We start from the raw sequence: 53,018 nt of genomic DNA on the forward strand, positions 1-53,018 counted from the left end.
ACGTGTGACTGCTTCCTTGCCCTTGGCTGTGACTGCCTGTTTCTTACGATCTTTCTCCGAACGACCAATCGGTGCCTCAATCATACCGCGGTCATTTGGCAGATTGCCGTGGACAATGGCAATATATTTGCGGAGGGATTTCTTGGCTTTCAATTCCTCAGCCAACCTGGTGTGGGCCTCGTCATTCTTTGCAATCATGAGAAGACCAGATGTGTCCTTGTCAATCCGATGGACAATTCCTGGACGAAGCACACCGTTGATACCTGACAAATCCTTGACATGATACAAAAGCGCATTGACCAGTGTACCAGATGTGTGGCCCGCAGATGGGTGAACAACCATCCCTTGAGGTTTATTGACCACAGCCACATCCGCATCCTGATAGACAATTTCTAAAGGAATGTCTTCTGCTACATAGTCAATTTCTTCGACCTCTGGCACCTGATAGGTTAGGATGTCACCAGCTTGCACACTATATTTTGCTTTTTTGGCTTGGCCATTGACCAACACCTGACCAGACTTAATCTGTTCATTGGCAACTGAACGGGACAAATCCGTCAAATCTGCCAAAGCCTTGTCCAAACGGACACCGCCTGTCTCAACTCTTACTTCCATTACTTTCTTCTTTCAAAATACAAATAAACAGGAGCCCAACTCCCACCGACAGACACATATCAGCCACATTAAAGACCGGGAAATTGATAAAATCCAGCTGGAACATATCCACCACGTAGCCCAGACGGACACGGTCGATAAAATTTCCCAAAGCCCCCGCCATCATCAAGGACAAACTGAACAAGGTCAAGAGATTTCCCTTGATATTTTTGACATAATACCAGACCAAGCCAATCATGACAACTACTGTAACAATGGTGAAAAACCACTGCTGTCCCTGCAAAATAGACCAAGCCGCACCATAATTTCTCAGATAGGACAAACTCATAAAACCTGGCAAAAATTCCCGACTGGCGTGCAATTCAATATTGGCTACGGTCCAAGCCTTGACCAACTGGTCCACACCGATAAAAGCCACTGCCAAAAGTGGCAATCCAAACTTACGCATTTTCTTCCTTCTTCTTATCAAAATAAGCCTGCATGGTATCGACAAAATCAAGCGCACAATGGCTCAGTTCATCGCCAGCCCGCTTGACATAGACCATGCGGTTATCCACCTTCCCCTTAAAGGGAATGACCGTAATCCCATTGACCGACTCGTCATCCAAAAATCCTGAACCCGTCGCATAGGCGTCCGTCCGCTCTAGAATCCCATTCAAGGTAGCGCGATCCGTCACATCAAAAACAACCGACGAATCCGACGTGTCAATCAAATTCTCAGAATAATAAAGATAAGCCTCTTTTTCTTGGGTAAATCGGACCGTTGGCAAACCAACCAAATCCTCAGCCTCAATCTCTGCCTTTGCAGTCAAAGGATGACCCTCCCGCAGGTAGATATGGGTCTGAAACTCCGCCAACTCAATCGCCTGCAAATGCAATTTGTCCAGCTTTTGCATAATCCCCTTGGTATTGCGATCGTTGAGATAAATAATTCCCAGCTCACTATAACCCTGCGCCACCTCATCCAAAATTTGTACCGTAGTTGACTCAAAAATCCGGAAATGTGGATATTGAGGATGCTGCCGAGAAAAATCCGTAATCAAGGGAGGCAAGAAATCATAGTGCTGACTGCTGATAGAAAAAGTTTTTTCACCTTCTTCTGATTGCAAATAAAGATGCTCAAATTGATCAAAGCCCTTGACTAAACTCTGAGCCTTCTCATAAAATTCCATTCCTTTTTGGGTCAAAAAAGTCCCAGAACTGGTCCGACTGAAAATCTGAAAACCTAGCTCTTTTTCTAAATCTTTGATGGAAATGGATAGGCTAGGCTGAGATACGTACATTTTCTCCGCTGCCTCACGAAAAGTCCCGCTGTTGGCAATCGCCACAACATAGCGAAGCTGTTGAATATTCATCGATCCATCCTTTCTTCATTCCATTTTTCCTATCTTTCTATTATACCACATAATAAAACCACCAGCAAAATTACTGGCGGTAAGTGACTATAACTTTTTAATCATGATAAGACAGGGATTCCATTCGTCCCACAAGTTTGGAAAAACTTCCAACTTAGCAAAGCCACAAGAGTGATAAAAGCCAATCGTCTGATCATATTCTTTATAATGCCCTTGGTCAACCGTTTTGACTTGTAGATAGGCATAAGATTTTCTCGCCTCTCCTTCTAATGCTTGCATCAACGCTAATCCCAGTCCTTTTCGATGATGAGATTTTTTAACACCCATACAGTGAACTTCCCCACAATCGTCAGAGGTGCTCGTTAAGGTTACGAATCCTACTGGCTCATCTTCGTCAAATGCGGCCCACAATGGCAGCAAACTCCCATCCTGAATATATTCTTTAGTACTTTCAGGTAAGCCAAACCACTCAGGTAAATCTGCTAATACCGTTTTAATAATCTCAGCTTTTTCAACTGAATCCCTTATTGCTACAATCTTCATTATTTTCTCCTTTCGGAGGTTAATTTGCCCTAACCTCCTTACTCTTGATTCCTTGTTTTCTGAAACATCTTACTATTCCTTTCATTTGAATCGCCTCCCTTCATTCTATTGTATGGTTATACTACCATATATTGCTCTTGTCAGTCAACCTAGATTAACATGTTCATTTTCAACTGATAACTTTTTATATAGCTACCAATGCCTGACCATTTCACACCAAGCCCTTGGCAAATGAAAAATGGGTATCAAAACAAAAAAACAGGCCTTCCTAAATCTCGGAAAGCCTTTGTTAAGCCATTTTCAGACTTATTTCGCGATTGGGTAAACAGATACTTGTTTCTTATCGCGACCTTTACGTTCGAAGCGTACAACGCCTTCTACTTTAGCGTAAAGAGTGTCATCTCCACCACGACCTACGTTAGCTCCTGGGTAGATTTTAGTACCACGTTGGCGGTAAAGGATTGAACCACCTGATACAGTTTGGCCGTCAGCAGCTTTCGCACCAAGGCGTTTCGCTTGTGAGTCACGACCGTTTGACGTTGAACCTCCACCTTTTTTGTGGGCCATAAATTGCAAGTTAGCAAGATTCAAGTTTAACATATGTTATTCCTCCGAATTTCTGTAATGATTGCTTCAAGCTACGCCTTAAGCGTTGATAGCGTTGATAACAACTTTTGTGTAAGGTTGACGGTGACCTTGTTTGCGGTGGCTACCTTTTTTAGGTTTGTACTTGAAGGTAACAACTTTTTTCTGTTTACCTTGCTTTTCAACAGTACCAACAACAGTAGCGCCTGCTACAAGTGGAGTACCCACAACAGTTTTCTCACCACCAACAAGAACTACTTCTTCGAAAGTAACTTCTTGACCTGCTTCAACGTTCAATTTTTCAACGTAGATAGCTTGACCGACTTCAACTTTAACTTGTTTGCCGCCAGTTTTAATGATTGCATATGTGCTCATTATGCACCTCCTATGATTTTTGGGCCTTGCCCGAATTTAATGTGAAGACTCGCCTAGTACCGTGGGACGAACCACTTAAACGGTAGTCGTGCGGTTGCACAGGGTGTGCATAGTCAACACTCCTATTATAACAAAAACACCTGCAAATGCAAGTGTTTTGTATCATTTTTTTACATTTCAAAAACTTCGCTCTCCTGCTTGTTTGGCAAGAAAAGTGAAAGAACGATTCCGACAAGAGCAGGCAATAACCATGCTAATGATTGTCCGGCCAATGGCAGAGCTGAAATGATTGTTGAAATAGCTGTCCAACCAAATTGACCAGCCAAAACTTCTACCAATGACAAAGCTGTCACTAGTCCCACAGTTAATTGCATACCGTAAGTAGAAAGCGGTACAAATTTGTTAACAATGGTAATCAAGACAATACAGATAGTGATTGGATAGAGAACCAAAAGAACTGGAACTGAGAAGGTGATGATATTGTTCAAACCGAGGTTGGCAATCCCAAAACCAATCAAAGTAAAGATAGTCGCATATACTTTGTAGCTAAAACGTGGGAAACGCTCAGCGAAAAATTCACCTGAAGAAACAATCAAGCCAGCCGTTGTCGTAAAGCAAGTAACGATAACCATAGCTGCCAAGAAAATTTGTGCACTTGGACCAAAAATTGCCTGTGTAGCTTGCGAAAGAATATATACACCCTTATTGGTATCGGACGCCAAAACATCAGCAGGTACTGGGAAATGATTTCCAAGGAAGGCCAAACCGACATATAGAGCCGAGAAAGCTAGGGCCACAACAAGACCAACTGACCAGATGGTTGAGATATATTCCTTTTTGCTTGAGAAACCAAGTTGTTTTAAGGTATTCACCGCTACAACACTAAAGGCAATAGAAGCAAGTGCGTCGAGTGTATTGTATCCCTCGATAAATCCTGTACCAAATGCCTGTCCTGCTGAGTAAGCTTCCGAAGCTGGTAACGGACTTGTTGATCCGTACTTAACAATACCAAGCACAACCAAAATCACAATCAAAATCGCAAAAACAGGGGTTAAAATACGTCCGATACTATTTAAGATTTGAGATGGATTGAGGGCAATCAGATAAGCTGCCACAAAGTAAAGAGCTGTAAAGCCAAACAACCAAATTCCAAGGTTTGCTTCGCCCAATAATGGCGCAATACCAATTTCGAAGGACGTTGTAGCCGTACGCGGAATGGCAAAGAAAGGACCAATCGCCAAATACAAGGCAACAAGATAGATTGTTGCAAAGGCTGGAGAAATCTTACGAGAAATCTCATGTACATAACCTTTTGGGTTTAAGGTGCCGACGATCAAGGCAACGACAGCAATACCGACACCCGATACAACAAATCCTAAAATAGCTGGCCAGAAATTCTCACCAGATAAGACACCAAGTGCAGGTGGGAAAATCAAGTTTCCTGCACCAAAAAACATACCAAACAGGAGTAATCCTGTTAGCGCTCCTTTTTTCATAAAAACTCCTTCTTATCTTTTTCGAAAGTCCATTATACCACAAAAATTCGATTTTTTTCCGAACGTTAGGTTATTAAGGTAACGACACCTAAGTCAAATAATTAAAAAACGCATCAAATCAAGTTAAAATTAACCTTCATTTGATGCGCGAATGAATTTCTTTCTAAAGCTGTCTATTCTTTCCCAACCGTGTCAGACATTAAACTTCATCAACAGTTTACAGTAAATCTTCGATTAAATTGTCAATCTCATCTTTTGCTTCCACTTTTGGTGTAATTTCAGTTACAATAATCCCTGCAACAGCTCGTTCCACCAATCCTTCTACATCCATGCGAGCTTCGTACTGCTCGACATGTTTGATTTTCGGATTGGTTTTTGGACGGTCAGGGGCAAAGATGGTACAGCAATCCTCAAATGGCTGGATGGAAATATCAAAGGTATCAATTTCTTGAGCAATATCAATGATTTCCAACTTGTCCATGGTCACAACTGGACGGATAACAGGTGTATTGGTCACTGCATTGATGGCCTGCATAGACTCCAAGGTCTGACTTGCCACTTGTCCTAGACTTTCACCATTGATAATAACCATGGCACCACGTTCTTCACGAACTCGGTCTGTAATCCGCATCATGAAACGACGGGTCAAGGTCATCAAATAAGCTTCAGGTGCTTTTTCCTTAATTTCTTCCTGAATTTCTGTAAATGGCACTTCGATAAAGGTGATATTGCCACCAAAGGCTGTCAATTTACGGGTCAAATCATGGGCTTTTTTAAGAGCACCTGGGCTAGTATAAGGAGGACTTGCAAAGTGGAGAGCTTCGATTTCTACCCCACGTTTCAGTGCTAAATAGCCCGCAACTGGCGAATCAATACCACCTGATAGCATCAGCGTACCCTTGCCAGATGTACCAACAGGAAGACCGCCTGCCCCCTTGATTTCTTCATGGGAAATATAAGCAGCGTCAGGACGAATTTCCACTCGCAGCGTAATATCTGGTGACTTCATCTGTACCTGTACATTTGGAATTGCTGTGAAGACAGCATCACCCAAAACTTGATTGAGGTCGCGGCTATCCAATTCAAAACTATGGTCGCTACGACGTGCTGCAATCTTGAAGGTCATTCCTTCCTTGTAAATGGACTGCATAATCTCCACAACCGCCTCTTTCAAGGCTGGAACAGACTTTTCAATCTTATAAGATGGTGCGAAATTTTGGATCCCAAAAATCTTCTTCAAAGAAGCTGAAACTTCCTGATAATCTGCCCCGTTCAAATAGACATGACCACGGTCACGGTCAAAATAAACCGTCACTTCTGGGTAAATAGAAAGGACATGCTTGATATTATTGCGGAGTTTGTTGACAAACCGCATCTTATTTTTTCCTTTAGTTGACAATTCGCCATAGCGAATCATAATTTCTGAATAGTTCATGCTACCTTACTTTCTGTGTATTGTGATAAATTTGCTTGAAAATGGTGAGAAATTGCTCGATTTGCCCCATGTCGTTATCATCGTCTAAACTAATACGGACAGCCGTTTGAGCCAACTTCTGCGGAACACCCATGGCAATCAGGGTTCCAGCCGGTTTTCCAGCCTTAGACGAACAGGCCGAAGTTGTCGAAATGTAAATCTGATGCTCTTCAAAAGCATGGACAATCACTTCGCCACGGATATTTTTAATGCCGAATGTCACGATACTAGGCACAAAGTCATCCTGTCCAGAAAAGACTGTCACATCATTGTATTTACCCAATTCATCCACCAGAATCTGCTTCATAGCCGCCAGCCTCTTCTGGCTATCTACAGCCTTGTCCAAAGTCAAGCGGAGCGCCTTAGCAGTTGCTGCGATACCAGCCACATTTTCCGTTGTTGACCTCTTGTCACTCTCTTGACCACCACCTGTCAAAAGCGGAGAAATTTTCTTACCAGATTTGACATAGATAAAGCCGACTCCACGAATTGAATGGAATTTATGACCAGAGAAGGTCGCAAAATCAACGCGTTCCGTCAAAAATCGTTCTGTCGGGATTTTAGTGATAGCCTGAACAGCATCCACGTGGAAGGAAATAGTCGGTTTGTCCACCAGCAAGTCTGAAATTTCCGCAATCGGCTGGATAGAGCCAATTTCATTGTTGACGGCCATGACGGATACCAAAATCGTATCGGGACGTAACAAGCTCTCCAATGCCGAAACATCCACAAACCCTTGGGCATTGACCGGCGCAAAATCCACCTCAAAACCTTGCGTTTTGAGCCAAAGTGCTGACTCTTTAACCGCTGGATGCTCAATAGCTGAGACGATAATGTGCTTGCCCAGATGTGCCTTTTCAAAGGCCACTCCCTTGATGACCCAGTTGTCCCCCTCTGTACCACCAGAGGTAAAGAAGATTTCCTTGCTATCCTTGCCTAGCAGGTCCGCAATTTGCTTACGGGAGGCCTCTAAGATACGGGTTGCCTGACTGCCCAAATTATGCAGACTAGACGGATTGCCCCAAATTTTTGTCGCTACTTCTGTATAGGTCTTGAGCGCCTCGGGATAGACCTGAGTCGTCGCTGCGTTATCAAAATAAATCATGATGCCATTCCTTTGTTTGCAATAGTCCTATTTTATCACTTTTTACCAGCTTTCGCCAACCACCACTACGAAAAGACAGCCCACGGACTGTCTTGCATACCTATAAAATTTCTTTCAACCGTTCGATGTCAGCCTGGCTAGTTGACCAGCTAGTTGCAAAGCGTATGATACTGTGACTATCGTCATATTTTTCCCAGAAACTGTAAGCAATGCCTGATTCAGACAATTTCGGCAACTCTTCATTTTTGACGATGACAAACTGCTGATTGGTCGGCGATTTGAGGTGGAATTGAAATCCTTTTTCTTCCAAAATCTCTATAAGCTGCTCTGCCATTGCGATAGCATGACGCCCCAATTCAAGATACAAGTCATCAGTGAACAGTCGATCAAACTGGACACCAATCAATCGTCCCTTAGCTAACAAGGCACCGTGATGTTTGACAATAGATACAAAATTCTTTGGCTGATTATTCTTTGTAAATACAAGAGCTTCTCCCAACAAGGCACCAAGTTTTGTCCCGCCAATGTAGAAAACATCTGTCAGCTCTGCTATGGTCTGCAAATCAAGATCCGTATCGCGTGCAGCAAGCCCATAACCCAAGCGAGCACCGTCTAAAAAGAGAGGAATATTGTGCTGTTGGCAAACTTTGGACAAGTCTTCTAGCTCTGTTTTGCTATAAAGTGTACCATATTCAGTCGGGTGGGAAATATAAACCATTCCTGGATGAACCATATGAGCATGATTAGTATCAGCATAGAAATCTTTGATGAAGTTATCAACCCCACTTGCCGTTATTTTCCCTTCATGATGTGGCAGTGTCAACACCTTGTGTCCAGAAAATTCAATAGCACCTGCCTCATGTGTAGAAATATGGCCTGTATTTGCGGCAATCACACCCTCATAAGAAGCCAGCATGGAATTGATGGCAATCTGATTGGTCTGAGTACCTCCAGCCAGAAAAGTGATTTGAGCTTGAGGACAAGCGATCGCCTTTCGAATTTTCTCAATAGCTGACTGGGTATATTTATCCGTTCCATAGCCAGATAAACCTTCTTGGTTGCTAGCAACCAAGGCTTCAAGCAGAACTGGGTGGGCACCTTTGTTGTAGTCATTTTCAAAATGTAGCATGGTTGGCCTCCAAAATCAAAAGAATATAGAAAAAGCCTGCACACCAGGCTTCTTCTACTATTTAGTCCACCCTGAGGGAACAGGATGGAAAATCATGTAGTGATATGATACCAAAATATGTAAATTTAAGCAATTCTTTTACTACATTTTCGACCTATTCATACTCGTTCTTTCAAACTTTTGGGGCGAATTTGGGGCGGGTTACTTGTTATTTCATTAGCAAAATAAACCCTTTACTCCTGACTCATATTCTGTCATTTTGGCCATTTTGAGCAAATAGAAATCGAATCTCACAACCATTATTGCCAAAATGGCGATTTTGGCAAACAAAAAAGCCCCCAGCAATCGCTGAGGGCTAAAATTATAATCGTACTGCGCCAAGGCTAGTGATATCGTCATCGGTAAACACGCCTAATTCATAGTAACATCGTATCATGATACCCTGGGCTCGTCTAGATGGTCCGTTAGTATCTGCAGCATTAAAATACGCATTGGCAAAATTATATGTGCTCGAATCATTGACGGGGTTCGACACCTTGGCACCACCCCAAAATCGGGCTATCCCATTTAGAGATGCCACGGTTGTCAACGTGTTGCTTCCCATCGCAAAACGCATAAGTGTGGTAATAACACGGTATTCGGACGCTCTCTCTTGCGTTAACGGTTGAGTCTCAGCGTAGATATACGCTCGTTGGTCAACATTACCCAGCGTCAAACTAGAACCATTATCAAACCGAAATTGCCACGGGTTGACCGACTTGTCCAAAAACCAACCTGTCGGACCAAATCGATCTGCGTTAGCTTCAGATGCTACCTTACTACGCAACTCTTTAACATCACGACCGATTGCTTGAGCAAATTGAGTAAGATTATCCATATGACACTCCTAAGCTTTAGCAGCAGTGTAGACGGCAACCAAATCCAACCCGGCAATTGCATCCACCTTCTGACCAAGCTCGGCAATTTTCTGAACAACAGCCTGCTCAGCCTCACCATTCATAGCAGAAATTGCTTCTGCAATCTCTTTTAAAGTGTCCAACTGCTCAGGCACGCCATCGCCTAAAATATCTGCTTTTAAAGCCGTCTTAGCCTGCTCAATAGCTTGTGTCAAGGCCTCGTTTGATACCTTGCTACCTAAAGCTTGCTTCAATTCTTTAACATCTGCACCCACTGCTTGGGCAAATAATGTTAATTTATTTGTACTCATTTCTTACCTCATATCTTTCCTAAATTATAAAACATCAACAAATCAGGGATATCCTGTTCCTGCTCTACATACTCTTTGACAATTTTTCTAAGGCCATAGAGCTCAATAGCCTCGCCTGACACAAACTCACCCAAATTCTCATTGACCGTCAAGGTAACCGAATCCGTTGACGGGAATACATAGCCAGCGTGTTCCACTTCAACGGTATAATTACCAATAGGCAGAGCTTTTTCCAGACGGAAACTGACAACACTATCCACCACTTCCGCCTCAAACTCAATCATGCCTTTGCTTGAGTGGATTAGTTGAATTTTGACTGGACCGTTTAATTCTCGGCGATCTTCCGTCTTTAATTTTAACTTAAAGACAGATGATGTATCGCCTTGTTTGATAACAGAGCCGTTCAGCCACGTTAGTTTAGTCTTATCAGACATATTACCTCCTTATAATCTGCTCGTATATTTGAGCGCAATCCAACCCGCACCACTCTTGAGTTTGCCCCATTCATAGCCGTCAGCCCATGTGGTTTCTGTGATCGTATAAACGCCTTTTTTGATAAAGCCTTTTTTGCCAGCTTTTACACTAGGAGACTTACGGATGTTCAAATCAGTAACCGAAACTTTCACACGGAATGACCCAGATTGTTTTTGTGTTATTGCAGCTTTTGTGGCTGCTACACCTTTTGAAACTTCCTGAGCCATTTTGATTAGCTTATTCATATCAATACCACCAGGACATTCTGTTGCAGACACTTGTTTGTGTGGAACGATATGTTTCGCATCGATTGGAATATTATATCGCTTACAAATATCTGCAATCAGTTTTGCTGATGATTTATAAGTAGCCTCTGAAATCTTCCAGTCTGGACCCCATGTGGAATTCACATGCTCAATTCCAATCGAACGGCGGTTCATTGTTGAATCTCCTGAGTGGAAAGCTGAATACTGTTCACCGACACATCCCCAAATCTCATTGTCTGCAATTTCGTAATGAGCACTAGTCCAGTTGCCTGACGATTCGTACCATGTCTGCATAGCCACGTTTTTATTGGTAGTTGCGTTATGATGAATGACGATACGGTCAATAGTCATTCGACCATAACCGGTAACACCTTTTGATAGGTTAGAATACATCACATTTGGATTGAAGTGTGTTGTAAGCGATGAATATGTTTCTCTGTTATGGTTAATGGCTCCTGTTTTATTATCATACGGCAACCTAAACCAACCAGTCACACCAGCATAACTACGTTTGTTTTTTCGGACATAGCCACCGCCACCAATCTCTAACTGGTCATTGATGCCGTTGCGGTTATTGTCTGAGTAACCATCAATATTTTGCTCTAGCGTTGTCATACCTTTAGTATCCGCAGACACGACCACCCCGATATGACCATAATCTACACCATCACTTGCCACTGAGGACATGACGAAAAAATCACCAGCCTTTGGGATTAAATTGACATCGTTAGGATTATTGTAGATAACTTCTAGTCCTTGCGATTTAGCCTTTTTAAGGCAGTCAATGGCATTGGTGTAAGCTAGGTTTTTGTTGCTAAAATGCTGCACGATATGATCAATAAAAGCAACACATTGCATAATGTTACGTTGCAACTCTCCGTAGTTTAATTTCTTAAACAACTTGTATATTACAACTCTTCAAATTTCTTTGAAGTTCAGACTATATCTTCAATAGATTCTTATGTTATCGTTATGTTCTTTGTTGTATTTCTTGATAGCTTCAATTCTAGCTTCGTAAGCTTCTTTAGCTGTTGCGAAAGTTCCCAAGTATACTCGATGACTTCTGTCAATGTTGAAAGTTGCCTGAAATTTATCGCCTTTTAAATAGACTCCATGATAACCACTTTTCCCAACTTTGACATTTCGGTTTCGGCAATTCTCTTGTCTGGTCACCCAGCGACAATTCCCAGGTTCGTAATTTCTGTTGTTATCAATTCTATCCAATTGATATTCGTCACTCGGTGCCTCTCCTACATCATTGTAGAAAGCCATAAAATCGTTTTTCCATTCTTCGCACACTATGATTCCACGGCCACCGTATCTATCATAATGTTGATAGGTTTTTTGGTAGCACCTTTTTTTAATACCTTTCCAAGTATTATATACCTTTGTTCCATGCATGCCGTGTTTTTTATCAAACATATTGTTATCCTCCGTAATATCGTATAACAATATTATACCATACGGGGGACTCTGTGTAAATCTATTGTTCCGTGCTGTCTTACGATTGTAAGCACTTAGTCGTTGAAGCTTCTTCCTCTTTTACCAAGGAAGCTCGCCTGCTGATTGCCCAATCTTTATGATTTTCACTTTGCTCATCTCATTACTGAATAAGGTAGTACATAAAGCTCTAAGGGGGTTCCAGCAATTCTCGGAATTAGGAGGCCAATTTTCAACCACCATAAGGGTTAGTCGGCACCGTTACCTTTTGATTGAGCTTACTTTTAGCATAAGCTACAACTTCTTGTGCTGTTGTCATCATCTTCCTCCTCCAAAAACGGATAAATCACAAAGGCAATAGGCGCTAAAATAACTAGCGCCACTACTACCAATATTGCCTTGACTACTTTCATTTTCTATCATCCTTCGGCTCGTAGTAGTGCAGAGCCTGCTCGCTATCAGCAATCCCGTTTGTCGTTGGGTCATTGATGACACCGACCACAGTCAAAATGGACATGATTGTGCCAAAAGTGGTCTCCCAATCTTTTGGAACCCAGCTAAAACCTAATTGCTGTGCCAATAGTACAATCAATGGCACCAAGGTCCACCAAAATGTCGCGTTTCGTAATCGAACGCCCCAATTTATTTTATGCATATCAATTCTCCTTCAGGATAATGCGTTTTAGTTCCCGCACATCGTCACCCAGGCTTTTGACTTGCTCCGCAAGGACCAAGATAGCTTTGTTCTGCTCGTCATGATTATCGAGTCGGCGATTAGCACTCTCTTTAAATTCCTTGAGATTTTCGATGTCCTTTTCCAGGATTGTGATGCGGTTTTCCTGCTTTGTGATTTTGGCCGAAAAATTGGTCCACAATCCGACGACTGTGGACACAAATCCGACCAAGGCATATACATGCTCTGGTTTAATGTTCATTCACTATTCTCCTTTCGGAATATAGTTCGCCACACTCTCATCTGCAAGTTCAGGGTGTCCCATCAATTCCAACTGCGCCTTCACTTTCTTTTTAAAGATGCGCGGGACATCCTTAAATGCGAAATCAAAGTGCTCATCTACAATATTCATTGCCATTAACATTACCATCATTTTATTACTCCGTTTCTGTATCTGTGTTATCGGTAGAATTGTCGCTACCGTCGACTGTATCAAGGTTTTCAATACTTTCATCTTCTGGGACCTCGCCTTCTTCAAAGCTAGCATAGAACTCTGTCAGCATTTCCATGACAGAGCCATTGAGAATCGTAAACTTGTCTTCAACTGCCTTGAAGCGGTCATTACGCTCTTCTTCAGTGGCTTCCATGCGTTCCGTCAACTCGGTCTGTGCTTTCTGCATGTCGGCAAATTTTGTTTCAGCCTCTTGCATGAATTTCTTAGCTGATTTGACCACAGCTTCCATCTCTTCAATCTTCTGCACCGATTCAGCCATGGCACGGTCAGCGTACTCAGATTTAAAGTGAGCCTCACGAGCCAATTCGACCAATTCGGTCTCAGTCTTGTCCATGTGATTACCGACTACTTTTTCGGTATAGGTTGCGTAGCTTCCTGTTGTAGATGCTATAGCAATTTCTGTGTGTGTGATTTCTCCGTCAGATAAAAACGGATACTTCCCTACCACTTTCCAGGCTCTCATTCAGATACCTCCTCTGGTTTAGTAGCCTCGTCCAGTTGCTTGGTTAATTCAGCAACCTGCGCCTGCAGACTAGCGATGGTCTGCTGGCTTTCTTCCAATTGTGCTTCCACCGTTGCTTTATCCAAGGACAATTGAGCAATCTGTATGGCTAGTTTTGATTTGATATTTTCGTGCATATTTTCCTCCTAGACTTGTAATTTGTTGTAAAAATCAGTTTTGTTAATATAACTGTCCATCAGGCCTGATATAGCATTCCGTAAGTTTGGCAATTTCCAATCCCAGTTATTCGCCCTCAAATGGTTTAAGCAGTGTGCAATAGCTTTGATCGCATTAATGTACAGATTCATGTCAATGGTTTGGTTTCCCGTTTTAACTGTCTTAAACACATATCCCCTGCTTTCGTCAAAAGCATCTTTAAGGTATATTGTGTCTCCATAAAGCTCAACTTGGTCGAGTGTAGCATTGTGGTTATACCCAATTGTACTCCGAAAAATTCGGATGCCCGAGAAGCGACCAGAAGATTCTGAGTTAATACCATCGCCAGACGAAGTCACGCCTAGCCCTGCATACACACCGCCAGCATTTGCGTCAGCGGAAGATGCCACATCGTTAAAGTGCAAAAACGCTGTGTGTGTTCCACGTCTGCGTACTAATGCATTATTGGCAGAATTAAAATTAATTGTAGCATTTGTGTTAAATGAGATGTTAGCGTTATTCAGGTCCATCTGCATCGCATCATTCGTCGCGGACAGAATCCCTCCTGATATTTTACTGGCCGACAAGGTCACAGCCTGCACCTGCGTGATAAATGCATTCTTAGCAAACAGCTGTTCCAGATATGCCTCATTTGCGGTCAAGCCGGTAAAAAATGCTTGGTCAAATACAAGCTTACTACCATCGATACTACTCGCTTTAATCCGTGCAGCATCCAGCGTGCCAGTAGTAATCTTGCCAGCATCTAAGCTACCGATTTTTGCGGATGATATGACACCATCCTGTATATAAGTCGTACCAGTAATCTGCACCAACTTACCATCAATCTTGACAGACCCATCTTTGTTTAGGTTAAGTTGGTTGAGGACGGTTCCAGAGTTAGTCAGGTTTTGTACAGCCCATGAACCTACAAGTGTGCTGACTTGCGTTTTGAGTCCGTTAGCACCAGATACTTCCTGGACCAATCCTGCTGCAGTCTGCGTAACCTTGCTGACATTGTCTAAGATACTTCCCGCTGTGCCGACAGCACCGATAGTACGAGTGTGACTGTCGACTGTGTCTGTGACGTTATGTAAGGCTGTGACAGTGGCAAGCTCACTATAAGCTGGCTCCCAACGACTGAGCGGGATGTTGCCTTTAACTAAGGTTGCAAAACTAGCATTTGACTGCGTGGTATCAGACCAGCCACCATTTCGGTCTTTTACATCGCTACCAAAACGGTAAATTCGAAGTTTTGCAGGACGATTATTAAAATTTTGCAATTGATCAGTTGTCATCTGACTTTTCTTTTTGACAGTAAAAGTGGCTACCCAACTGTCAATGTTGGGGTCATACATAAGTCTCGTAGCACTTTCCTGCAATGCCGTTGTCCCGTATGGTGACGTTAATTGTAAAGCACCACCATTATAATAGACCATCGGCACATAGTTACCTGAAGCTCCATTTCCACGCCACCAATGGATGACAAAAGTGTAAGTTTTGTCTTCTTCCAGCGGTTCAACCAATTCATATTCCTTGGCAAGATACCCCGTGCTGGACCACGAACGATTTCCGTCTAAAATGAGATTACCTGACATCTCTGTCGGAATCAGCGCTTTAGTCTCACTTATAGTCCGACTAAAACTATCTGCCGTCTCTTGCACAAGATTTTGCACAGTCGTAGATAGCGCATACGGCTGCAAAGCACTATTTGTGATATACCCGCGGCCCGTGATATTATTATCCACCTGCGCCTTTGTCTGGTAACCTTTGCTAGTGATTGCTGACTCGACCTGTGTACTGGTCAAGCGCTGTTCAATCTGCCCTGCTTGTGTTCGTATAGTCGTCTCTGCCGTAGCCAAGCGCTGGTTGGTCGCATCAAAATCTGTCTTAGATACTTTAGTCGCGACTGCGTCACTAGTAATCTTAAGCTCTGATTTTGTCTGATTGACAGCCGTGGCTAGCGCATCTGTGACCGTTTTATCTGCTTTTAGTTCAATAGCTGATTGATTTTGCGTAATTGCGGTGCTATTGCTTTCAACCGTCTTTTTGACAGCATCAAAATCAATTTGAGATACTTTACTACTTACTTGATTGGCAACGTCATCAACTCGGACATCAACTGACTGGATTCGCTCTGTCAAAGCTGTATCTTGCGCTTGGACTAATCGATTCGCTTCTGCCACTGCTTCCGCTTTGAGTTGACTGCTACGCTGTATTGCACTAGCAGCATCCGCCTTAGCTTGGTCGGCAAGTAATTCGACAGACTGCGTTTTGGCCAATATTTCCGCAACCTGCCTATCGTGTTCCTCGGATTGGGCTTGCATGGATTGGGTGACTTGGGTGATTTCTTCTGCAATCCTATCTCTTAAAGCTTCACTGTCATAAGTCCGGAGGATTTCTTCCCAGACTTCTCCAGTCCACCGAAGCATGATTTTGTGGCCCTCATGCTCTGGATCTGGCTTAAACCAAATATCATTGATTAAGACCTTGCCTGGATACTGGACAGTAGGGTCTTCAGCGCCGTACCAGTTATTATTAAAACCATCTGCACTCGGCAGATGGTTTGGAAGATTCTGGACAAAAGTTGAAAATTCATTGGTAATAAACTGCTCCACAGCCTTGTCAGCAATGGTCTGAGCTTTGGCTTCGTTACTTTCGCCAATCCGGTCACCCAACTTAATGTCGCTAGATTGATTATTCAGTCGGTTAAAAGTAATTTCAAAAACTCGAGTGTCATAGTCCAGTTTTTTATCATGCCGAACCACTCGGATGGTATCCCCAATCTTGACCCCCTTCAAATAGACACTTGATGTCTTCAAGGTCAACTGCGGACGTGCAGCATCAATCAAGGCCTTGTAAGTCCGTTCAATCAAGACTTCTGGATTCTCTTCTTCCGAAAAGTCCACAAAGCCGATTTTAGGACGCATAGAGCCGTCAGCGTTCTTGATACCATATTGTCGTGTCATTAAGGGCAATTCTAGGTATTTCTGCCCTTTAGGCTTATCAACTGGTTTGCCTTGTGTCCTTGACCAAACCACATCTTCAAACGTAATTTTCCGACCATATCCGGCGCCAGTTTCCTCACCTTTGCCACGACCGATAAGGGCAGTAAAGATGTTAGTGCGTTCCACTTCTTGCAATATTTGCAAGGCATTGTGACCATAGACCACACGCTTACCAACCGCTTCACCGATTCTTTGCTTAAAGTCAATGTAACGGGCACCGATACGATTGCCGTTCATCTCGACAAAGAATTGCATCTCCAAGTCCCAAACTTCACAGACCTTTTTCAAGGCATCGAAAATCGATGTGTAATAAAAATTGGTACTGTGTGGAGTGGTTTCTCCAACAAAACGAGCCTGCCAGTTGGTACCAGCAAGCAAGTCTGTAATCACATCACGGGCAAAGGCATTCTGAGGTCGTTTGTCATAAACTGGTGACTTACGAAGCTCCTCAATCCCCGACTGAACACCAATTAAGGTTGTCAATTCGTCCGAAGATTTTTGGGCAACGTAGAAATAATGAAAAGTATGAGCATCTTCCATGGTCTGAATAGCCATGTATTCGACCTGCTCCAGCTCATCCGCATTCAATCCTTTGAGCTCGACCGTCAAACGGTCAGACACGTAGCGTTCAGTGGTCAATGCGTATTTCTGCAGGGCAGTCTTGACAGCTGACTTTCTGACAATCTTTATCAGCTTTTCATCTTTATCAAATAAATAAATCACGCTCTCTCATCCCTCCAAACTACATTTTTTACTGTGGCATTCTTTGCCGTGATAGTATCTCCATTCTTGACCGTGAATTGTTCCAGCGGACTGAACCGCTCCAGCTCACTGAGGATGTTTCTTCCGTTGTAGGTGGCAGTTACTTCTTCATCTCCAAATGTGACCACAATGTCTTTTCCTGCGGCATAAGAGCCAGAGAATGATAAAATCTTTATGCCGTTGATAATCTGTACCTGGTTAACCGTCCCAGTCGGTGTGACCGTGATAGATTCAGGCAAGACTTCAATGGCATCAGATAAAGAAATAAGCCCAGTGGAATTCTGGGCATTTTTCTTTTTGTAGCCGTCCGGAACTATCAGAGTGAACTTGCTGACGATAGAAAGAGAAGTTTCCTCAATGTCATCCGCCCCGCTGAAATAGCCATAGTAGGTGTAAGTCGGCTCGTCCTTGAACGTAATTTCCAGATAACCACTGCTTGCGAGTGTCCGCAAAATCTTGTTGAGTTTTGCAAACTTATCCCGCATATCCGCACTTGTTCCAGCTTCCAGCTGGTACTTGATTTCAAGTACACGCTCATCATCAGACACATCTTCCACCCATACGCCACGGCGGCCAGGGACAGAGGCTGTCTTAACCGATTGGCCAAGCAACCCCCTACCTGTTACCGTCAAATGGCGGTAGCCCTCAACCAGTTGATTGAGGGGTACACCGTTGATGGACATGTTATCAATAGGTTCAAACACATCAACCTTTTGATTTGTTGTTACATCTCTAAATTGATACATTTCACTCCTCCTAATAATCTGATAACACTAATTCTAAGCGCTGAGCTTCTGTAATATCATCCGTAAAGGTACGGTAATTATGACCGCCAATGTTCAGGTTGATATGAGCTGGCTCTTTCTGTTTAAGCGTCATTTCATATTCCATCGCTCCACTAAATGCAACCGATGGATGCAAACTGTCGGAAATGGCAGAAATACCCGAACGAACATCCGCAAAATTCGGCAGTATTGACGTATTCTGGCTTAGAGTGTCCGAAATCCTGTCAGCAATCCCAATAACAGTATTTTTAACTGGTTTGAAGCCATCAAGCAAACCGCTATTTAGACCTTTCATGATAGCATTACCGGCAGGAATTAAGAGCTTACGGTCATAAGAAATTGGACCTTTGTTTCTACGAATCCAATCCGCAATTCCACCAATAAAGCTTTTAACTCCTTCATACGCAGATTTCAGACCTCTTAAAAATCCATCAATAATGGCACGACCGGCTGCAAAGAGGTCAATGTTTTTCAAACCGTCAAAAATGCCTCTCACTCTGCTTACTAAATCGGATACACTACGTTTTAAATCTTCCCATGCACGTTTTGCCCCAGAAACAAGATTGTCGATTGTATTTTGAACACTTGCTTTGAGATTGTTCCATGCATTGATAGCCGTTGACTTAATATTTTCCACTGTCCGTGAAATAAAGGTCTTAAAATCCTCCCAAGCGCGTTTCGCGCCCGCAATGAGATTGTCAATTGTTCTTTGGACACTTGCTTTCAGTTCTTCCCACTTCTGAACAGCAGTCGTTTTGATATTCTCCCAAGTTTCTGACAAGAATTTCTTGGTGTTTTCGAAACTTGTTTTCACAAAATCGACAATCTCCTTGATAACCGTATCAAAGATTTGCTTGATACCATCCCAAATTAATTGGAAAGCATCCTTGATAGACTGCCAAATCAAATCAATATCTGCCTTGGCTTGTTCAAAATTACCAGTAATCAGGTCTAGGATAATCAGCAAGGCACCCATGAAGATGGATTTAATGAATTCCCAGACACCTTGGAACATCATCTTGATACCTTCCCATAAAGGTTCAATAAAGCCTTTGATGCTATTCCAAACAGTTTCCCAGATGCTCTTGACAGCATCAAGACCCGCTTGGAATACCGCTTGTACAAACACAAACGCATCACGTACCGCAACCAATATTTCAAACCACAGATTGGTAAGGAAACTCTTTATAGTTCCCCAAACAGTTTCCCAAATACCTTTTATGTATTCCATACCGATTGAGATAGCCTGTGACACTCCATCAATAGCAGTCTGGAGAATGGACTGAATAGCCTCCCAAATGGTAGAGAAAATTCCCTTGAAGGATTCCCAAGCTCCTTGCCAGTCACCATTGATTAAGGCTGTTGCTGTGTCGATAATACCCTTGATGACATCGAATGCCGTCTGGATGATGGTTTTGATAATTTCCCAAACAGCTGATATAACTGGAGACAAAGTATTCCACACCGCGGTCGCAACAGCAACGATTTTCTCCCAAAGAGCAGACATATAGGGCTCAATCGCCTGCCAAATACTCTTCACCGTTTCAACAACAGTAGAAACCACCGAAGAAATAATAGACCAAGCAGTTGACGCGATGGATGAAATTCGATTCCACAAGGCTGCGAAGAAATCTTGTAACGATTCCCACACACCCTTGATAGATTCTACAATCGGCGCCGTCTCTGTTACAAGCCAATTCCAAACCTCTGCTGCTTTCGTCTTAATGAATTCCCAAGCACTGGCAAAGGCTGATTTTATCGCCTCCCATGCAGAAATACAGATATTCCGGAACCCTTCGCTCTTGGTCCACAAGGTGGCAATTACAGCGATTAAACCGACCACAAGACCGATTACCCAACCGATAGGATTTGAAAGAAACGCCGTACTCAAAACTCCCCATGCGGCCGAAAGACCACCAGTGACAGTTCCTGTTGACGTTAGGGCAGTTCCCAAACTTCCAAGAAAGCCTGTCGCGCCACTGATCCAGCCACCAATCTTACTGAAGATGTCCAAACCGCCAAGCGCAGTCGCAGCAACCTTGGAATCAGCCGCCATGAAGGTCAAAGCTGAGCTTGCTGCTTGAGAGCCTTGGCTCATTCCAAACAAGGCTTTCCCGACATTAAAGACGTCCGTTCCAATAGCCATACCCTTTTTAGCTGTTAAAACCGCCCCGGAGAATAATTTCATTCCTCCAGTAACTGTACTAATAGCAGGGCCAGCTAGCTTAAAACCAGCGAAAGCACCAGCTATCGCTTTAATTTGTTCAGGCGACAGTTTAGAAATAGCGTTGGTTACCTCAGTAATTTTGTCTGTCACAACCTTAAAAGCATTCCCTATAGTCTGCCCCAAATTGGACACGTCACCGCCTGAAAATGCATTGATAACATTAGAAATAGCCTCTTTTATGGCATTAAGCGCATCTTTTGCACTACTCAGCGCCCCAGAACTAGTAAAACCCGAAAAAAAGCGCTTGGTAGATTCGTAACCTTTTTGAAGACTATTAGAGATTTTTGAGATTACGCCATCGATATCAATCCCGTTTAAGAATTTTCCAAGCCCATTTGCAACCTTAGAAAAATCAACCTTATCTAGTTCAGCACCAACAGCAGATATAGCTTTTATTCCAAATTTATTTAGATGGTCAAAAGCAGGCATCAATTTATTGGATAACCCTTCCTTTGTCCCATCAATCGCTTGGTCAACCGTTTTAAACTCTGTAGCCATCTTTTGAAACGAGCTATTTGCGTCTCCGGCTACAGCAATCATTGTGTTAAAGAAATCTTCCGTGGAGACTTTTCCGTCTTGAACAGCCGTCACCAATTCAGAAGTCGTCATCCCCATTGCCCTAGCAACAGCAGAAATACCAGCGGGTGTTTGCTCTAGCATGAGCTTGAAATCAGCCCAAGCAACCGTCGGCTTAGCCGCCATCTGCACTGCTTGTTGAGACAAGGTTTTCATGGCTTGCGCAGGATTCTCTGCTGCACCTGCCAATCCGCCAAACGCCATCACAAGTTTCCCTGTGTCTTTAATTCCGACCGCAGCTAATTGGGCATAGGTAGAGGCCATATCAGACGCAGAATAAATAGTCTTGGTCGCATAGTCCTGCATAGAGGCCTTTGCGGCATCAATTTCTTTTCGACCAAAACCCAGCTCTGACAAGTTCCCATCGAACGTTTTCCAAGCTTTGGTAGAGCTCATCAACTCGCCACCCATAGAGGAGAGTCCCGCGTTAACAAGACCGGTCATCTTAGAAACCGCAGAGCTGACCAGATTAGCCCCCAACATGCTCTTAAACATGGAGGTTGCTTTATTGCTTGTTGAGTTAAAAAAGTTAGACGCTTTGTCTAGACCGGTGATTGCCTTATTGGCTTTATTTAATGTTGAGGTAAATGATTTATCAACGGCTGATAATACCGCTTCAACTGAGTATGATTCGGCCATTTAACCCTCCTTTCTAAACGTTGGCTTTTTTCAGCAAGCTATACAATTTGTCATCCTGTATCACATCCAAATCCATCTTGCCAGTAATCTTCTCGATAGCCTTTTCATGATCAAAGAAATCTTCAAATTTCTTAAAGACATAGACTTCATTCTTGCCCCTTTTCTTAGTCGCCTTAACTTGGCGATTGAGCCAAGCTTGTTGATGAAGATTATGCATGGTGTCGATACTTTGTAGAGCCTTTCCTGTCATAAGCAGGTCATACTCATACAAAGTCATTCGCCCGATAGCGTCCATATCTGTAATACCAAGAAAGCGAACGCAGTTGATGACAATTTGCTCAAAGGTTTCAGCCGAGCTTAACGGCTTTAGGCTTCGACCTTCTCCATTTCGCGCTTGAGATTGCCGATAAAGAGCTTTGACGCATTGGACTGTTCCAATTCTGTCTCAACTTCCAAGAATACCGCCTCGATATCCTCAACCTCATCCAAATAGTCACAAATCGCATCAAAACTTGGACGGGATTTCTCTGTAATCGTACCAACATGGAGATATTCAACCAGTGTCGTAATCTTACGAGCCAACAAGAGTGGCGCCGTTGTTTCAAGACCCATTCCGAATTCACCACGATCATCTTTCATGACATGGCGCTTGTCCATTTCCGTTACAAACTTCACGCCAAACTTAACTTGATACGTTTTTCCTTTGATTTCCAATTGCATGTGTTTTTCTCCTTGCTAAAAAATAAAGCGCCCAATAACGGGCGCAACCTTATGAACTAGATTTTACAGTCGTATCCTCAAAGACGTACTGCACCACTTGAGCCTGTTCTTCGGTCAAAGTGGCATTACCTGAGGCACCAACACCATTGATACCAAATTCCATTTCAAGCTCAACCAAATCTTCCGCATTCTTGGTCTTGTTGAATGAGGTAATATAGCCTTGATAATAAGTTGCTGGATATTTTTCAGCAACCTTAGCAGCACCTTTTTCGATTTCCCAAATTTCCACCAAATCACCATTGTTCATGGCTTGTTCCAGCTCTGCGACCAAAGGGTCGTTTTCGGCCATGATAGAGGTAGCGGACAATGTAACTTCGATTCCACCAATTGTCTGCAAGACCCCGTCTTTAGTTTGTGACGTATTTGTGTCACGGCTCTTTTCTGAGCTATGCTCTGTTTGGAAAGCCAGCTTAGCAGCCGCCTTATTCGCCTGCTCTTTCAAAACACGAAAAAGCAAAATCGAATCAATACCTTTTTTTGCTGTTAGCATAATTACTCCTATCTCAAATTAAAAACAAGGGTCAACCTCGCCCGTTTGAGCGGGTCAACCGTAGTAGTATCGTCCATCATCTCGATAGACGATCGTGCAATGTGTAAGGACCAACGATATCCGTCTGTTACCTCAACGCCTAGCGCTTCATGATAGATAGCCCCAGCTATATCAGAGACCTGCTTGCGCTTCTTCTGCAAGCCCCAGACGCTAACAAGTAAGGTCACAGACCCCTTGATGTCTGTCTTATTTGGCACATGGTCCGTAGTCGTTGATTCTAACTCAACAAATGGATAAGGCACCCTGTCCATCGGCTTATAGTCATAGACCGAAAAACCGAGATTCCTAATCCGTTTGTACATTTCATCGAAAATTGATTGGTCTCTTGTTTTAATCATTTAACCAACCTTTCTAGATCTTTGACAAAGTCTTTCTTTACTTCGTCAAAAGCTGGACCAACAAATGGTTGAGCGCTCATATATCGCGTACCTTTTTCTAGGTAGGCGGCATAATGAGTGGTCGGACCAGCTTTCGCAGTCAGTTTATTTGCAGAAATGGACAACTGCACCGAGCGTCTCGTAGCACCAGTCGGTTTAACAAATTTCTTTCCCTCCCAGTGCCCACGAAATACAGCTTTTCTAACAATCGTTCGTTGTAATTTTGCGCCATTTTTTTGGACAATGTCCTTTACTGCATCCATTTTTTGAATCGATTTCAGCTTCTGCCCTAGTTTATCCAGCCCAACAAACTTCATCGTCGCTTTAACCAATGCTGTTATCTCCTTCTAGATACAACACACGACCATCCTGTTTGTCAGCGATGACCTTGTAATATTGATTATTGTAGGTACAATATGCAAAGTCAATCTGCCTCGTTCTCTGCAAGTAGCAGACTTTTCTGTCCTTTTGATAATCACCAAAAACCTGTATAGACTTCTCAATGCCTAAATCGATAATCAAGCAAGGTAAAGTAATCACTTCGCCTGGCTTCGTCACATGCTCACCAAGGTCAGGATCATAGAACTCACTACTCCCTTTCTCGAAGAGGATTCTGTCTGCGTATCTCATAGCATTTTAAACCCCGCTTGATATTGATCTGAAAAATGACGTTTGATAACCTTGTCATACTCCAGAAAATCATCTATGGCAAAATCAACAGCCAATCCCTCGACCTTTTGACTCTTCATTCCTTCCGAACCTAGCTTATTGAACCGCTTCACCATCACTTCAACGATGATGAATTCCAGAGAACTAGGCACAAATGCTTGATTGGTATAAGCCATGAAATGAGCTTCCGTCAGCTCCCGAATCACTTCCAAAAGATCATCTTGCAAGTTATCAGAAATCCCCAACAGAGCCTTTACTTGCTCAATAATCTGCATAAGCTTACCCTTTCAATACTTTGATGATATCTTCTTTTTTCAAGTCATCAGAAAATTCCAGGCCTTTCTGTCTTCCCAGCTCGATAAGTTCGCTTTTCTTCATTTTCGAAAAATCTAGCTCACTCGCCTGGTTATTATCTTCGTAATGACGACGTAACAACATCCCCATCACGCACCTCCGAACTTAACAACTTTGTTGTCGTTAAACAAGTAAGTACCGTAATATTCATCACCAGTGATAACAGTCGTCTTCTTGACGATATCACGGTCAGATTCGATTTCGATATCACGTTTCAAGTTGAGAACGAAAGCGCCATAACGTTGGTCATGTTCGTTTTCTGTATCTTCTGGCGAAATTTTGATAAGGTAGCCTTTGCCTTGGGCAACTTTCTTGGTGCGCACGATTTGGACGCCTGAAACCTCCCCAAAAGTACCGGAAATAATTGCGTTTGCCCCAATCTCAGAACCAGCGAGCCAGTTCTTCCCTGCATCTTTCCGCAAAGTGATTGCATCTTTCGGATTTACAAGAGCTACATAACGCGCCTCGCCTTCGTCTTCAAAGACAGCGAGCGCTTCGTCGATATTGTCTACCGAAACTGGGGCACCAGCAATGTACTGTGTCGCTGTCGCTGCTACTGCTACAAAGTCATTGTCAATCTTATTTGCAATCGCAAGAGCAATTTGATGCCCTGCCTCTCCAATTGGGTCACCAAGACCAACCAAAACAGCCTTATCTGTAATTTCAACCCCTTTTCCGGCCTGTTTGATAGTCATTTTAGTTGTCTTGCTACCCAATTTATCAAGCGGGATAGGCTCGCCCTCTGTGATTTCGACAGCGTCGCCAATGTAAGTCCATTGAGGTACATCGATTGTATCACCAGGTTGTCCTACGAGTTCACGCTCGATGTAGGCAAGTGGTGCGAATTTGATAAGTTTTGGCAATTTGGCAGATACGATATCTTTCAAAACTTGAGGGTTTACCATATCTACAACTTTTGTTTGTGTCATGTTTTATTATCCTTTCACTAATTGTCTATAGAGTTCTGGGTCACTCTGAAGCAGTTCATTGCGGCTCTTGTAACCCATGCGATCAAACTGCTCTTTTGTAATACCTGCCGAAGTTGTTTGCTCAACTTTCTTAGGCGTCTTACCTTTAAGCATTTCGCTGACTTTCTTGTCAGCGAGGTCATTCACTAAAGTAGAGAAGCTATCTACGGCCTCTTGAGTGGCTTCTGCGGTGTCTTTAACGACAAAGCCTAGGATTTTATCATCAGCGACCAAACCATTCTCAGAAAGCATTTTAGACGCTTCTTTCTCGAGACCGCTGCGGTTGATTTTAGCTTCAAGTTCAGCAATGTAGTCAGCCTGTTTCTTAGCTTCATACTCTGCCTTCTGTTCAGCGTTCATCTTACGCAACTTCTCAGCTTCGTCCATCTTGGCTTGGTACTCCCTTTCAGCAGCACGTTTGGCTTTGCCTTTTTCCTTCTGGATGATAGCATCAAGCTCTTCCTGTGTGAATGTTTTTACAATAGCTTCAGCCGTTTCTGAGGTGTCGACTGTCTCGTTTTCGGTTTCAACTACTGTGTCTTTAATATCTTCTGCCATACGGCACCTCCTTTTTAAGTCCAGAGTGGACTGATAGCCTTAGCTTTTAATGTCATCAAAGTTTGGACAAAATAAAAACCGCATGGGATTCCATACGGTTAAGTTATTCAATTAGTTGCAGTCTTTTCCTGCTGTCAAGATGAATGACCACCTCCTTGTTAACGACCAAACCAAGGCTTCTTAGAAACCTTGTCAGCTGTTCATAGCGACCTCCTTTCTATTTTTTGCAACAAAAAAGCACCCTCACGAGTGCTTCATCTTTTAATACCAGGCTAAAATTTTTGAATCAACCAAGGTGCCTGCTTTAAGTAAGCGTAGCACCTCTGCCCGAGCCTTATTGGCATAATAAGGTACACCAAGTTCCTTGTCTCGATTTGCCTGGACAGCAATCAAGACCTCATCACCCTTAATTTCAATCATGCCAACATCATCAGTATTCTCTGGATGATAAAAGTAACCTTGACTGCCAGAGTTTTTGATTTTTTCCAGTTTAATCATTACAAATCACCTCGCTCTATCTGCCACTTAATCAGCTCACTCAAGTAGTCATACTTTTTCTGCGTGATTTTATGAGCAGTATCATAATTCATCCCCTCTGCCATAAGCTTGCTCTCCATCAACTCATGATGAAGGAGGGTAATATCGTGTTTTTGAATATCCTTACCACTAAAGAGCCTGTCCCAAGATTGAGCCATGTCATAATCAGGGTCAAAACGCTTGGAACCACCTTCTAGTTCGTAATAGTTTTCAAAAACGTGGTCATAAATAGCTTGCACATCTCGCTCAGCAAAACCTGTATGTTTTGCAATACGAGCCACTTCATGAACTGTACTACGATTTCGAACTGACTCATAGTATAGTTCAGCGTGTTTTTTCCGATGAATTTCATCAGGGTCATTCTTGGCATTCCAAGCTCCGTAGATTGCTCCACTATTCTTCATACCTTGATTATACGCTTTTTCTTTATCCTTTTCAAGTGTATTACTGTTCCAAAGCTCATACTCATCAAGCGTACTTCCGCCTGCTTTATCATCCACATACGCACCTGTCGAACAATGGCACCAAGGGTGCATTGGAGGAGCATTCTCTCCAGGCTCCATGTCCTTGACTTTGAATATCTTTCCATCTAACTTGGCACAATTTGGACAAGCTGACGGTTCTGCGATGAATTCATATTCATCATAACCATTTGCGATATAGGCTTGTTTCTGTCCCTCAGTAGCTACTCGAGCACCTTCTGTGACTGCCAAACGCTTAGCTTCACTAACAGTAACATTGAACTCCTTCCGAAGCTGGGCAACCATGGTAGTCGGGTTCTTGCCTTGCAACAACAATCGCTCTGTCATTCGGGCAACAACTTCACGCAAAGCAGTTTGCCTTTTCCAGATATTATCCGACCAATTAGCTCCATGGAAAGGAGTATTTAAAATAGCCTGAGCCGTAGTACCGATTTGACTAGCTGACAAAACAGACCGACCAAGTAGACCAGACTGCGTTTCAATCGCTTTGACAAACTCATCATTCAAAAAACGTTCCGTCAAATTTCGCTCGTCTTCTGCCAAAGCAATCAATTCAAGATCTAGATTATATTGCAACAAGGCTAGCCGATTGGTCTTCATTTTCAAGTTATACAAAGCCAGCTCTGAATTTGCCCGTGCCGAAAAATTCTTCTCAGCTACGTACCGTTTAGCCTTTTCCTCAAAAGCCTTGACATCGAAGTCATCAACCCGAGCCTTCACTTCAGCCAAGGATAAACCATTCTTATCAGCGTACCGTTGCTCAAAGGCTCTAATTTCCTTTTCTAGCTCGTTAAAGTGATAAGAGTATAATCTATCCATCTCCTCGCCTAACGTCGCACCACGCTCCATTTTGGCTAGCTGTTCAGCTTGTATCCGTTTTTTCCAATCATCACTCGCCATCCGCTATCACCATCTGACTATCTGGGCGAAGGTCCTTGTCAGTCATGCGCTCGTTAATAGCGATTTGTTTGGATAATAAGCTGGAATCCTCTTCCTCTTTGGCCATTTTCTCTATTTCATCTTGTGGGCTATCCACAATGGACAGAACAGATAGCTTAGTAGCATTAGAAACCTGACCTGAAAGCTGGGCCACAATTTGGGCTTCTTCAAGGACGTTGCGCGGAACATTTCTTGTGAATTGGTACTTGATACCCGTCCAGCCATCACTTGAGACACTAGCCATTGGCACGTTGAAAACAATCTCATACAGACGATTAAAAGCGGACTGCATCTTCCTATCTTTCATCTTGGCAAGGTTGTCCATAGCTTGTAATTTAAAAGCCAAAGCCGTTCCTGAAGCATTTCCAAAATCTTCTTCAGACAGATTCGCGACCATGGACACTGCGAAGATAGACTCTTTGAGTAAAGTAATTAGATTTTCTTGAGTTGTGTCTGAGTTTGGCTTTTCCAGGAATCCAACGTCGGGCAATGGACCATCCGAACCATTCTTCCACAAGTTAAAGATACGATTTTCGCGAATCTGCCCAGCCATATCACCATCTAACTCAACACCCACAACCTTCAAATAAGCATCAGCAAAATAATCAACATCATTAGCTTTCTCGCTTGCAGCCTTGTTTAGAGCATTGATAAGTGTCTTAACACTGTCAAAGATTCCTTGGCGTTCCTCATTCTCAACCAATTCAACGACTGGCAATCTGCCGTAGATGTGAGATGTGCGTTCTCCGAACGTGACGTCCCCTCCCTGTTGAAAAGTTGCGTCAACGATTTCCGACGCAGTGATAACCTGCCCATACCCAGTTGCCGCACCTTCTTCAAATGCGTACCGAACAGCAAACAACGGCTTTTCTTGGATGCTATCATCATGAACAATAAGCATATTTACTGGGCTATTGTAGGTCGTCCTCGTATTTCCTTCTTCGTCCTGATAGACATATAGAAAAGCATGACCAAAAATATCTGCAATTTTGGCCATCTCAAACTCATTGTCTTCCATGTCATTCAATTTACGGAAATTGTTGATAAAATCTGTTATAACGTCATCTTCGTGAGTAATTTTCACTGGAACTCCGATTTGATAACCACTGAATGTGTCCACGATATATTTAGCATAATTGATGACTAGTCTATTATCTGGTTTCCACGGATCTTTAGGGCTACCTTTTAAAATACTATGATTAGACATGTACATGTCTTCATTTTCAAAATAGTCCTTAAGTAATTTTGAACGATGCAATTCAACAGCATCTGACACCAACTCTGGCGTAATTTCTTCCGCTGATGTTGTCATTAACTTACGTTTGTTTAAACTTACTAACGACATTAAAAACCTCCCTTAAATAATTTGATTTGCGATTTAGTATCATACATATCTTCGCTAAATGCGTATCTGGTACCGTCAATCGTGTGATTATCCTTATCTTCCAATCTAGCTTTTGGGTTTCCGTCCCTGTCTACCTGGTAGTCGATGTTTTCGAATTCTTTGGCAATGTTCGGTGTTCGCTTCGGGTCGATACAAATAAAATCCAAATCATCAAGCCAACGTTCACCAAATTCAACTGAATCCGGACCTTTTTTAACACCACGGATACGTGGGATATCGAAATCATCTCTCAGTTCCGCAATTGATTTCGGTTCCGCAGAATCGGCAAAAATTACATCGTCTGAATATCCTTTGTCTTTCAGCCATTTTGCAAGTTGTCGGTTACTAATTTTTTGACCGTAAAACTCATCAATGGCATAAATACCATTCTTTTTCTTGTCATAATGCCAGCGCACGAAAGCTAATGGGTCAGTAGCGTAGCCGAAATCGACTGCATTGCGAATATTGTCAAAACTAGCAACCTGTTCATCGGTTATTTCCTCAAAACGTAGATTGTCAAATGGAACTACTCCAGAACCGATTGCTTCACCAAGGTACTCCCAACGATACCTGCGTTCAGAGCGCTCTCTGGTCGCCTCGGCTTCTTCGATAAACTCTTTAGCTATAAACGGGTTATCCTTATAAGTTGAAGCGTGTACAAAAGTATTTTCAGGTTGGAATTGACTCTCATATTTCTTATTCACCCATGACTGCTTTCGTTTTGGTGGGTTATATGTGTAAAAAAATTTATAAAAAAGACCTTCTTCCAACTCTCCACGCAAGAGGGAGTTAGTGATGGTCTTGACTTCATCTTCGGTTTTAAATTCGGCAAGTTCCTCGATCCAACCGATAGCGAATGGAAATTTGCTGTCCTTTAATGACTTAATCCGTTCTGGATTCTGCGCGCCACGGAAAACAATGTAGTTCCCCCATGGTTTGTACGTTATTCTTAATGGCGATTTGTTAAATTTAAAATATCGTTCTAACCCTTGTTCAGAGATTGCCCATTTCAATTGCTCATACACTGACTGCTCCAAGGTATTATCAGTCTTACGAATGCAAACCGCATTAACAGGGTACTGTGTGATTAGCCGTGTGATAATAAAAGCCACATTAGACGACTTACCAGAACCACGTCCACCTTTACAAGCGATATGCAACTTACGTGGATTCCATGCTGCTTGTACTACAGGTTTAAAGCCTTCCGGGATAATATCTGCTAAATCAACCGTTACCATTGTTATCCACCCAAGAATTTGCTAACACGATAGGCTCATCAATGCTGATTTCCTGTTTATCAGTTACTTGAATTCCACTCAATTCAAGAACCAACTGACTTGCTTGCAATGCTACTAGTTCACTTTTAGCATCAATCAAACCAATCAAACGGTTAGCCGCTTTTTGTGAAGCCATTTTGATGCTTGATTCGGATTCATTTTTAAATAACTCTTGGTGTCCTGGATCATCTTTAATACGCTTTAATGTGTTTCTTGATATACCAACTTCTTGAGCAATCGCAGAATCGCTCATTTCTTTTAAAGCCAGTAGTTCCAAGGCTTTATTTAGTTTTTTATCAGAAATTTTATATTTGTTTTTGCTCAAGATTGTTCACCTCCTCTAAACACAAAAAGACCACACTTCATTGTGTGACTATTTCACCATAAATAATTTCTCACACTTACCGCCGATTCCACCTTGCATCGTACTTCTTGCTGTTTTAAACTCATAGACACACTTGAATCTATCGTCTGATATTTCATAGCTTGAAATCAACACTTTATTCTTTTTGCTCATTTCGAAAGCCCAATCATAAAAATCTATTGAGTCGAAGCATCCCTTATACCCTATGTGAGTCGTGTTCTCGTATGGCGGGTCCAGATAAAAAATAGCACCCTCAACTTCCGAGAATGCCCTATAATCTAAATTTGTGATATGCAACTGTTCTAGCTGTCCTAACTGTTCTAGCTGTCCTAACTGTTGTAATCGTCCTAACTGTTGTAGCTGTCCTAACTGTTGTAGCTGTCCTAACTCACGATATTGGTTCAGCCACGTATCCGTCTGTTTATAGCCAGAGAAAGTATCGTGTTTTCTTATTATTTCGATCGCTAATCGATATTTAATGTCGGCGTGTTCCTTTCCGTACAGGTAGTCTTTACTTTTATTTCCAAAAGAATTTACAAGTAATTTCAGGTTGTCATCAACTGTTTTGTCATCTTTATCGCGTATCGTTAGAAATTCTTCACGACTAACGAGTAACGACTTTATATAATTCCTATCTTCGCTAATGACTTTAGCAAACATATCTGTCGCATCTTTATCTAAATCGTTATAATGAACGTTTAAACCACTTAACAAGCACTCTGCTGTGATAGCCCCACCGCCACCGAAAACATCGTATATCATTTTATCAGTTCCAAAATTCTGTTTGATAATCTCGATGATTTTCTTCGAGATTTTCTTTTTAGACCCTTGGTAAGGCAACCCTAGCGGTCTTCCTTTGCGGATTTTCTTTTCGTCTAGTATTAACATTCTTTTCTCCAACAAAACAAAAAAGCAGACTACGGTCTACTTTTAAGGTTATTAAGTCTCGGTACTTTGTACCTACGGGAACAGCAGGAATCGAACCTGCACATAGCGTTACGCCGTGGACGTCACACGGACCTGCTCAGGGCGCTACCCTTGCCAATTTCCAATCTTGGCTCACGTTCCCAGAAATAGATACCGAGTTCGATTTCATATGGAGCTTGGTTGTCAATTAATAATGACTGCAAAATGTAAATGCATATCTCTTCTCGGTATCCGATAATACTATTTTACTACATAAAAACGCTCATTCACTTGCAAGTTACTAGCAAACATCTCCCAAAAATTTACGAAAAACCAGTAACTCACCACCACGGTAATTCTCGGCGAACTCAATCGCTCCACGTTCGAGCATACGATAAAACTCGCTTTCAGAATATCCTAAATCGGTATAGATAGCTTTATCTTGTTTAATGTGCCACTTGCAATACTTCTCAATCAGTATCTGCCTAATGTACGGGTCTATAACTCTGTTAATTGCTCTGGTGATTTCTTCTAACTCATCGCACGCAGCAACTCTATTCGTGACCTGGGTTTCAGTAGTTTTGTTAGTAAATCCACTTGATTTTGGTTCAAAAGAGTACGTGGCAGTCAATTTTGGTGTGTATTCCTCACCGGCCATTCTGGCGTACCGTCTGTATAATTCTAGCACTTCGTAAGCGTTCTTCTTCGTAAAATACTTATCTATTTCTTTAAATAACCGCACTGCCGTACTCCTTTGTGATATAATAGTTTTAGAATTTTATCCACAGAGTCAGTACAAGTGTGCTGGCTTTTTTATTTCCACGCAATTACTGGACGTTCAATTTCCGCTTTCCACGAAGTCTTGTTCAGCGGGTCTAGCTGACAGAAAATCGGCCTGTACTTCTGTGATTTTGGTTTATGTCGGTCCTTTAATTCATAGTACAAGCGATTGATTTCCGCTACATATTTCAATTTTGGTTCCACCCCATCCATCCAAGCTCTAACAGTCTTGCCGCACCCAACACCTATTAACTGCGCTAGCTTGTCATACGACAATCCGAGACGATGTCTGACGTAACTGACTTTCTCGATGATATCTATGCCGTCATCTACGATGCAGTCTTTAGTGTCTTCGTATAACTTCTGCAATTTATGCATAACTTCGGTCGGTGCAGAGTTAGAATGCTCCCATTTGATTATCGTTGTCACCGAATACCCAATTATTGCGCCAAGTTCTTTCTGGGTCATACCAAGTTTTAACCGTAGGTCTTTAACCGTGCCTTCTGCATACGGTTCTGGCTCTGGTTTTGGTGCGTATTTATTAAAACTATGCCGTTTAATCATAAGTCCTCCAAGGCTACCCACCGGAATTGTGGGTATTTTTTTGCTTCTTCTTGGGTGCATTTGTAAGCAGAAAGATTAATATCAAACAGCTCACTCGATTCCATTATTGCAAATCTTCCTAATACAGTTATCAGAAATGTATATTCCCAATGCTTCGGCTCTGGCACATCGACCAGTAGCACGCCTAGTTTTTTAGTCATTGTTTACCTCCTGTGATTTTTTATCTGGAACAAACGAACAATTCGGGTAATCGTTAAATTCTTCAAACTCTGACCTGCGACACTCAAGAAACGCTCGCTCCAAGATTTCTAATCTTTTTGAGCGTCTTTTTAAATCTTCATACTCCCACTGCAGTATTTTTACAAATGGTATACGGTCGATATCCTTAATTTCCTGCTTAAGAGGATTTTCTGGTATCCAAGTATCTAAAATGTGCATATCCTACCCCTCTCTAAAATCTGGATTTTCGTAGATGAATTGATACCCCTTAACAGATTTTCTTCTGCCAGCTAAACACATTGAAATATTTCCATTTGATTTCATGTTCAAAAAATATCGTGCATCATCTACGCTTTTAAAGCGACCGATGATTTGGGTCATTTTTTCCCATTTTTTAATTGTTGACATATTGCCTGCTCCTTTCATGCTTTTCAAAACTCTAAGCTTCGGTATCATTTTCTGCCTCCCTTTTGTTTTATAAATATTAAATTCTTTCCAAAACACCTCGGGCATCGTGAATATTCAAACATCACATTGTATGTTTCGTATTTAAAACAACATGTACGACAATAAACTGTGCTAAGTATCGCCATCACTCCACCTCCACAGGCTCATAGCTTACCTTAACTAAAATCCCTCTGCCGTCATCTTTGGTAATTTTAGCTTCCAAATAATCACTATCGTTTTCTGTGATTATTTTTAGGACATCGGCTACCGACATGTTTAAAAATTCATTCGTTGTCATTTAATACCTCCACATCAAACTTTATCTCACTAAGCGAAACATAGTCTAGCCTGCCGTTGATTTTAACTGCAGCAACCGGTCTTGCATATGGTTGACCGAGCAAATCTGTGCCAGTATATTGAAATATACCAAGAAATTCAGCCTGTCTCCATTCTTTGTTAATCCTTACTCTACAGACCTCAGAATGGTAGCTTACAGTAACTTTTCCTTTCATCACTCCACCTCTTTCGCAAACTGCCACGCCCACTCAAAATCCTCTTTGATTTCGGATTCGGTGAGTTGATGATCTGGTTCTTTTTTCCATTTATAGTTGGGGATCTCATTCAAAAAGATATCATTTCCAATAAATACCTTTCCATTTTCTTTATACAAGAATGTGACAGTATCTGAGCGATTTGGGTCAGGTATCTCCACCGTGTACAACTTCTCCTGTTCAATCTCAAAGCCGTCCAGCCAGGCACGGGCTATCATATCAACCTTCTCAGGAATCAAGTCATCATTCCCATCATATGCCCAATCACCGACCTTCTCATCATCATCCAGGTTATAAAGAACTTTTTGCAAGTGCCAGCCAGAGCGTTTACACTCCTCAATCCACTCCGCCACAAACTTCGGCACCACAACCTTCTGTGGTTCGTCGATTTGGTTGATGAGGTCTAATACCTGATTTTTAATAACCATGTCAACTTTTTGACCTGCTATCATATCGTTAATGTTTAACGTATCTATATTTTTGATTGTTTCAATCGCTTCCTGCTTATTCATCTGTTTCCTCCAATTTTCTTGCTATCGCTTCAATCACATTAACCGTGACCGAATTACCGGCCTGCTTGTATAGCTGGCTATTACTGTTTACTGCTTGGGCTTTATCAAACGCCCAATCTGGGAATCCTTGCAGTCGCCAACACTCACGAGGTGTCAGTTTGCGGATGCGGAAATTCGGCGTTACCACACCTTGCTCTTCGCCTGTCAAAAGTGTATTGGCTACTTGTTTTCCGACTCTACCTCTTCGTGTGGCAGAATTGGGATGTGACAGATTGATAGAATCGCCAACGGTCGCCTCAGAGTAGCCTTTAGAAGTTGCTTCTCTGACAGCTATTTTCGGTTCCAATCCACCACCTTGCATAGTTCGGATGGTTGGAGCGATTCCCTCTGGGTCGTATATGCAACCACTTTGGTTAAAATTTGGTTCAATGACCCCAACCACTTTTATTCGATCTGGAGTGAGTAATGGGATGGCCACTTGCTTAGGTCCTTTGTAATCTGTTGCAGTCAAGCACCCCATAACACCATCCGGAGAATAGACAATTTCTTTTTGCCCGAGACTATGACTATCCTCGCTTTGAGTACTACCGACTACTTCTATTCTTGGTTCAAAATCAGATTGCGTGTTTTCTCCTCCGAAAGGAAATACCGCTCGTCCACCTGCTCCTCTAAGATGTCCGATAATAAACACCCTCTCTCTGTTTTGGGGGACTCCAAAATTCTTGCTGTTGAACACTTGCCATTCCGCATCATACCCCAATTCATCCAACGCTCCGAGGATAGTCTCGAATGTATTTCCGTTGTCGTGATTGAGGAGTCCTGTAACGTTCTCAAGGAATAGATATTTAGGTCGGAGAATAGATGCGAACCTAGCAATCTCAAAGAATAAAGTCCCTCTAGTATCTTCAAATCCTGCTCGCTTTCCAGCAATGCTGAAAGCCTGGCACGGAAATCCTCCACAGATAACGTCCACACGTCCAATTCCTCGAACAGACTCATCTGTGACTCTTGTAATGTCATGAAATTCAAATTCTCCTTCCGTATCATGTATTGCTTTGTAGCTTTTTCTGGCAAATTGGTCTATCTCGCAAAAACCGACACATTCATGACCGGCTCGTTCCATACCGAGACGGAAACCACCTATGCCGGCAAATAGGTCAAGAAATTTCATTGTTTCCGTCCTTTCAAATACTCAGGCATATCATCGCCGATATTAATACTGTCGTACTGTTCCCTGGTCACCAAAAACTTACCGTACGGCCTAACCTCGACATAGTAATGACCGTCAACCACATCCTTAGCCGTGACCTGGCCAAACATCTCCGTGCCTGCGTTGTCTACCTGGTAGATAATGACTGGCTCACGGGATTCCAGGGCGTCAATCTTGCTTCGCATGCTATGCACTTCAATCAATGATACAATCAACGCAAAGCTTAGTGCTCCCATTATTAATCCTTCTTTTCGCATTTCTCCTCCAAATCCTCAATTAGCCAACCTAAATTCTGCTGAGCTTTCTTTAGGTCCTCGACACCATTTTTCCATTGGAACCGCAAGATGTATTTCACTGTGTTAAAGAAGTACGCAGCTTGCATACCACGTAAATTGCCAATAAAATTCCTGATGACATCAATTACTTCTAAACCATATTTACCTTGGTAATGTTTTGGTTTGGTTACGTTATCGAATGGTTTCATGTACTTCCTCCGTCACAAATCATCCGACTTCACGTAGGAACCGTTGACCATCTTACCGTTGCGGTCTTTGATTTCTTCGTAAGCAACTTCTAGGCACTCCACCAAATCTAGATTAAGCTGTGTAGCCAACACAATCAGTGTGACCAAGGAATCACCCAAGGCATCTTTCAGCGCTTGTTCCGGGTCTTCAAACTTGGTTGGTTTTAATAACACATCTCGGATTTCTCCGACTTCTTCTGTCACTCGCATCCATTGGATTCTAGGGTCTGCTTGATGCAAATCTCTCTTAAATGCCCACAGGACAACGTTGTTTTTTAATTCTTCAAAATTACTCATATACTTCTTTTACCTCAATTTCAATTCTGTATTTATCTTTTAGTCCACTCAGACCACCATACTCAAACGTCATAAACTTAATCACCTCATGGTTATCATCTGTCCAGATACCAGCATCGGTCATACCGTCAATCAAGACTTTCACAGTAGGATAAAAATTCGGTGGGTCCATCCGTCTTTTAGTAGGTGCGTAAATCGTCACCAGAAGCCCACAGGGGCGTTTTTTTGTGTAAGGGGTATATTTACCCTCGGAGACTTTTAAAAACGCTATATGGCGAAGATAGGCGGTGATTTTAGCCTTCTGTGCCCAGTTCATTCTGTCATTAGCGTTCAACATCTCTTTTTTGCGCTTCGTGTTAGACAAAATAAATTCAAACTTCAACTAATCGCCTCGCTTTCATCTCATTGGTTCGCTTGGTATAAGTCGGCGACTTGTAAAAATGTATCGTCGATACCTTCACGCCGAATTGTTCAGCTAATTCTTTCGTTGTGCCAATTGCCAACAACTCATCGCCTTTGTAGAGAGCGTATTCTTTTTCTGGATTAGACATACTTCACTAAAATCAAGCGACTGCCTTTGTGTGAGAATGGCTAAATACGGGCAGTCGCTTTCGTCCAACTGTCAACTGATTGTTTCCAATTGACGCTTCTTTCTAGGTTGCAGTTTTTCGAGGTTGCCCAGCTCGTTAATTTATATTTCCAATAATTCGCTAATCGACACTATGCGATTTAGTTTCTTTTTACTTCGGCAATAATTGCATTTACCGCATTTAGTCGGTTCGACTTTTCCAATTACTACATCCCATATATGACCGACACGCTCTGAAACGTATTCTAAGCCCTCTGAGAGCGTTTCTTCGTCTAGGCCTAATATTTCCTTATCCGGTTCGTTTTCCTTGCTTACAGCCACGATTAGAGGCCTATATGAACGTCCTGTCATTTGTCTCAGTAATTCCTGGTAAACAGCCCCTTGGACGTGGTAATTGTAATTGATTATGTTCGCTATCGCTCCAGGCACTTTCCTTTTCAGTTCCTGACACCATTCTTCACCGTAAATGGTCTTCATCGTTTTCAAATCCACCATGTAATTCCTAGTGTGGTTGATAGAGTCGATTTTGCCCTTAAACGGAACACCAGCAATTGCGCCAGTTACAATCATCTCTTTCTCTACCTGGTCTCCTTTTCGGCCGTGGTAAAGATTATTGAACAGCTCATCAGTTTCTAGTGTGGCGATAACCTTATCTGCCAATTTGTAATCAGCCAGCAGGCCATACGGCTTACGACTAGAAAATAAATCCGACTGATGCTCTTTTAAAAATTTCTCATGGGCCTCTTTGCTCTCAAAATAGCTATGGACGTAATTTCCAAAAACCAACGGCTTCTGGTCACGGTCGTCAATCCACTTGCCAGAATCGAGCGCCAAGGCTTTCGCCTCGCACTCAAGATACTGTTTAAAGCGTGATACTGACATGTAGTCTTTGTCATCATAGTAATTATCTTGCGTTAGGGTCTTCATACTTCAAGTCCAGCTCTCCATTATCTTTCAGCTCGCTTGGTTCATCCAAGATTTCACCTGTTTCAGTGTCTACATTCATCAAATCATCAAGCAACTGTTGGTCTGTATTGACCGGTTCAGCATCTTTGATTTCGCTAGAACTATAATTCAAATCATCGTTATCGGCAGACATCGCTTCTTGCATTTCTGTAGATAACGGCGCATAGGTCGATAGAATGCTCTTGAGAACAGTTTTACTTGCCATTGCATCAAAATTGTCTACCCAAGGTCCGTAACCTAATTTATATGATTGACTATACCTTGTAGCGTGTTCTTTCACTTGGGCTAGCGTCCAGAAAATCCGCTTTTCAAATCCGTTAGACAATCTGAAATAGGCAAAGTATCCAGCTACTCCTTCCTTTTCGGACTTTTTGTAACCTTTGATGTAGTCAAGTTCTTCAGTAACTTCATCAAATGACTTAAATTGCCCTTCGTAAATTGGACCTGCATTCAGTTTTGTTATTTGACCACTTCTCATAGCTAGTTGGATTAAACCTTTGTAACCCAATTGGAATTGAGCTTCGACAATTCGTTTCTTGCGATTGTTAAAAGGTACTACATAGGCAAAACCAAGACTTGGTTCAATGGGTAAGTTCAAAGAAACTGCCTTGAGTGCAGCAGTCATTACGGAGCTGCTATCTGCTTTAGCCAACATGTCATTCTCACGCAGAATGGATAACATGGTAGTTGCAAATTGGTTTGACCGTTTACCTACTACTTCCTGAAGCCTGTGTTGCACTGCTTCAGATTTAAAGAAATTGCTATGCTGTGTCATTAATTGATTTGTTGTCATTGTTTTTTCTCCTTTCACTACTCATAGCCCATCAACAAATTATCTATCCATTCGTCATAGGCGCTATCCTCGTCTTCGTCTACCTCCCAGATGCTAACTGGTGGGTCTGGTGGTGTGCTTAACCATGTATCGTAATCAAACATCAAAACTCTACCTTTCCGCCAATCTCGGACCAACCAGCCCACTCATCTAGTTTTTTCTGGATAATATGGTGCTTCTGCTGCAATAACAGTCCTCTGACTTCATCGCCTATCCGACCGTATTTTTCTTCGTGATCAGCAATCATTTTTAATTTCTCTTGCATTATCCCTCCTAAAACGGTAATTCTCGTCTACTCTGTGCATTATCTGGATACTTAAAAACATTATTCATCGCACCTTTCATGATTCGGCTGACAAGTGAGCGGTCATACGCCTTCTGCATCTGTTCCCCTGTCAGGTTGGTGTTGATGATGGTTGTATCACGTTCATCCAAGATCTGATAGAGGATATTCTGTTTCCAGTCGTTCGCCTCTTTGACTTCTCTGCCAAATGTCGATTCCTTGCCTAGATCGTCCAGAAAGAGATAGTCAGCTTTTGTGAGCATGTCAATCATCTGCTGGGCACTAGTCCCGTCTTTGTAGCCAAACCCTTCTTGGATACGTTGGAACATCTTCGGTACTGAGATGAACAACACGCTCTTCGGTTCAGAGATTGACCGCCAATCCATATTCAGCTTCCTAGCGATACTGATAGACAGATGGCTCTTCCCGATACCAGGCTTACCTTGGATAATAGCGTTCCCTTTACCTTGATGTTTAAAGTAGAACTCGTTCAGCCTTAAGGCAAACTGTTTTGCTTCTTCCTCGATTCTGTTGGTAATCGTATAGGTCTTGTAAGATGCGTCTTTCAACTCTTTTGGTATCATGCTCTTCTTAGCGAATACGTTATAAGAGCTAGTCCACATCTCAACCTCTAAGGCTTGACCCACCTCTCTCAACTGTTGCTCGTTCATCTTTTCCCTGGTGCATTCAGGGCAACAAGTGATATGCCGTGGCACCGTCTCGTTCTTAACCATGACTTTATGCTTTGTTCGCCATAGATAAACCTGATGTTTCAAACACATCTCGTCTATCACATCATGGACTTCTCCAATCTTCATCCTAACTCCTTCCTAGTAGGGTGGTGGATAGTTTGGATCTGGTGCATCAGTCTCTTTCCTTGTCCAACTCTTCTTAGCAAGTAAATAATCCTGTATCGCTGTGACGGTTTCCAAATTGTTGTGGACGTACCAGTCAAGACAACACCTCTCCACCCAGCGAATTGTTTTCTTATTACGCAATGTCGCTTCTGAGATAGCGAAGTCAATAATCTCAAACGGGTAATCACCCAACATCTTCGTTACGGTTTCAAGTTCAATTGGTGTTAAATCTTTTCCCCAATTTTGTCTAATGGTATAGACAATTTTTTTCAAGGGATTTTGTTCGCTAATATTATTATTTATATTAGATATATTAGTCTTGATAATATTAGTATTGATTCCGTCTAAATTTTGGACTTCTTGAAGTCTATTTTTTAGACTTCCTTCGTCTAAATTTTGGACTTCTTGAAGTCTATTTTTTAGACTTCCGTTGATATATAAGCGATTAGGCTTATTTACTCCCTGTCGAACCTCTTTGAGTAGGTCGAATTCATGTAGCTCTTCCTTCGTTGTCACAACGGTTTGTTTGGAGCATTTTAAGATTTCCATAAATTGTTCGTTGGTAAAATAAACATACACCTTGCCATTTTTATCATACCAACCATTCTTTTCAGACAACCCTCTCCTATCCCATAAGAGCATGTACATCAACATAGCTCTGTGGCTTAATCTGTTGTACGGCTCTTCCAGTAACCATTGCGGAAACTGATAAAACTGGTTATTTCTAACTTCGTCAATGTGCAATAGCTTCCTCCTTCCAATACTCATCCAAGTCAATCCCACGCTGTACCCTAGCGATTTCAAGCGTTGTCTCTGCTTGTTTCACATTGGCTCGCATACCGATTTCTAATTCTTCTTTTGTCTTAGCCATATACAGTCCAAACGGTTCTGTCTTATGACTACCAACTGGATGACCTTTCTTCTTCAAAGCCTCTAGTACGTTTTGTAACATCCGTCTGCCTAGTTTTGTTCGTTCCTGGACTTTCTCAAACTTGATAGGTTTGTCAAATCGGTAAGGCAGGATAACGTTCAATACATTTGCTTCAATCGTCGTCAATTCCGTCATTCCCAAAATCCTTTCTACAACTAATCAAACTTGTCATCACACACCTGCCTGTATCTTAGCGATTTTTAATTCCACAGCAAGGTCGTACGGTGACAAATCGCTGTATTCTTCCCTTACTTTTCCAGTGAAAGAGACAATCTGGTCGATAAGATTTTCTCTTCCGATACCCTCGTTAATGTGCATGTCTGCCCCACTTTCTAGCCGTGCGAGCTGGCACATCATCTGCAAACTTGATTGGCTCCCAGTTCTCCAGTGACTGTTTAACTCTGCTTTTCCAGGCTTGTCTATCAGCTTCAACTGCACGTTCACAAGCCAAGTCAGTCAGTTGTTCCCTAAGTAATTTAGCTTCACGTTCCTTACGTTGCTTTTCCAGTTCCCGCTGTTCCAAAATGCCTGCTACCAAAATCGGCAGTACAAACACTGATACACTTGTAATAGCGTCAAATATAGTTTCTGTCATAATAATCTCCAATTTACACGCATCCACTCAACCACCGCATCTCGTGGAAATCGAGGGTGCGACCCTTTCTTTTCAATCCTTGGAAAATCCTTTAGGTGTGACACCCTCTGGAATTCCGTCTCATTTGCAATACCTAGCAACTTCTTACACTGCTTGCTATTGAGTAGCAAGGGCATTGCTAGTTCTATGTTAAACACCTCAAATACTTCCACCAATCTAACTTTTAGCTGACTGATAAAGCGTGATATGAGGCTTTCAGCAATGTCATCCATCTTGTCAAACCTCGCTTTCGTGTGTTATAATTTAAGTGAATATTTTTGTAAGCCACTGTTCCCGCAGTGGTTTTTTGCGTATCAGGCATAACCTTCTGTAAACACCGCATTACCTTGTTTGTCCAAGTAGCCAACTACTGTATGGCTGTTTGCATAACCACATCGTGGGTTAGCTCTAGGAAACCGCACCACTTCTTGTAAGATGAGCGTTCTTTTTTCGTTGCAGTCGTAGACTGTTAGAAAACCTTGCTCTTTCAGAGAAGTTGTTGTCTTATTGCGCTTTCTTATGAGTTCAATTCCTGACATGCTGCTCTCCTTTCTAGTTTAGTTGGTTCTCCTCTCTGTGCTATAATTGGTATATCAACAAGGAAAGGAGAATAAATATGACTGAAATTCATGCTTGCCTTTGTGGCAAATGGGTCAATCTGTCAGCGGATGCCTCTTGTAAAATGGGAACACACATGACGAGTCCGAATATTTGGTGGGAAGAAAATGCAGAACTCTACGCACCAATTACCAAGACTGTCGCTGATACCATGTATCAGCAAGATTATGTTTATGTCCACTATCAAGGTGCTGACTATCGTATTCACCCAATATTCATTCAAGTTGTTCACAAATAACGTTCTAAACGTTCTGTGATAACTTTCAAATCAAAGTCGTCCAGTCCCAGCTGGTCGGCTTTTTCATTCAGTCGAACTTCTACAGCACGATTTAATTCATGCCATTCGCGCTTAGTAAATTTCTTTCTAAACTCAAGAAATTGTTGTACATCCTTGTCCATCCCTTCCTCCTTTCTAGTTTGGTTGCTCCTCTCTGTGCTATAATTGGTATATCAACAAGGGAAGGAGGTGAAGTTATGAAACCATATATTATTTGTTATGACTTAAACATCCCGAATCAAAGATATGAAGATTTATATAAGGCGATTGAATCGTTAGGCGCATATTGTAAGCTTCAAAAATCTGTGTGGATTATCAAGACATCTAAGGAACCCGTCCAAATATATGAAATCCTCGCAAAGGCCATCGATAAGAACGACGATATTTTCATAGCGGAATTGACAGATAATTACTATGGATGGTCTCATAAAGACAACTGGGAGTTCCTTTCTAATCACATTTTTTAGCAGGAAAACCGTAATGTAGCCTTTCTGATAGAATTTCGTCATTCTTCATCAGATATGCAAATCCTTTAGGGTCTATCGTTACCGCGATAGGTCCTTTTTTCTTTCCTTGATACGGATACCGTTTTGGTCTCATGGTTTTCTCCTTTCTGGTTTGTTAGTTGGGTAGTTTCCGTTCGGGAACACTATCTTCAAAAAAAATTCCTAATTCATCTCTCGAAAAACCAAGAATTGAAGCAATGTTTGCGAATTCATTGACACCTATATCTACTAAGCCATTTTCACGCTTAGCATACAGTGCACGGTCTTTCCAGCCCATTCGATTCGCTACCTCATCTTGAGTTAGACCTTTTGCTATACGTTCTGCTTTTAGACGTTTTAAATTTATTTTCATCCGTACTCCTTTCTTGATAACTTTTATCGTTCCCGTTTTGGAACAATTTCAGTATATACCCTTCGTTCCATTTTGTCAACACTTTTTTGCAAAAAAAATAAAAATATTATTTTTTTGCTTTTATTTGTGTTTTTTTGGGAACAGTGTTATAATGTAATCAAATTTAAAAAGGAGCAAAATTATGAGGACCAATGAAGAAATAATCCAAATACTAATGGATAAATTGGGAGAAAAAAATATCTCAATGAGTGAATTGGCCCGCCGGACAGGAATCGCCAAATCCACATTATCGAGATATTTTAATAAAACAAGAGAATTTCCACTAAACCGTGCCGATACTTTCGCAAAAGTATTAGGTATTACAACTGAGTATTTACTTGGTATGGAAGTGACTCCCACAAATCAACCCACCCCCACAATCGACTTCAAGGAAATGGCAGCCGAGTCCATGTCTTATGACGGTATGCCTCTCAATGATGAGGATATCGACCTCATTGCCTCTATCCTTGAAACTCGCATGAAAAACAGAGATAAGGAATAATTGCCTATGATGACACCAGAATCAGTCTGCGCAGAGCGTGGCATTGATTTGGTCTATTTTGACGGTAGAGATACGGACAAGAAAGGCATATACAACAAGCGTGCGAATATGATTGCGGTTGACGCCTATTTGGATGAAATCCAACACAAGAAAGTCATCTACCACGAAATGGGCCATGAAGACCACGACCCAGCACAATATGACCGAAGACGTGAACAGTATGAATTACAAGCGGATAGGAATATGATCCATTATCTAGTCAAAGAAGAATTGGCCTTGATGGACGATGTCAGAGAATTTAATTACGTTCGCTTTATGGAAAAATACAACTTAAAAACCATAGCTGACGAAGCTATGGTCAAAGAAGAATTTTATAGTTTAGCTGAAATAATTTAAAGGAGGATATACATGGGAAGCGGACGAACAAATGCTGAAATTGCTCAATACACGGCTGAGGTTATTGCAGACTTAGAAGAATACCTTCATTTTCTAACAAGGCAAGGAGATCCAGATGATAAACGAGCTGATAAAATAGACCAATGGATTGAAAGTTGGACAAAATATTTAAAACAAGAAAAAAGATTTAATCCAAGAAGTCTTCCAGCCTTTGACAGAGGGAGTGTCATTTATGTAGATTTAGGTTTTAATGTCGGTTCCGAGTATGGTGGTGTTCACTATGCTATTGTCCTCAACAAAAAAGATTCAAGAAATAATCATCTTCTACACATATTACCACTTACTTCAATTAAGGAGACAACCGATTTAAACAACCTGAAATATTATCAACTTCCTTTGTACAACGAAATACATCGATTACTTATACAAAAAGCACAAAATAATATCAACACTATAAATAATCAAAAGATTATTTTCCAAGAAAAACAAAATTCTATACAAGACAAACTAATCGAATTAGAAAGCTTAATCAACGAACAAGTAGTATCTAATAGAGCAGACTCAAGGGTTGAGAAATATCTCGAAAAAGAGTTACTTCTTGTTGAAAAAGAACAAAAAGACATAAAAACAATGCTAGATGCTATAACAGAACAGGGAGAATACCTAGAAAAATTAGTTGATAAAATTCAAAATCTAAAAAGTGGGAGTATCGCTCTTTTAAATCAGGTAACCACTATCAGCAAAATGCGACTTCTAGACCCTATTAATAAATACTCTTTATTAACGGATGTAACATTACCAGCTGAAACACTAGATATAATTGATAATGCTCTAAAAAATATTTTATAATAAAAACTGTTGACATAAACGATGATAAAGGTTATAATTATTTCATAAGGTCGCTTGACGACAAAATAATTGACTTAGTCCCTTGAGGACAATCTAACCCCTACTCATCGAGTAAGGGGTTTTCTTTTTGCTAATAATCTCTAACAAAAAAATCCCCACACTCTCCGCCGACCAAAGCTTGAGTGTAGGGTATCTCGTGTAGTAAAACCTGCTTTGCAGTAGGTCTCTTTACTATACCCATTTTATCAAATTAGAAAGGGTAAATCAATGGCATATTTTAGAAAAAGAGATAACGGATGGGAATACCGTATCAGCTATAAAGCTCCAGACGGCTCATATAAGCAGAAATCTAAGTCTGGCTTTAGGACTAAGTCTGATGCCGTGCAAGCAGCCTCACAGGCTGAAATTGAGCTGTCCAATGGCATTGTCGAAGATAAGGATATCACCCTTGCTGAGTACTTTGAAAAATGGATGAAGGTCCATAAGAAACCACACGTCGACCCAGAAACTTACCGGAAATATGAATTTAACCTAAAAATCATCAAAGAGTATTACCAAAATACTAAGCTATCCAAAATCACGGCAACCATGCACCAGGAAGTCCTCAATAAGCTAGCAGATAGATATGTCAAATACACGGTCAAACTGTTTAATTCCCAGATTAGGTCAGCAATTAAGGTTGCCTTGCATCAAGGAACGTTAAAAAAAGACTTTACACAATTAGCTAAAATTTTTTCAAACGTTGAATCTAAGGATGAAGGTGAGAAATACTTGGAGCTCAACGAATACAGCGACCTCTTACTAGATTGTAGGCGGACCATTAAATACCAGAGCCACTTCTTTATTTATACAATAGGCAAGACCGGGTTACGCTTTTCAGAAGCGACCGGGCTAACTAAATTCATCGTAGACCGTCAAAACATGTGCCTACATATCCGAAAAACTTATAAAGTCCATGGCAGAAAGAAAGGTTGGGGACCTACTAAGAATCCTCAATCAGAACGAGACGTACCGATTGACCACGAATGGCTAGAAGCTTACGATGAATACATGGAAGTTGGCTATATTGATAATCCAGAAAAACGATTATTTACCAAGGTATCCAGTACCGCAGCTAACAAAGCGCTACAAAAGAAAACTAGGCCTACTTTTACCATTCACGGACTTAGGCATACCTATGTTAGCTTTTTAATCTACAACGACCTAGATATTGTAACGATATCGAAATTGGTTGGTCATAAAGATACGACAGAAACATTAAAAACATACGCCCACCTTTTTGAAGAAAAACAAATCCAAAATTTTGATAAAGTTAGAAATCTTTTTGAAAAATTTGGGGCGAATTTAGGGCGACAAAGTTAAAAACCCTTGTGTGTCAAGGGTTTTCGGCGTTATATTATCCACCCTGAGGGAATCGAACCCCCATCTCAAGAACCGGAATCTTACGTGATATCCATTACACTAAGGGTGGAAAGGAAAAACTTGCGCAAGGCAAGTTTTTAATCGAATTACAATTCAATGTCACCGAAAAGGTCTGCCATTGAGAAACCAGTTTGTGTTTCTGGCAATTCGAAGTCACGTTTTTCTTCGCGTTTTTGACGACGTGGACGTGGTGCACGTTTTTCAGCTTTTTCTTCGCCTTCAGCTGCTGCTGGACGCTCTTCCAAAGCCTTAATAGAAAGTGATACACGCTCATCAGCTGCATTCACTTCAAGAACTTTAACAGTAACTTCTTGACCTACTGACAAAGCATCTTTTGGATTTTCAACACGTTTGTGTGAAATTTGTGAGATGTGTACCAAACCATCGATACCTGGCAATACTTCAACGAAAGCACCGAAGTCAGTCAAACGTTTCACTTTACCTTCAATCACATCACCAGCTGCCAATTTTTGCTCAACGCCGTCCCACGGACCAGGCTGTGTAGCTTTCAATGACAATGATACGCGACCTTCAACTTCGTCGATAGCAAGAACTTTAACTTCAACTTCTTCACCAACAGTAACTGCTGATTTAGGAGATACGTTACGCTCATGTGACAATTCAGTTAAGTGAACCAAACCATCAACACCACCAAGGTCGATGAAAGCACCGAAGCTAGTGATACGAGCAACTTTACCAGTTACAACTTCACCTACTGACAACTTACCAAATACTTCTGCACGTGCTGCTGCTGCTGATTCTTCAACAACGTCACGTCGTGACAAGATGAAGCGGTTTTCTGCTGGATCAACTTCTTTGATTTTAGCATCAAATTCTTGACCTACAAAGCGCTCAGTGTTACGAGTGAAACGGCTATCGATCATTGAAGCTGGGATAAATCCACGAAGACCTTCAAATTCAACTGCAAGACCGCCTTTAACGGCACGAGTAACTTTAACTGTAACAACTTCGTCTTCACGACCAACAAGCTTGTCCCATGCTTTACGTGCTTCCAAACGTTTCTTAGAAACAAGATATGTAACAGTGTCAGTATCTTTCCCTACTACTTGACGAAGCACAAGCAATTCAAGTGTTTCACCAACTTTAACAAGGTCGTTGATATCAGCATCACGGTCGTTTGTCAACTCACGAAGAGTCAATACGCCTTCTACACCAGTACCTGAGATAGCTACATTCGCTTGACCAGCATCAACTGTCAATACTTCAGCAGTTACGACATCACCAGGTGTAACTTCGCTTACACTGTTCAACAAATCTTCAAATTCGTTCATTATAAATAAACCTCCGACAATCGGGCCTCCCGACCCAACATAAAATATATTTTATTAAGGCACACGCAAGGACAACAACAATATGGACATCTTTGACGAATTAGGATAAACCTAATACCTTGACTGGGGTAGCTGGATTCGAACCAACGCATGAGGGAGTCAAAGTCCCTTGCCTTACCGCTTGGCGATACCCCAAAATACACCACTAAGATAACGTTCTGAAATGAACTCGGGCTAAACGCTGTGTAAAAAAGATAAGTTGCCTAGCAAATCAGGATTTGCTGTCAACTTCCTATTTTTACTGTGCGTTTGACGCCCTTAGTATCTTAGATATGGAGAGAGAGGGATTCGAACCCCCGAACCCGAAGGAGCGGATTTACAGTCCGCCACGTTTAGCCTCTTCGCTATCTCTCCGCGCACTAACATTCACTATTCTACCATAGAATAGTGATAATTACAAGTCTTCTAATTGCTTAAATTGTAATTTTCAATAATATTTGCTACTGCTGATTCCAAAGATTTATAAAAACTATCAACAGCTCCGTTTTTTACCACTGCAAGATTTTTTTCTTCAAATTCAGCAATCTCACCGATAACTTTTTTTCCGATAACCAAACGATAGCCTGAAAATTCTTCTTTATTGACCACAACCTTGCTATCTTCTAGTTGGATTTCAATTTTTTTATCTTTTTTACTCATTTTAAAACCTCACTTTTACTATTCTACAAAAAAATAGAAGAGCATGCAAGTGCAAGCGCTCCTATTATACTATTTGTTCGGATTTACATTTTTTACTATGATAAACAATTATTTTTTACCTTCTCGATACAATTGCTTTGTCTTGTAGCCTTGTTCTAAAATATCAACCATTTCAGCCAGACGCTTGTTCTACGTGGCCTCTGTCTTGGCTGAGTAAACATACCTGGCCCAATCTCGTTGATAGCCTGGCGTTAAACTCTGATAAAAGCTCAATTCTTTTGGATGATGTTCCAAAAACCCCTCAATGTCTGCGACCTTATCCAGATAATCGCCTACTCTGGCTGACGATCGACTGCTTGACTGGACCTTTGTTTCTGGTTGGAATTTGACTGCCACCATGGTGTAGTTGTCATCAAGCGCTACCATTCGATTGAACTTGTAGGCTGTGCCCTTGATATAGCCATCCTCATCAGTAACTTCTAGATAGGGAAAAATGTGATCTCGATGAATGGGAGCGTGCCCTAGCTTGTTTTTATTTTTGGGATAGAAGAGATAAAGCTAACCATTTTCAACTAGAAGATGTTGTGCAGATGCCTGCAAAATTATGTTCTTCATCTCCTCTAAGCTATAAACGTAGGCTAGCCCAAGCTCAAGTTTCTCCGCTACTTCTGTCGGAAAGCCATAGCCATCAAAAGCAGTTTCTTCCTCCTGCGCTGGTTTCATCATAGCCACATCTGTGAACTTATCCAACTTTAGCTTTTTCAATAAGGTTTCATCCATGATTTTACTCCCCTTTTTGACGGTGGTATTCAATAGATTTGACCAGAATTTCCTCTAGAACTTCCATATCAATGTCTGCCAATTTATTAACATAGACACAACCAACTGCTGCCTTATGCTTGCCCAAACGGTCCAATAGCTCCTGGCGTCCAGGCAGATTTTGATCAATATAAAGACTAATCTTGGCCTGTCTGGCCGCAAAAGCGAGAATGGGTGAATCTCCTTCCGTCCCAGTATCATACTTATAATGGTAGCAACCAAAGCCAATAATGCTGGGATACCAAACGACAGCTTCCTCCTGGCTGATGCGCTGGTGCAATTCTAGTAATTTGTAGGCATCTTCCTGCTTACGGACTGTTTTCAATTCTGCAAACAATTCATGGACCGACTGTCCAGTAGGGGAAAATTTTGACATAGATTTCCTTTCTGATGAGTGGCTCTAATAATATCCAAGGATTATAAAATTTAGTTACAACATTTCCCTAGTTTTATATCCAAGTGTACGTAGACTATCTTGCATCTATTTTCTCATTAATATCTTGTTTTATTTTTGATAGTACAATTGATTTTAAAACTAAATTCTATCCAATATTTGGAATTAAAGAGTGTTTTTGAAAAGGTATCTTGGTCTTCAATTCCAATTTTTCTAAATAATCACATAATTTTTCAGAAAAAATATACTGATCAATCCGATTATCCTCCAAAAAGGAAAATTGAATATACTCTCCAATAAGTAAAGCTTTGATATTCTTAAACTCTATAGAACTGAAATCCATTATAGTTTCTTTTATGAAGTCATTATATTTCATACTCTCTTCCCATTCTATACAATAATTTTTCTTTTATTATATCACATTTCACATCTACTCATTTCCCTTTCACTCCACTTTCAGGGGCAATCATTTAAACGATTTAAAGGTAGTTACGTTTCTATTCCCCAAAACTCCTTGTCAATGGAAACAAACACGTACCCAAAGGGTAAATGGGAATAGAATTGGATAATTTCTAGCTATCACTTCTACTCCCTCTAAAAATTTTCTCACTCTGATACTTCCCCACCCTAAGCTAAAAAGCCTTGTCTCCAAGGCTTTTCAATATGCTTTCATTCAAAGGTTTCTAGGCTTTCACCAGCAGAGCGACTACCTCATAAGGAGGATTGATGGTAAAAACAATCACATTCCGCTTTCGCATCCCTCTCTTTTTAACTTCGGACACCAGAAAAGACGATAGATTTTGGGGTATGATACTCCATTTCTATCGCCTTATATCTTTGAATTCAGTTTTATTCAGTTTTATTAAGCTTCGTTCACCTCGACCAATCTGAATGTCGGAGAAGCATATAAAATTGTATTCCCTTACTAGCTGAAAAACCTTTCTTTTTTCCTTAGAAGTTTAATTATTATTACAAGGGAAATAACCACCTCTAAAACATATACCCCTATCAATACTATAGGCAGAATTTGAACTTCTGCAAGGCTACCGCTGAGCAATATGTAATCCCAAAGAGAATGGAAAATTATAGGGAACAGTATTTTTCGTGTGTCCAAATACATAGCTCCTAAGAACACTCCCATAACAAAGGTTGAGACAAGTTGTCCCATTAGCTCGGAGACTGATAGACCTCCTATAACATTTATTAAATGTAATGCACAAAATAGCACTGAAGACAGCAGTATGGCAAGAGCCGGATTCATCTTCTTCGCCATTGCACCAAGCAATATCCCTCTGTACATGCCTTCTTCAGCTATTCCAATCAAAGCAGTATCTATTATCAATATAACAAATGCTAAATCCGGACTAAATCCTCTGACAATTGAATATAGTCCAAACCCTACTACAGGGATGAACAAAAGTGCTGAAAATACATAGCTCGGCTTGCTTTCTGAGTTCAAGGTTAATTCATTTTTATTTTTTATGCCGTAGTACAAAACCAATATCGCTAATATAAACATAAACGGCAAAAACTTCCTGCTGAACTCCGTTGAATTATATGGAGTATTTAAGAAATGATTACTGATAAAAAGTCCTATTCCCATTATAATCATATACGCTGTTAATAAAATATAGTTCTTCTTCATATACAACCTCCTGCTTTCATCTATCAAAAAGTACTCCAAGTATTTGCTTGAAGTGCTTTGATTTTGCCTCTAAGTCCACTACAATATAGAGATAGCTATATGTAAGCCATTCTAATTCATCTGACTAATCAATTATTCTTTCTATGGTTCTTACCAATCAATCCAAGCAACATAAGCAAAGCAACAACGCCTGTCACCAAGTAAAAACTAATGTTGGAGCTATCTCCGGTTTCCGGAGCTTTATATTTCTTAACTACCGTAGGAACATTTGCAGGAGGATTAGTTTTGTTATCCTTATCATTTTTAACAGAAAGCTTTATAACGGCTTCACCCTCATCCAAATCTTTTACATTAACTTTTACAGGTTCCTTATTTAAAACATATCCGTTAGGAGCCTTTGTTTCAACCAATATATACTCTTTGTCATAATCCAGCTCATCAATTATAGCCTTACCGTCAGCCCCTGTTGTCACAGTTTTTATAGGTTTACCTGAGCAGAGCCGACTTTTACCAAGAATAAATCAAATGTTGCATTTGCCAATCCCATATTACTTTTCAATATCTTCTTTCTGAAATTTTCTAATCATACCTTTACCATCCAATCTGTTCCATTCTATTAATAATAAATAGTTTTTGCAAGCAGTAACATTAGTCCTGTCCAATACAGAACTAAATCCTTTCAATAATTATTTGTCCAACTTTTTGGGGTCAGTACATTCTAAATCTTTTCTTTTTTATTTGTATCAGAGCGTAAAAATTCTAGCACGTCCTGATAAATAGTTTCTTTATCTCTTTCATTAAGTATTTCATGTCTCATACCTTTATAAAGCTTGCTTTTAATGTTTTTATATCCAAGACTTTTTAAGAATCCTTCTAAACCCTTAAACTTTTCGTTTCCTTGAATAACAGGATCATCTTCTCCAGCTATTAAAAATATTGGTAAAGCAGTGTTTTTTGGTCTCCAG

Annotated in this window: 80 protein-coding genes, 4 tRNA genes and 1 other annotated feature (2 of these 85 cut by a window edge); of the genes, 7 read left to right on the forward strand and 77 right to left on the reverse strand. The window is 41.4% G+C overall.

All coding sequences use genetic code 11. From position 1 onward, the window contains the following. The 23 genes from ACVC7T_RS03560 to ACVC7T_RS03670 all read right to left on the reverse strand — a co-directional run. Positions 1-615, reverse strand: the 5' portion of a protein-coding gene (locus tag ACVC7T_RS03560; protein ID WP_105160889.1) for an RluA family pseudouridine synthase. 282 nt of this gene lie to the left of the window's left edge; 615 of the gene's 897 nt are visible here — the first part of the coding sequence; it begins with the start codon at positions 613-615; the stop codon falls past the left edge of the window. Beyond that, complete coding sequence (gene lspA, locus ACVC7T_RS03565; RefSeq protein WP_105160888.1) at positions 599-1,063, reverse strand: signal peptidase II; 465 nt, start codon at positions 1,061-1,063, stop codon at positions 599-601. The genes ACVC7T_RS03560 and lspA overlap by 17 nt, the downstream gene beginning before the upstream one ends. Next, positions 1,056-1,970, reverse strand: a complete 915-nt coding sequence (locus tag ACVC7T_RS03570; protein ID WP_105160887.1) for a LysR family transcriptional regulator — start codon at positions 1,968-1,970, stop codon at positions 1,056-1,058. Before ACVC7T_RS03570 ends, lspA begins: the two co-directional genes overlap by 8 nt. An 87-nt stretch (positions 1,971-2,057) precedes the next feature. Continuing rightward, entirely contained in the window at positions 2,058-2,513 is a 456-nt protein-coding gene (locus ACVC7T_RS03575) for a GNAT family N-acetyltransferase (RefSeq protein ID WP_105160886.1), read from the reverse strand. A gap of 306 nt (positions 2,514-2,819) precedes the next feature. Continuing rightward, positions 2,820-3,113 (reverse strand): 50S ribosomal protein L27, encoded by a 294-nt coding sequence (gene rpmA / locus ACVC7T_RS03580; RefSeq protein ID WP_009909754.1) that lies wholly within the window; start codon positions 3,111-3,113, stop codon positions 2,820-2,822. A 45-nt stretch (positions 3,114-3,158) separates the two neighbouring features. Next, positions 3,159-3,473: a 50S ribosomal protein L21 gene (gene rplU / locus ACVC7T_RS03585; protein ID WP_002941330.1), complete on the reverse strand. Its 315-nt coding sequence runs from the start codon at positions 3,471-3,473 to the stop codon at positions 3,159-3,161. A 35-nt stretch (positions 3,474-3,508) separates the two neighbouring features. Next, positions 3,509-3,579, reverse strand: a sequence feature (ribosomal protein L21 leader region). 64 nt (positions 3,580-3,643) lie between these two features. Beyond that, complete coding sequence (gene brnQ / locus ACVC7T_RS03590) at positions 3,644-4,969, reverse strand: branched-chain amino acid transport system II carrier protein (RefSeq protein ID WP_105160885.1); 1,326 nt, start codon at positions 4,967-4,969, stop codon at positions 3,644-3,646. 217 nt (positions 4,970-5,186) lie between these two features. Beyond that, on the reverse strand, positions 5,187-6,404 hold the full coding sequence (gene thiI, locus ACVC7T_RS03595) for a tRNA uracil 4-sulfurtransferase ThiI (RefSeq protein WP_105160884.1): 1,218 nt from the start codon (positions 6,402-6,404) through the stop codon (positions 5,187-5,189). A gap of 1 nt (position 6,405) precedes the next feature. Continuing rightward, on the reverse strand, positions 6,406-7,548 hold the full coding sequence (locus ACVC7T_RS03600; protein ID WP_105160883.1) for a cysteine desulfurase family protein: 1,143 nt from the start codon (positions 7,546-7,548) through the stop codon (positions 6,406-6,408). A gap of 100 nt (positions 7,549-7,648) precedes the next feature. Beyond that, a complete protein-coding gene (locus tag ACVC7T_RS03605) occupies positions 7,649-8,677 on the reverse strand; it encodes an aminotransferase class I/II-fold pyridoxal phosphate-dependent enzyme (RefSeq protein WP_105160882.1) in 1,029 nt (342 codons plus the stop codon). A gap of 361 nt (positions 8,678-9,038) precedes the next feature. After that, positions 9,039-9,554: a hypothetical protein gene (locus ACVC7T_RS03610; RefSeq protein WP_447262474.1), complete on the reverse strand. Its 516-nt coding sequence runs from the start codon at positions 9,552-9,554 to the stop codon at positions 9,039-9,041. A gap of 9 nt (positions 9,555-9,563) precedes the next feature. Then, on the reverse strand, positions 9,564-9,884 hold the full coding sequence (locus tag ACVC7T_RS03615; RefSeq protein WP_447262475.1) for a hypothetical protein: 321 nt from the start codon (positions 9,882-9,884) through the stop codon (positions 9,564-9,566). An 8-nt stretch (positions 9,885-9,892) separates the two neighbouring features. Then, a complete protein-coding gene (locus ACVC7T_RS03620) occupies positions 9,893-10,318 on the reverse strand; it encodes a hypothetical protein (RefSeq protein ID WP_447262476.1) in 426 nt (141 codons plus the stop codon). A 9-nt stretch (positions 10,319-10,327) separates the two neighbouring features. Then, positions 10,328-11,524, reverse strand: coding sequence for an N-acetylmuramoyl-L-alanine amidase (locus ACVC7T_RS03625; protein WP_447262477.1), 1,197 nt, complete (start codon positions 11,522-11,524; stop codon positions 10,328-10,330). A gap of 48 nt (positions 11,525-11,572) precedes the next feature. Next, on the reverse strand, positions 11,573-12,046 hold the full coding sequence (locus tag ACVC7T_RS03630; protein ID WP_447262478.1) for a hypothetical protein: 474 nt from the start codon (positions 12,044-12,046) through the stop codon (positions 11,573-11,575). 427 nt (positions 12,047-12,473) lie between these two features. After that, entirely contained in the window at positions 12,474-12,719 is a 246-nt protein-coding gene (locus ACVC7T_RS03635; RefSeq protein WP_105123184.1) for a phage holin, read from the reverse strand. Between the two features lies 1 nt (position 12,720). Continuing rightward, complete coding sequence (locus tag ACVC7T_RS03640) at positions 12,721-12,999, reverse strand: DUF7365 family protein (protein ID WP_257104216.1); 279 nt, start codon at positions 12,997-12,999, stop codon at positions 12,721-12,723. A gap of 3 nt (positions 13,000-13,002) precedes the next feature. After that, positions 13,003-13,170 carry a CD1375 family protein gene (locus tag ACVC7T_RS03645; RefSeq protein WP_447262479.1) on the reverse strand — a complete coding sequence of 56 codons (168 nt, stop codon included), beginning with the start codon at positions 13,168-13,170 and terminating at the stop codon, positions 13,003-13,005. Between the two features lie 4 nt (positions 13,171-13,174). Beyond that, complete coding sequence (locus ACVC7T_RS03650) at positions 13,175-13,714, reverse strand: DUF1366 domain-containing protein (protein WP_447262480.1); 540 nt, start codon at positions 13,712-13,714, stop codon at positions 13,175-13,177. Further along, complete coding sequence (locus ACVC7T_RS03655; protein ID WP_172094586.1) at positions 13,711-13,890, reverse strand: hypothetical protein; 180 nt, start codon at positions 13,888-13,890, stop codon at positions 13,711-13,713. Before ACVC7T_RS03655 ends, ACVC7T_RS03650 begins: the two co-directional genes overlap by 4 nt. Before the next feature lie 9 nt (positions 13,891-13,899). Continuing rightward, positions 13,900-17,637: a phage tail spike protein gene (locus ACVC7T_RS03660; RefSeq protein ID WP_447262481.1), complete on the reverse strand. Its 3,738-nt coding sequence runs from the start codon at positions 17,635-17,637 to the stop codon at positions 13,900-13,902. Then, positions 17,634-18,422, reverse strand: a complete 789-nt coding sequence (locus tag ACVC7T_RS03665) for a distal tail protein Dit (protein WP_447262482.1) — start codon at positions 18,420-18,422, stop codon at positions 17,634-17,636. The genes ACVC7T_RS03660 and ACVC7T_RS03665 overlap by 4 nt, the downstream gene beginning before the upstream one ends. 10 nt (positions 18,423-18,432) lie before the next feature. Then, positions 18,433-21,759, reverse strand: a complete 3,327-nt coding sequence (locus ACVC7T_RS03670; protein ID WP_447262483.1) for a tape measure protein — start codon at positions 21,757-21,759, stop codon at positions 18,433-18,435. A 13-nt stretch (positions 21,760-21,772) separates the two neighbouring features. On the opposite strand from ACVC7T_RS03670, the gene ACVC7T_RS03675 reads away from it, so the two are divergent. After that, positions 21,773-21,907 (forward strand): hypothetical protein, encoded by a 135-nt coding sequence (locus tag ACVC7T_RS03675; protein WP_447262484.1) that lies wholly within the window; start codon positions 21,773-21,775, stop codon positions 21,905-21,907. Between the two features lie 9 nt (positions 21,908-21,916). Here the strand turns inward: ACVC7T_RS03675 and ACVC7T_RS03680 are convergent, their stop codons facing one another. From ACVC7T_RS03680 to ACVC7T_RS03875, 40 genes are all read right to left on the reverse strand, one after another. Further along, positions 21,917-22,198, reverse strand: a complete 282-nt coding sequence (locus ACVC7T_RS03680) for a hypothetical protein (protein WP_105160797.1) — start codon at positions 22,196-22,198, stop codon at positions 21,917-21,919. Positions 22,199-22,269: 71 nt separating this feature from the next. After that, on the reverse strand, positions 22,270-22,623 hold the full coding sequence (locus ACVC7T_RS03685; protein ID WP_447262485.1) for a tail assembly chaperone: 354 nt from the start codon (positions 22,621-22,623) through the stop codon (positions 22,270-22,272). 49 nt (positions 22,624-22,672) lie between these two features. Beyond that, a complete protein-coding gene (locus ACVC7T_RS03690; RefSeq protein WP_172094591.1) occupies positions 22,673-23,173 on the reverse strand; it encodes a phage major tail protein, TP901-1 family in 501 nt (166 codons plus the stop codon). An 8-nt stretch (positions 23,174-23,181) separates the two neighbouring features. Further along, a complete protein-coding gene (locus ACVC7T_RS03695) occupies positions 23,182-23,571 on the reverse strand; it encodes a phage capsid protein (protein ID WP_447262486.1) in 390 nt (129 codons plus the stop codon). Next, entirely contained in the window at positions 23,568-23,942 is a 375-nt protein-coding gene (locus ACVC7T_RS03700) for an HK97-gp10 family putative phage morphogenesis protein (RefSeq protein WP_238143443.1), read from the reverse strand. Before ACVC7T_RS03700 ends, ACVC7T_RS03695 begins: the two co-directional genes overlap by 4 nt. Then, positions 23,935-24,240, reverse strand: coding sequence for a hypothetical protein (locus ACVC7T_RS03705; RefSeq protein WP_105160793.1), 306 nt, complete (start codon positions 24,238-24,240; stop codon positions 23,935-23,937). The genes ACVC7T_RS03700 and ACVC7T_RS03705 overlap by 8 nt, the downstream gene beginning before the upstream one ends. Continuing rightward, complete coding sequence (locus tag ACVC7T_RS03710) at positions 24,237-24,554, reverse strand: phage head-tail connector protein (RefSeq protein ID WP_447262487.1); 318 nt, start codon at positions 24,552-24,554, stop codon at positions 24,237-24,239. The genes ACVC7T_RS03705 and ACVC7T_RS03710 overlap by 4 nt, the downstream gene beginning before the upstream one ends. A 4-nt stretch (positions 24,555-24,558) precedes the next feature. After that, the gene (locus ACVC7T_RS03715; RefSeq protein WP_447262488.1) at positions 24,559-24,723 is read right to left on the reverse strand and encodes a Rho termination factor N-terminal domain-containing protein; all 165 of its coding nucleotides are present in this window, start codon (positions 24,721-24,723) and stop codon (positions 24,559-24,561) included. Next, positions 24,723-25,562 (reverse strand): N4-gp56 family major capsid protein, encoded by an 840-nt coding sequence (locus ACVC7T_RS03720; protein WP_447262489.1) that lies wholly within the window; start codon positions 25,560-25,562, stop codon positions 24,723-24,725. The genes ACVC7T_RS03715 and ACVC7T_RS03720 overlap by 1 nt, the downstream gene beginning before the upstream one ends. Before the next feature lie 6 nt (positions 25,563-25,568). Then, positions 25,569-26,159: a DUF4355 domain-containing protein gene (locus ACVC7T_RS03725; RefSeq protein WP_447262490.1), complete on the reverse strand. Its 591-nt coding sequence runs from the start codon at positions 26,157-26,159 to the stop codon at positions 25,569-25,571. A 261-nt stretch (positions 26,160-26,420) separates the two neighbouring features. Then, complete coding sequence (locus ACVC7T_RS03730; protein WP_105137065.1) at positions 26,421-26,657, reverse strand: hypothetical protein; 237 nt, start codon at positions 26,655-26,657, stop codon at positions 26,421-26,423. Then, entirely contained in the window at positions 26,657-28,078 is a 1,422-nt protein-coding gene (locus tag ACVC7T_RS03735; protein WP_447262491.1) for a minor capsid protein, read from the reverse strand. The genes ACVC7T_RS03730 and ACVC7T_RS03735 overlap by 1 nt, the downstream gene beginning before the upstream one ends. After that, on the reverse strand, positions 28,068-29,462 hold the full coding sequence (locus ACVC7T_RS03740) for a phage portal protein (RefSeq protein WP_447262492.1): 1,395 nt from the start codon (positions 29,460-29,462) through the stop codon (positions 28,068-28,070). Before ACVC7T_RS03740 ends, ACVC7T_RS03735 begins: the two co-directional genes overlap by 11 nt. Then, a complete protein-coding gene (locus ACVC7T_RS03745) occupies positions 29,462-30,739 on the reverse strand; it encodes a PBSX family phage terminase large subunit (RefSeq protein WP_447262493.1) in 1,278 nt (425 codons plus the stop codon). The genes ACVC7T_RS03740 and ACVC7T_RS03745 overlap by 1 nt, the downstream gene beginning before the upstream one ends. Next, positions 30,726-31,103, reverse strand: coding sequence for a phBC6A51 family helix-turn-helix protein (locus tag ACVC7T_RS03750; protein ID WP_257117961.1), 378 nt, complete (start codon positions 31,101-31,103; stop codon positions 30,726-30,728). The genes ACVC7T_RS03745 and ACVC7T_RS03750 overlap by 14 nt, the downstream gene beginning before the upstream one ends. Before the next feature lie 48 nt (positions 31,104-31,151). After that, positions 31,152-32,030 (reverse strand): DNA adenine methylase, encoded by an 879-nt coding sequence (locus ACVC7T_RS03755; RefSeq protein ID WP_447262494.1) that lies wholly within the window; start codon positions 32,028-32,030, stop codon positions 31,152-31,154. A gap of 75 nt (positions 32,031-32,105) precedes the next feature. Next, a tRNA-OTHER gene (locus tag ACVC7T_RS03760) sits at positions 32,106-32,211 on the reverse strand. Positions 32,212-32,349: 138 nt separating this feature from the next. Beyond that, positions 32,350-32,790: an ArpU family phage packaging/lysis transcriptional regulator gene (locus ACVC7T_RS03765; protein WP_447262495.1), complete on the reverse strand. Its 441-nt coding sequence runs from the start codon at positions 32,788-32,790 to the stop codon at positions 32,350-32,352. A gap of 71 nt (positions 32,791-32,861) precedes the next feature. Continuing rightward, a complete protein-coding gene (locus tag ACVC7T_RS03770) occupies positions 32,862-33,392 on the reverse strand; it encodes a helix-turn-helix transcriptional regulator (protein ID WP_447262496.1) in 531 nt (176 codons plus the stop codon). Then, positions 33,389-33,592 (reverse strand): hypothetical protein, encoded by a 204-nt coding sequence (locus ACVC7T_RS03775; protein WP_447262497.1) that lies wholly within the window; start codon positions 33,590-33,592, stop codon positions 33,389-33,391. The genes ACVC7T_RS03770 and ACVC7T_RS03775 overlap by 4 nt, the downstream gene beginning before the upstream one ends. Further along, positions 33,585-33,830, reverse strand: coding sequence for a hypothetical protein (locus ACVC7T_RS03780; protein WP_447262498.1), 246 nt, complete (start codon positions 33,828-33,830; stop codon positions 33,585-33,587). The genes ACVC7T_RS03775 and ACVC7T_RS03780 overlap by 8 nt, the downstream gene beginning before the upstream one ends. 3 nt (positions 33,831-33,833) lie before the next feature. Next, positions 33,834-34,019, reverse strand: coding sequence for a hypothetical protein (locus ACVC7T_RS03785; protein WP_447262499.1), 186 nt, complete (start codon positions 34,017-34,019; stop codon positions 33,834-33,836). A gap of 184 nt (positions 34,020-34,203) precedes the next feature. Beyond that, positions 34,204-34,356 (reverse strand): hypothetical protein, encoded by a 153-nt coding sequence (locus tag ACVC7T_RS03790; protein ID WP_447262500.1) that lies wholly within the window; start codon positions 34,354-34,356, stop codon positions 34,204-34,206. After that, positions 34,343-34,570, reverse strand: a complete 228-nt coding sequence (locus tag ACVC7T_RS03795; protein WP_447262501.1) for a hypothetical protein — start codon at positions 34,568-34,570, stop codon at positions 34,343-34,345. Before ACVC7T_RS03795 ends, ACVC7T_RS03790 begins: the two co-directional genes overlap by 14 nt. After that, entirely contained in the window at positions 34,570-35,121 is a 552-nt protein-coding gene (locus ACVC7T_RS03800; RefSeq protein ID WP_447262502.1) for a DUF1642 domain-containing protein, read from the reverse strand. Before ACVC7T_RS03800 ends, ACVC7T_RS03795 begins: the two co-directional genes overlap by 1 nt. Further along, the gene (locus tag ACVC7T_RS03805; protein ID WP_447262503.1) at positions 35,114-36,292 is read right to left on the reverse strand and encodes a DNA cytosine methyltransferase; all 1,179 of its coding nucleotides are present in this window, start codon (positions 36,290-36,292) and stop codon (positions 35,114-35,116) included. The genes ACVC7T_RS03800 and ACVC7T_RS03805 overlap by 8 nt, the downstream gene beginning before the upstream one ends. Next, positions 36,289-36,588: a DUF1372 family protein gene (locus ACVC7T_RS03810; protein ID WP_447262504.1), complete on the reverse strand. Its 300-nt coding sequence runs from the start codon at positions 36,586-36,588 to the stop codon at positions 36,289-36,291. The genes ACVC7T_RS03805 and ACVC7T_RS03810 overlap by 4 nt, the downstream gene beginning before the upstream one ends. Continuing rightward, complete coding sequence (locus tag ACVC7T_RS03815) at positions 36,570-36,815, reverse strand: DUF3310 domain-containing protein (protein WP_447262505.1); 246 nt, start codon at positions 36,813-36,815, stop codon at positions 36,570-36,572. The genes ACVC7T_RS03810 and ACVC7T_RS03815 overlap by 19 nt, the downstream gene beginning before the upstream one ends. A gap of 12 nt (positions 36,816-36,827) precedes the next feature. Beyond that, on the reverse strand, positions 36,828-37,151 hold the full coding sequence (locus ACVC7T_RS03820) for a MazG-like family protein (RefSeq protein ID WP_447262506.1): 324 nt from the start codon (positions 37,149-37,151) through the stop codon (positions 36,828-36,830). Further along, positions 37,144-37,467, reverse strand: coding sequence for a hypothetical protein (locus ACVC7T_RS03825; RefSeq protein WP_447262507.1), 324 nt, complete (start codon positions 37,465-37,467; stop codon positions 37,144-37,146). The genes ACVC7T_RS03820 and ACVC7T_RS03825 overlap by 8 nt, the downstream gene beginning before the upstream one ends. Positions 37,468-37,522: 55 nt before the next feature. Beyond that, positions 37,523-37,702 carry a hypothetical protein gene (locus tag ACVC7T_RS03830; RefSeq protein WP_447262508.1) on the reverse strand — a complete coding sequence of 60 codons (180 nt, stop codon included), beginning with the start codon at positions 37,700-37,702 and terminating at the stop codon, positions 37,523-37,525. 140 nt (positions 37,703-37,842) lie between these two features. After that, on the reverse strand, positions 37,843-38,622 hold the full coding sequence (locus ACVC7T_RS03835; protein ID WP_447262509.1) for a PD-(D/E)XK nuclease-like domain-containing protein: 780 nt from the start codon (positions 38,620-38,622) through the stop codon (positions 37,843-37,845). 22 nt (positions 38,623-38,644) lie between these two features. Further along, entirely contained in the window at positions 38,645-39,499 is an 855-nt protein-coding gene (locus ACVC7T_RS03840; RefSeq protein ID WP_447262510.1) for a recombinase RecT, read from the reverse strand. Positions 39,500-39,641: 142 nt separating this feature from the next. Continuing rightward, positions 39,642-39,803, reverse strand: a complete 162-nt coding sequence (locus ACVC7T_RS03845; protein WP_153308583.1) for a hypothetical protein — start codon at positions 39,801-39,803, stop codon at positions 39,642-39,644. Between the two features lie 8 nt (positions 39,804-39,811). Further along, complete coding sequence (locus ACVC7T_RS03850) at positions 39,812-40,639, reverse strand: ATP-binding protein (protein ID WP_447262511.1); 828 nt, start codon at positions 40,637-40,639, stop codon at positions 39,812-39,814. A gap of 12 nt (positions 40,640-40,651) precedes the next feature. Next, the gene (locus ACVC7T_RS03855) at positions 40,652-41,422 is read right to left on the reverse strand and encodes a replication initiator protein A (protein ID WP_447262512.1); all 771 of its coding nucleotides are present in this window, start codon (positions 41,420-41,422) and stop codon (positions 40,652-40,654) included. Beyond that, positions 41,412-41,744 carry a hypothetical protein gene (locus tag ACVC7T_RS03860; RefSeq protein ID WP_447262513.1) on the reverse strand — a complete coding sequence of 111 codons (333 nt, stop codon included), beginning with the start codon at positions 41,742-41,744 and terminating at the stop codon, positions 41,412-41,414. The genes ACVC7T_RS03855 and ACVC7T_RS03860 overlap by 11 nt, the downstream gene beginning before the upstream one ends. Positions 41,745-41,780: 36 nt before the next feature. Then, positions 41,781-41,927 carry a hypothetical protein gene (locus ACVC7T_RS03865; protein WP_447262514.1) on the reverse strand — a complete coding sequence of 49 codons (147 nt, stop codon included), beginning with the start codon at positions 41,925-41,927 and terminating at the stop codon, positions 41,781-41,783. Beyond that, entirely contained in the window at positions 41,917-42,204 is a 288-nt protein-coding gene (locus ACVC7T_RS03870; protein ID WP_447262515.1) for a hypothetical protein, read from the reverse strand. Before ACVC7T_RS03870 ends, ACVC7T_RS03865 begins: the two co-directional genes overlap by 11 nt. A 353-nt stretch (positions 42,205-42,557) precedes the next feature. Continuing rightward, positions 42,558-42,782 (reverse strand): hypothetical protein, encoded by a 225-nt coding sequence (locus ACVC7T_RS03875; protein WP_447262516.1) that lies wholly within the window; start codon positions 42,780-42,782, stop codon positions 42,558-42,560. A gap of 77 nt (positions 42,783-42,859) precedes the next feature. Here ACVC7T_RS03875 and ACVC7T_RS03880 point away from each other — a divergent pair, with 77 nt between their 5' ends. After that, on the forward strand, positions 42,860-43,099 hold the full coding sequence (locus ACVC7T_RS03880) for a hypothetical protein (protein WP_248019288.1): 240 nt from the start codon (positions 42,860-42,862) through the stop codon (positions 43,097-43,099). Here the strand turns inward: ACVC7T_RS03880 and ACVC7T_RS03885 are convergent. Continuing rightward, a complete protein-coding gene (locus ACVC7T_RS03885) occupies positions 43,090-43,260 on the reverse strand; it encodes a hypothetical protein (protein ID WP_447262517.1) in 171 nt (56 codons plus the stop codon). The genes ACVC7T_RS03880 and ACVC7T_RS03885 overlap by 10 nt on opposite strands. A 75-nt stretch (positions 43,261-43,335) precedes the next feature. Here ACVC7T_RS03885 and cas2 point away from each other — a divergent pair, with 75 nt between their 5' ends. Further along, positions 43,336-43,605: a CRISPR-associated endonuclease Cas2 gene (gene cas2 / locus ACVC7T_RS03890; protein WP_044767818.1), complete on the forward strand. Its 270-nt coding sequence runs from the start codon at positions 43,336-43,338 to the stop codon at positions 43,603-43,605. Positions 43,606-43,759: 154 nt separating this feature from the next. Here cas2 and ACVC7T_RS03895 read toward each other — a convergent pair whose 3' ends face one another. Continuing rightward, complete coding sequence (locus ACVC7T_RS03895; protein ID WP_125265727.1) at positions 43,760-43,996, reverse strand: helix-turn-helix domain-containing protein; 237 nt, start codon at positions 43,994-43,996, stop codon at positions 43,760-43,762. A gap of 181 nt (positions 43,997-44,177) precedes the next feature. Here ACVC7T_RS03895 and ACVC7T_RS03900 point away from each other — a divergent pair, with 181 nt between their 5' ends. The 4 genes from ACVC7T_RS03900 (at position 44,178) to ACVC7T_RS03915 (ending at position 47,144) form a co-directional block, all read left to right on the forward strand. Continuing rightward, positions 44,178-44,537: a helix-turn-helix domain-containing protein gene (locus ACVC7T_RS03900; RefSeq protein WP_447262518.1), complete on the forward strand. Its 360-nt coding sequence runs from the start codon at positions 44,178-44,180 to the stop codon at positions 44,535-44,537. A gap of 6 nt (positions 44,538-44,543) precedes the next feature. Further along, the gene (locus ACVC7T_RS03905) at positions 44,544-44,933 is read left to right on the forward strand and encodes an ImmA/IrrE family metallo-endopeptidase (protein WP_447262519.1); all 390 of its coding nucleotides are present in this window, start codon (positions 44,544-44,546) and stop codon (positions 44,931-44,933) included. Positions 44,934-44,945: 12 nt separating this feature from the next. Next, positions 44,946-45,782: a type II toxin-antitoxin system PemK/MazF family toxin gene (locus ACVC7T_RS03910; protein ID WP_447262520.1), complete on the forward strand. Its 837-nt coding sequence runs from the start codon at positions 44,946-44,948 to the stop codon at positions 45,780-45,782. Positions 45,783-46,049: 267 nt separating this feature from the next. Then, positions 46,050-47,144 (forward strand): tyrosine-type recombinase/integrase, encoded by a 1,095-nt coding sequence (locus tag ACVC7T_RS03915; protein ID WP_447262521.1) that lies wholly within the window; start codon positions 46,050-46,052, stop codon positions 47,142-47,144. A gap of 37 nt (positions 47,145-47,181) precedes the next feature. Here the strand turns inward: ACVC7T_RS03915 and ACVC7T_RS03920 are convergent. The 12 genes from ACVC7T_RS03920 to ACVC7T_RS03975 all read right to left on the reverse strand — a co-directional run. Beyond that, a tRNA-Arg gene (locus tag ACVC7T_RS03920) sits at positions 47,182-47,253 on the reverse strand. A gap of 37 nt (positions 47,254-47,290) precedes the next feature. Continuing rightward, positions 47,291-48,496, reverse strand: coding sequence for a 30S ribosomal protein S1 (gene rpsA, locus ACVC7T_RS03925; RefSeq protein ID WP_105111014.1), 1,206 nt, complete (start codon positions 48,494-48,496; stop codon positions 47,291-47,293). Between the two features lie 123 nt (positions 48,497-48,619). Then, positions 48,620-48,691: transfer RNA gene (locus tag ACVC7T_RS03930), tRNA-Gln, on the reverse strand. 138 nt (positions 48,692-48,829) lie between these two features. After that, positions 48,830-48,910, reverse strand: a tRNA-Tyr gene (locus tag ACVC7T_RS03935). A gap of 51 nt (positions 48,911-48,961) precedes the next feature. Further along, the gene (locus ACVC7T_RS03940) at positions 48,962-49,195 is read right to left on the reverse strand and encodes a DUF2969 domain-containing protein (RefSeq protein WP_105111013.1); all 234 of its coding nucleotides are present in this window, start codon (positions 49,193-49,195) and stop codon (positions 48,962-48,964) included. 189 nt (positions 49,196-49,384) lie between these two features. Then, positions 49,385-49,621, reverse strand: a complete 237-nt coding sequence (locus ACVC7T_RS03945; RefSeq protein ID WP_238140782.1) for a YdeI/OmpD-associated family protein — start codon at positions 49,619-49,621, stop codon at positions 49,385-49,387. Positions 49,622-49,753: 132 nt separating this feature from the next. Continuing rightward, entirely contained in the window at positions 49,754-49,975 is a 222-nt protein-coding gene (locus tag ACVC7T_RS03950; protein ID WP_238140783.1) for a hypothetical protein, read from the reverse strand. Positions 49,976-49,979: 4 nt separating this feature from the next. Next, positions 49,980-50,390 (reverse strand): DUF1801 domain-containing protein, encoded by a 411-nt coding sequence (locus tag ACVC7T_RS03955; protein ID WP_105111011.1) that lies wholly within the window; start codon positions 50,388-50,390, stop codon positions 49,980-49,982. A 166-nt stretch (positions 50,391-50,556) separates the two neighbouring features. After that, positions 50,557-50,784 carry a hypothetical protein gene (locus tag ACVC7T_RS03960; protein WP_153056059.1) on the reverse strand — a complete coding sequence of 76 codons (228 nt, stop codon included), beginning with the start codon at positions 50,782-50,784 and terminating at the stop codon, positions 50,557-50,559. A gap of 549 nt (positions 50,785-51,333) precedes the next feature. Then, positions 51,334-52,053, reverse strand: coding sequence for a CPBP family intramembrane glutamic endopeptidase (locus ACVC7T_RS03965; RefSeq protein ID WP_447262522.1), 720 nt, complete (start codon positions 52,051-52,053; stop codon positions 51,334-51,336). Between the two features lie 128 nt (positions 52,054-52,181). Next, positions 52,182-52,571, reverse strand: a complete 390-nt coding sequence (locus ACVC7T_RS03970) for a prealbumin-like fold domain-containing protein (RefSeq protein WP_105123377.1) — start codon at positions 52,569-52,571, stop codon at positions 52,182-52,184. A gap of 200 nt (positions 52,572-52,771) precedes the next feature. Then, positions 52,772-53,018, reverse strand: the final stretch of a protein-coding gene (locus tag ACVC7T_RS03975; RefSeq protein WP_105111008.1) for an alpha/beta fold hydrolase. The gene runs 677 nt beyond the window's last position; the window shows 247 of its 924 coding nt (coding positions 678-924); its start codon lies off the right edge, out of view; its stop codon occupies positions 52,772-52,774.

Source organism: Streptococcus sp. P25B114, assembly GCF_053010325.1.

Coding starts and splice junctions, on each gene's coding strand:
- lspA (WP_105160888.1), bottom strand. CDS start 1,063: ATGCGTAAGTTTGGATTGCCACTTTTGGCAGTGGCTTTTATCGGTGTG.
- ACVC7T_RS03570 (WP_105160887.1), bottom strand. CDS start 1,970: ATGAATATTCAACAGCTTCGCTATGTTGTGGCGATTGCCAACAGCGGG.
- ACVC7T_RS03575 (WP_105160886.1), bottom strand. CDS start 2,513: ATGAAGATTGTAGCAATAAGGGATTCAGTTGAAAAAGCTGAGATTATT.
- rpmA (WP_009909754.1), bottom strand. CDS start 3,113: ATGTTAAACTTGAATCTTGCTAACTTGCAATTTATGGCCCACAAAAAA.
- rplU (WP_002941330.1), bottom strand. CDS start 3,473: ATGAGCACATATGCAATCATTAAAACTGGCGGCAAACAAGTTAAAGTT.
- brnQ (WP_105160885.1), bottom strand. CDS start 4,969: ATGAAAAAAGGAGCGCTAACAGGATTACTCCTGTTTGGTATGTTTTTT.
- thiI (WP_105160884.1), bottom strand. CDS start 6,404: ATGAACTATTCAGAAATTATGATTCGCTATGGCGAATTGTCAACTAAA.
- ACVC7T_RS03600 (WP_105160883.1), bottom strand. CDS start 7,548: ATGATTTATTTTGATAACGCAGCGACGACTCAGGTCTATCCCGAGGCG.
- ACVC7T_RS03605 (WP_105160882.1), bottom strand. CDS start 8,677: ATGCTACATTTTGAAAATGACTACAACAAAGGTGCCCACCCAGTTCTG.
- ACVC7T_RS03610 (WP_447262474.1), bottom strand. CDS start 9,554: ATGGATAATCTTACTCAATTTGCTCAAGCAATCGGTCGTGATGTTAAA.
- ACVC7T_RS03615 (WP_447262475.1), bottom strand. CDS start 9,884: ATGAGTACAAATAAATTAACATTATTTGCCCAAGCAGTGGGTGCAGAT.
- ACVC7T_RS03620 (WP_447262476.1), bottom strand. CDS start 10,318: ATGTCTGATAAGACTAAACTAACGTGGCTGAACGGCTCTGTTATCAAA.
- ACVC7T_RS03630 (WP_447262478.1), bottom strand. CDS start 12,046: ATGTTTGATAAAAAACACGGCATGCATGGAACAAAGGTATATAATACT.
- ACVC7T_RS03635 (WP_105123184.1), bottom strand. CDS start 12,719: ATGCATAAAATAAATTGGGGCGTTCGATTACGAAACGCGACATTTTGG.
- ACVC7T_RS03640 (WP_257104216.1), bottom strand. CDS start 12,999: ATGAACATTAAACCAGAGCATGTATATGCCTTGGTCGGATTTGTGTCC.
- ACVC7T_RS03645 (WP_447262479.1), bottom strand. CDS start 13,170: ATGATGGTAATGTTAATGGCAATGAATATTGTAGATGAGCACTTTGAT.
- ACVC7T_RS03650 (WP_447262480.1), bottom strand. CDS start 13,714: ATGAGAGCCTGGAAAGTGGTAGGGAAGTATCCGTTTTTATCTGACGGA.
- ACVC7T_RS03655 (WP_172094586.1), bottom strand. CDS start 13,890: ATGCACGAAAATATCAAATCAAAACTAGCCATACAGATTGCTCAATTG.
- ACVC7T_RS03665 (WP_447262482.1), bottom strand. CDS start 18,422: ATGTATCAATTTAGAGATGTAACAACAAATCAAAAGGTTGATGTGTTT.
- ACVC7T_RS03670 (WP_447262483.1), bottom strand. CDS start 21,759: ATGTTTAAGAGCATGTTGGGGGCTAATCTGGTCAGCTCTGCGGTTTCT.
- ACVC7T_RS03680 (WP_105160797.1), bottom strand. CDS start 22,198: ATGGACGCTATCGGGCGAATGACTTTGTATGAGTATGACCTGCTTATG.
- ACVC7T_RS03685 (WP_447262485.1), bottom strand. CDS start 22,623: ATGCAATTGGAAATCAAAGGAAAAACGTATCAAGTTAAGTTTGGCGTG.
- ACVC7T_RS03690 (WP_172094591.1), bottom strand. CDS start 23,173: ATGCTAACAGCAAAAAAAGGTATTGATTCGATTTTGCTTTTTCGTGTT.
- ACVC7T_RS03695 (WP_447262486.1), bottom strand. CDS start 23,571: ATGATTAAAACAAGAGACCAATCAATTTTCGATGAAATGTACAAACGG.
- ACVC7T_RS03705 (WP_105160793.1), bottom strand. CDS start 24,240: ATGAGATACGCAGACAGAATCCTCTTCGAGAAAGGGAGTAGTGAGTTC.
- ACVC7T_RS03710 (WP_447262487.1), bottom strand. CDS start 24,554: ATGCAGATTATTGAGCAAGTAAAGGCTCTGTTGGGGATTTCTGATAAC.
- ACVC7T_RS03715 (WP_447262488.1), bottom strand. CDS start 24,723: ATGGGGATGTTGTTACGTCGTCATTACGAAGATAATAACCAGGCGAGT.
- ACVC7T_RS03720 (WP_447262489.1), bottom strand. CDS start 25,562: ATGACACAAACAAAAGTTGTAGATATGGTAAACCCTCAAGTTTTGAAA.
- ACVC7T_RS03725 (WP_447262490.1), bottom strand. CDS start 26,159: ATGGCAGAAGATATTAAAGACACAGTAGTTGAAACCGAAAACGAGACA.
- ACVC7T_RS03730 (WP_105137065.1), bottom strand. CDS start 26,657: ATGATTAAACTGGAAAAAATCAAAAACTCTGGCAGTCAAGGTTACTTT.
- ACVC7T_RS03735 (WP_447262491.1), bottom strand. CDS start 28,078: ATGGCGAGTGATGATTGGAAAAAACGGATACAAGCTGAACAGCTAGCC.
- ACVC7T_RS03740 (WP_447262492.1), bottom strand. CDS start 29,462: ATGTCGTTAGTAAGTTTAAACAAACGTAAGTTAATGACAACATCAGCG.
- ACVC7T_RS03745 (WP_447262493.1), bottom strand. CDS start 30,739: ATGGTAACGGTTGATTTAGCAGATATTATCCCGGAAGGCTTTAAACCT.
- ACVC7T_RS03755 (WP_447262494.1), bottom strand. CDS start 32,030: ATGTTAATACTAGACGAAAAGAAAATCCGCAAAGGAAGACCGCTAGGG.
- ACVC7T_RS03770 (WP_447262496.1), bottom strand. CDS start 33,392: ATGATTAAACGGCATAGTTTTAATAAATACGCACCAAAACCAGAGCCA.
- ACVC7T_RS03775 (WP_447262497.1), bottom strand. CDS start 33,592: ATGACTAAAAAACTAGGCGTGCTACTGGTCGATGTGCCAGAGCCGAAG.
- ACVC7T_RS03780 (WP_447262498.1), bottom strand. CDS start 33,830: ATGCACATTTTAGATACTTGGATACCAGAAAATCCTCTTAAGCAGGAA.
- ACVC7T_RS03785 (WP_447262499.1), bottom strand. CDS start 34,019: ATGTCAACAATTAAAAAATGGGAAAAAATGACCCAAATCATCGGTCGC.
- ACVC7T_RS03790 (WP_447262500.1), bottom strand. CDS start 34,356: ATGACAACGAATGAATTTTTAAACATGTCGGTAGCCGATGTCCTAAAA.
- ACVC7T_RS03795 (WP_447262501.1), bottom strand. CDS start 34,570: ATGAAAGGAAAAGTTACTGTAAGCTACCATTCTGAGGTCTGTAGAGTA.
- ACVC7T_RS03800 (WP_447262502.1), bottom strand. CDS start 35,121: ATGAATAAGCAGGAAGCGATTGAAACAATCAAAAATATAGATACGTTA.
- ACVC7T_RS03805 (WP_447262503.1), bottom strand. CDS start 36,292: ATGAAATTTCTTGACCTATTTGCCGGCATAGGTGGTTTCCGTCTCGGT.
- ACVC7T_RS03810 (WP_447262504.1), bottom strand. CDS start 36,588: ATGCGAAAAGAAGGATTAATAATGGGAGCACTAAGCTTTGCGTTGATT.
- ACVC7T_RS03815 (WP_447262505.1), bottom strand. CDS start 36,815: ATGAAACCATTCGATAACGTAACCAAACCAAAACATTACCAAGGTAAA.
- ACVC7T_RS03820 (WP_447262506.1), bottom strand. CDS start 37,151: ATGAGTAATTTTGAAGAATTAAAAAACAACGTTGTCCTGTGGGCATTT.
- ACVC7T_RS03825 (WP_447262507.1), bottom strand. CDS start 37,467: ATGAACTGGGCACAGAAGGCTAAAATCACCGCCTATCTTCGCCATATA.
- ACVC7T_RS03830 (WP_447262508.1), bottom strand. CDS start 37,702: ATGTCTAATCCAGAAAAAGAATACGCTCTCTACAAAGGCGATGAGTTG.
- ACVC7T_RS03835 (WP_447262509.1), bottom strand. CDS start 38,622: ATGTCAGTATCACGCTTTAAACAGTATCTTGAGTGCGAGGCGAAAGCC.
- ACVC7T_RS03840 (WP_447262510.1), bottom strand. CDS start 39,499: ATGACAACAAATCAATTAATGACACAGCATAGCAATTTCTTTAAATCT.
- ACVC7T_RS03845 (WP_153308583.1), bottom strand. CDS start 39,803: ATGCAAGAGAAATTAAAAATGATTGCTGATCACGAAGAAAAATACGGT.
- ACVC7T_RS03850 (WP_447262511.1), bottom strand. CDS start 40,639: ATGAAGATTGGAGAAGTCCATGATGTGATAGACGAGATGTGTTTGAAA.
- ACVC7T_RS03860 (WP_447262513.1), bottom strand. CDS start 41,744: ATGACGGAATTGACGACGATTGAAGCAAATGTATTGAACGTTATCCTG.
- ACVC7T_RS03865 (WP_447262514.1), bottom strand. CDS start 41,927: ATGCACATTAACGAGGGTATCGGAAGAGAAAATCTTATCGACCAGATT.
- ACVC7T_RS03870 (WP_447262515.1), bottom strand. CDS start 42,204: ATGACAGAAACTATATTTGACGCTATTACAAGTGTATCAGTGTTTGTA.
- ACVC7T_RS03875 (WP_447262516.1), bottom strand. CDS start 42,782: ATGTCAGGAATTGAACTCATAAGAAAGCGCAATAAGACAACAACTTCT.
- ACVC7T_RS03880 (WP_248019288.1), top strand. CDS start 42,860: ATGACTGAAATTCATGCTTGCCTTTGTGGCAAATGGGTCAATCTGTCA.
- ACVC7T_RS03885 (WP_447262517.1), bottom strand. CDS start 43,260: ATGGACAAGGATGTACAACAATTTCTTGAGTTTAGAAAGAAATTTACT.
- cas2 (WP_044767818.1), top strand. CDS start 43,336: ATGAAACCATATATTATTTGTTATGACTTAAACATCCCGAATCAAAGA.
- ACVC7T_RS03895 (WP_125265727.1), bottom strand. CDS start 43,996: ATGAAAATAAATTTAAAACGTCTAAAAGCAGAACGTATAGCAAAAGGT.
- ACVC7T_RS03900 (WP_447262518.1), top strand. CDS start 44,178: ATGAGGACCAATGAAGAAATAATCCAAATACTAATGGATAAATTGGGA.
- ACVC7T_RS03905 (WP_447262519.1), top strand. CDS start 44,544: ATGATGACACCAGAATCAGTCTGCGCAGAGCGTGGCATTGATTTGGTC.
- ACVC7T_RS03910 (WP_447262520.1), top strand. CDS start 44,946: ATGGGAAGCGGACGAACAAATGCTGAAATTGCTCAATACACGGCTGAG.
- ACVC7T_RS03915 (WP_447262521.1), top strand. CDS start 46,050: ATGGCATATTTTAGAAAAAGAGATAACGGATGGGAATACCGTATCAGC.
- rpsA (WP_105111014.1), bottom strand. CDS start 48,496: ATGAACGAATTTGAAGATTTGTTGAACAGTGTAAGCGAAGTTACACCT.
- ACVC7T_RS03940 (WP_105111013.1), bottom strand. CDS start 49,195: ATGAGTAAAAAAGATAAAAAAATTGAAATCCAACTAGAAGATAGCAAG.
- ACVC7T_RS03945 (WP_238140782.1), bottom strand. CDS start 49,621: ATGGTAGCGCTTGATGACAACTACACCATGGTGGCAGTCAAATTCCAA.
- ACVC7T_RS03950 (WP_238140783.1), bottom strand. CDS start 49,975: ATGGATGAAACCTTATTGAAAAAGCTAAAGTTGGATAAGTTCACAGAT.
- ACVC7T_RS03955 (WP_105111011.1), bottom strand. CDS start 50,390: ATGTCAAAATTTTCCCCTACTGGACAGTCGGTCCATGAATTGTTTGCA.
- ACVC7T_RS03960 (WP_153056059.1), bottom strand. CDS start 50,784: ATGAAATATAATGACTTCATAAAAGAAACTATAATGGATTTCAGTTCT.
- ACVC7T_RS03965 (WP_447262522.1), bottom strand. CDS start 52,053: ATGAAGAAGAACTATATTTTATTAACAGCGTATATGATTATAATGGGA.